Annotated in this window: 57 protein-coding genes and 1 tRNA gene (2 of these 58 only partly in view); 30 read left to right on the top strand and 28 right to left on the bottom strand. The window is 63.9% G+C overall.

Annotated features, from left to right (window positions below):
• Window positions 1-504: the 3' portion of an EamA family transporter gene (locus BAUR9175_RS03475; protein WP_096168192.1), read on the top strand. Its footprint begins 447 nt before the window's first position; 504 of the gene's 951 nt are visible here — the last part of the coding sequence; its start codon lies off the left edge, out of view; the stop codon is at window positions 502-504.
• 70 nt (window positions 505-574) lie between these two features.
• On the opposite strand, the gene phoU is transcribed toward BAUR9175_RS03475, so the two are convergent.
• Window positions 575-1237: a phosphate signaling complex protein PhoU gene (gene phoU, locus BAUR9175_RS03470; RefSeq protein ID WP_009883643.1), complete on the bottom strand. Its 663-nt coding sequence runs from the start codon at window positions 1235-1237 to the stop codon at window positions 575-577.
• 216 nt (window positions 1238-1453) lie between these two features.
• Between phoU and BAUR9175_RS03465 the strand changes: the two genes are divergently transcribed.
• Complete coding sequence (locus tag BAUR9175_RS03465; RefSeq protein ID WP_236850509.1) at window positions 1454-2836, top strand: sensor histidine kinase; 1383 nt, start codon at window positions 1454-1456, stop codon at window positions 2834-2836.
• Entirely contained in the window at window positions 2833-3516 is a 684-nt protein-coding gene (locus BAUR9175_RS03460; protein WP_009883641.1) for a response regulator, read from the top strand. Before BAUR9175_RS03465 ends, BAUR9175_RS03460 begins: the two co-directional genes overlap by 4 nt.
• An 88-nt stretch (window positions 3517-3604) precedes the next feature.
• Here BAUR9175_RS03460 and BAUR9175_RS03455 read toward each other — a convergent pair whose 3' ends face one another.
• Entirely contained in the window at window positions 3605-4189 is a 585-nt protein-coding gene (locus tag BAUR9175_RS03455) for a hypothetical protein (protein WP_069600878.1), read from the bottom strand.
• A 329-nt stretch (window positions 4190-4518) separates the two neighbouring features.
• On the opposite strand from BAUR9175_RS03455, the gene BAUR9175_RS03450 reads away from it, so the two are divergent.
• From BAUR9175_RS03450 to BAUR9175_RS03435, 4 genes are read left to right on the top strand one after another with little or no spacing between them, the layout of a single operon-like run.
• Window positions 4519-5001, top strand: coding sequence for a CarD family transcriptional regulator (locus BAUR9175_RS03450; RefSeq protein WP_009883639.1), 483 nt, complete (start codon window positions 4519-4521; stop codon window positions 4999-5001).
• Complete coding sequence (locus BAUR9175_RS03445) at window positions 4938-5975, top strand: IspD/TarI family cytidylyltransferase (RefSeq protein WP_307722854.1); 1038 nt, start codon at window positions 4938-4940, stop codon at window positions 5973-5975. Before BAUR9175_RS03450 ends, BAUR9175_RS03445 begins: the two co-directional genes overlap by 64 nt.
• The gene (gene ispF, locus BAUR9175_RS03440; RefSeq protein WP_069600877.1) at window positions 5972-6526 is read left to right on the top strand and encodes a 2-C-methyl-D-erythritol 2,4-cyclodiphosphate synthase; all 555 of its coding nucleotides are present in this window, start codon (window positions 5972-5974) and stop codon (window positions 6524-6526) included. The genes BAUR9175_RS03445 and ispF overlap by 4 nt, the downstream gene beginning before the upstream one ends.
• A gap of 7 nt (window positions 6527-6533) precedes the next feature.
• Window positions 6534-7559: a hypothetical protein gene (locus BAUR9175_RS03435; protein WP_101582980.1), complete on the top strand. Its 1026-nt coding sequence runs from the start codon at window positions 6534-6536 to the stop codon at window positions 7557-7559.
• On the opposite strand, the gene BAUR9175_RS03430 is transcribed toward BAUR9175_RS03435, so the two are convergent.
• The 5 genes from BAUR9175_RS03430 to BAUR9175_RS03410 form a co-directional block, all read right to left on the bottom strand.
• Window positions 7529-8839 (bottom strand): amino acid permease, encoded by a 1311-nt coding sequence (locus tag BAUR9175_RS03430; RefSeq protein ID WP_101582978.1) that lies wholly within the window; start codon window positions 8837-8839, stop codon window positions 7529-7531. The two genes, BAUR9175_RS03435 and BAUR9175_RS03430, sit on opposite strands and share 31 nt — an antisense overlap.
• A 237-nt stretch (window positions 8840-9076) precedes the next feature.
• The gene (locus BAUR9175_RS03425; protein WP_069600874.1) at window positions 9077-9748 is read right to left on the bottom strand and encodes an MBL fold metallo-hydrolase; all 672 of its coding nucleotides are present in this window, start codon (window positions 9746-9748) and stop codon (window positions 9077-9079) included.
• Window positions 9748-10839 (bottom strand): S-(hydroxymethyl)mycothiol dehydrogenase, encoded by a 1092-nt coding sequence (locus BAUR9175_RS03420; protein WP_069600873.1) that lies wholly within the window; start codon window positions 10837-10839, stop codon window positions 9748-9750. Before BAUR9175_RS03420 ends, BAUR9175_RS03425 begins: the two co-directional genes overlap by 1 nt.
• A 245-nt stretch (window positions 10840-11084) precedes the next feature.
• Entirely contained in the window at window positions 11085-11189 is a 105-nt protein-coding gene (locus BAUR9175_RS03415) for a methionine/alanine import family NSS transporter small subunit (RefSeq protein WP_083248838.1), read from the bottom strand.
• Complete coding sequence (locus BAUR9175_RS03410; RefSeq protein ID WP_069600872.1) at window positions 11189-12757, bottom strand: sodium-dependent transporter; 1569 nt, start codon at window positions 12755-12757, stop codon at window positions 11189-11191. The genes BAUR9175_RS03415 and BAUR9175_RS03410 overlap by 1 nt, the downstream gene beginning before the upstream one ends.
• A 295-nt stretch (window positions 12758-13052) precedes the next feature.
• On the opposite strand from BAUR9175_RS03410, the gene cysS reads away from it, so the two are divergent.
• Complete coding sequence (gene cysS, locus BAUR9175_RS03405) at window positions 13053-14504, top strand: cysteine--tRNA ligase (RefSeq protein ID WP_101582977.1); 1452 nt, start codon at window positions 13053-13055, stop codon at window positions 14502-14504.
• Window positions 14505-14582: 78 nt separating this feature from the next.
• Window positions 14583-15518 carry a 23S rRNA (guanosine(2251)-2'-O)-methyltransferase RlmB gene (gene rlmB / locus BAUR9175_RS03400; RefSeq protein WP_009884462.1) on the top strand — a complete coding sequence of 312 codons (936 nt, stop codon included), beginning with the start codon at window positions 14583-14585 and terminating at the stop codon, window positions 15516-15518.
• 99 nt (window positions 15519-15617) lie between these two features.
• Here the strand turns inward: rlmB and BAUR9175_RS03395 are convergent, their stop codons facing one another.
• The 4 genes from BAUR9175_RS03395 to BAUR9175_RS03380 form a co-directional block, all read right to left on the bottom strand.
• On the bottom strand, window positions 15618-17111 hold the full coding sequence (locus tag BAUR9175_RS03395) for an amino acid permease (RefSeq protein ID WP_009884463.1): 1494 nt from the start codon (window positions 17109-17111) through the stop codon (window positions 15618-15620).
• A 78-nt stretch (window positions 17112-17189) separates the two neighbouring features.
• The gene (locus BAUR9175_RS03390) at window positions 17190-18083 is read right to left on the bottom strand and encodes an SDR family NAD(P)-dependent oxidoreductase (RefSeq protein WP_226825620.1); all 894 of its coding nucleotides are present in this window, start codon (window positions 18081-18083) and stop codon (window positions 17190-17192) included.
• A 171-nt stretch (window positions 18084-18254) separates the two neighbouring features.
• Window positions 18255-19523, bottom strand: coding sequence for a DUF4032 domain-containing protein (locus tag BAUR9175_RS03385; protein WP_009884465.1), 1269 nt, complete (start codon window positions 19521-19523; stop codon window positions 18255-18257).
• Between the two features lie 3 nt (window positions 19524-19526).
• Window positions 19527-20297 carry an ABC transporter ATP-binding protein gene (locus tag BAUR9175_RS03380; RefSeq protein WP_009884466.1) on the bottom strand — a complete coding sequence of 257 codons (771 nt, stop codon included), beginning with the start codon at window positions 20295-20297 and terminating at the stop codon, window positions 19527-19529.
• 209 nt (window positions 20298-20506) lie between these two features.
• Between BAUR9175_RS03380 and BAUR9175_RS03375 the strand changes: the two genes are divergently transcribed.
• Window positions 20507-21580: a LacI family DNA-binding transcriptional regulator gene (locus BAUR9175_RS03375; RefSeq protein WP_009884467.1), complete on the top strand. Its 1074-nt coding sequence runs from the start codon at window positions 20507-20509 to the stop codon at window positions 21578-21580.
• Window positions 21577-22644, top strand: coding sequence for a LacI family DNA-binding transcriptional regulator (locus BAUR9175_RS03370; protein WP_101582975.1), 1068 nt, complete (start codon window positions 21577-21579; stop codon window positions 22642-22644). The genes BAUR9175_RS03375 and BAUR9175_RS03370 overlap by 4 nt, the downstream gene beginning before the upstream one ends.
• Before the next feature lie 45 nt (window positions 22645-22689).
• Here BAUR9175_RS03370 and BAUR9175_RS03365 read toward each other — a convergent pair whose 3' ends face one another.
• Complete coding sequence (locus BAUR9175_RS03365) at window positions 22690-23610, bottom strand: trehalose-phosphatase (protein ID WP_009884469.1); 921 nt, start codon at window positions 23608-23610, stop codon at window positions 22690-22692.
• Complete coding sequence (locus BAUR9175_RS03360; protein ID WP_083248837.1) at window positions 23607-25166, bottom strand: alpha,alpha-trehalose-phosphate synthase (UDP-forming); 1560 nt, start codon at window positions 25164-25166, stop codon at window positions 23607-23609. Before BAUR9175_RS03360 ends, BAUR9175_RS03365 begins: the two co-directional genes overlap by 4 nt.
• A 65-nt stretch (window positions 25167-25231) precedes the next feature.
• Between BAUR9175_RS03360 and BAUR9175_RS03355 the strand changes: the two genes are divergently transcribed.
• From BAUR9175_RS03355 to BAUR9175_RS03340, 4 genes are all read left to right on the top strand, one after another.
• Window positions 25232-27310 (top strand): serine/threonine-protein kinase, encoded by a 2079-nt coding sequence (locus BAUR9175_RS03355; RefSeq protein WP_101582974.1) that lies wholly within the window; start codon window positions 25232-25234, stop codon window positions 27308-27310.
• Between the two features lie 134 nt (window positions 27311-27444).
• Window positions 27445-28305 carry a DsbA family protein gene (locus BAUR9175_RS03350; protein ID WP_096146334.1) on the top strand — a complete coding sequence of 287 codons (861 nt, stop codon included), beginning with the start codon at window positions 27445-27447 and terminating at the stop codon, window positions 28303-28305.
• A 159-nt stretch (window positions 28306-28464) separates the two neighbouring features.
• Window positions 28465-28540, top strand: a tRNA-Thr gene (locus tag BAUR9175_RS03345).
• Window positions 28541-28775: 235 nt separating this feature from the next.
• On the top strand, window positions 28776-29489 hold the full coding sequence (locus BAUR9175_RS03340) for a hypothetical protein (protein WP_226825621.1): 714 nt from the start codon (window positions 28776-28778) through the stop codon (window positions 29487-29489).
• A 104-nt stretch (window positions 29490-29593) separates the two neighbouring features.
• On the opposite strand, the gene BAUR9175_RS03335 is transcribed toward BAUR9175_RS03340, so the two are convergent.
• The 8 genes from BAUR9175_RS03335 to BAUR9175_RS03300 all read right to left on the bottom strand — a co-directional run bounded on the left by BAUR9175_RS03335 (window position 29594) and on the right by BAUR9175_RS03300 (window position 36839).
• Entirely contained in the window at window positions 29594-30187 is a 594-nt protein-coding gene (locus BAUR9175_RS03335; protein ID WP_009881854.1) for a hypothetical protein, read from the bottom strand.
• Window positions 30188-30340: 153 nt separating this feature from the next.
• On the bottom strand, window positions 30341-31807 hold the full coding sequence (locus BAUR9175_RS03330) for an ABC1 kinase family protein (RefSeq protein ID WP_096161784.1): 1467 nt from the start codon (window positions 31805-31807) through the stop codon (window positions 30341-30343).
• Window positions 31808-31876: 69 nt separating this feature from the next.
• Entirely contained in the window at window positions 31877-32356 is a 480-nt protein-coding gene (locus BAUR9175_RS03325) for a hypothetical protein (protein ID WP_096159723.1), read from the bottom strand.
• 109 nt (window positions 32357-32465) lie between these two features.
• A complete protein-coding gene (locus tag BAUR9175_RS03320; RefSeq protein WP_257944251.1) occupies window positions 32466-33743 on the bottom strand; it encodes an MFS transporter in 1278 nt (425 codons plus the stop codon).
• 62 nt (window positions 33744-33805) lie between these two features.
• On the bottom strand, window positions 33806-34993 hold the full coding sequence (locus tag BAUR9175_RS03315; protein ID WP_101582972.1) for a sensor histidine kinase: 1188 nt from the start codon (window positions 34991-34993) through the stop codon (window positions 33806-33808).
• The gene (locus BAUR9175_RS03310; protein ID WP_101583006.1) at window positions 34990-35712 is read right to left on the bottom strand and encodes a response regulator transcription factor; all 723 of its coding nucleotides are present in this window, start codon (window positions 35710-35712) and stop codon (window positions 34990-34992) included. Before BAUR9175_RS03310 ends, BAUR9175_RS03315 begins: the two co-directional genes overlap by 4 nt.
• Window positions 35713-35862: 150 nt before the next feature.
• A complete protein-coding gene (locus BAUR9175_RS03305) occupies window positions 35863-36231 on the bottom strand; it encodes a hypothetical protein (protein ID WP_009881860.1) in 369 nt (122 codons plus the stop codon).
• Complete coding sequence (locus BAUR9175_RS03300) at window positions 36228-36839, bottom strand: ArsR/SmtB family transcription factor (protein WP_009881861.1); 612 nt, start codon at window positions 36837-36839, stop codon at window positions 36228-36230. The genes BAUR9175_RS03305 and BAUR9175_RS03300 overlap by 4 nt, the downstream gene beginning before the upstream one ends.
• A 94-nt stretch (window positions 36840-36933) precedes the next feature.
• Between BAUR9175_RS03300 and BAUR9175_RS03295 the strand changes: the two genes are divergently transcribed.
• From BAUR9175_RS03295 to BAUR9175_RS03280, 4 genes are read left to right on the top strand one after another with little or no spacing between them, the layout of a single operon-like run.
• Window positions 36934-38058 (top strand): M4 family metallopeptidase, encoded by a 1125-nt coding sequence (locus BAUR9175_RS03295; protein WP_096157545.1) that lies wholly within the window; start codon window positions 36934-36936, stop codon window positions 38056-38058.
• The gene (locus tag BAUR9175_RS03290) at window positions 38055-38447 is read left to right on the top strand and encodes a hypothetical protein (protein WP_096146339.1); all 393 of its coding nucleotides are present in this window, start codon (window positions 38055-38057) and stop codon (window positions 38445-38447) included. The genes BAUR9175_RS03295 and BAUR9175_RS03290 overlap by 4 nt, the downstream gene beginning before the upstream one ends.
• 49 nt (window positions 38448-38496) lie before the next feature.
• Window positions 38497-39453: a tryptophan 2,3-dioxygenase gene (locus BAUR9175_RS03285; protein ID WP_009881863.1), complete on the top strand. Its 957-nt coding sequence runs from the start codon at window positions 38497-38499 to the stop codon at window positions 39451-39453.
• A 44-nt stretch (window positions 39454-39497) separates the two neighbouring features.
• Window positions 39498-40325 (top strand): PaaX family transcriptional regulator, encoded by an 828-nt coding sequence (locus BAUR9175_RS03280; RefSeq protein ID WP_009881864.1) that lies wholly within the window; start codon window positions 39498-39500, stop codon window positions 40323-40325.
• A 2-nt stretch (window positions 40326-40327) separates the two neighbouring features.
• Here BAUR9175_RS03280 and BAUR9175_RS03275 read toward each other — a convergent pair whose 3' ends face one another.
• Window positions 40328-41098: an alpha/beta hydrolase gene (locus tag BAUR9175_RS03275; protein WP_101582970.1), complete on the bottom strand. Its 771-nt coding sequence runs from the start codon at window positions 41096-41098 to the stop codon at window positions 40328-40330.
• A complete protein-coding gene (locus BAUR9175_RS03270; protein WP_009881866.1) occupies window positions 41095-41889 on the bottom strand; it encodes an SGNH/GDSL hydrolase family protein in 795 nt (264 codons plus the stop codon). Before BAUR9175_RS03270 ends, BAUR9175_RS03275 begins: the two co-directional genes overlap by 4 nt.
• Window positions 41890-42065: 176 nt before the next feature.
• Between BAUR9175_RS03270 and BAUR9175_RS03265 the strand changes: the two genes are divergently transcribed.
• Window positions 42066-43346 (top strand): amidohydrolase, encoded by a 1281-nt coding sequence (locus BAUR9175_RS03265; protein WP_205677679.1) that lies wholly within the window; start codon window positions 42066-42068, stop codon window positions 43344-43346.
• Window positions 43343-45085 (top strand): threonine/serine exporter family protein, encoded by a 1743-nt coding sequence (locus BAUR9175_RS03260; RefSeq protein WP_069600859.1) that lies wholly within the window; start codon window positions 43343-43345, stop codon window positions 45083-45085. Before BAUR9175_RS03265 ends, BAUR9175_RS03260 begins: the two co-directional genes overlap by 4 nt.
• A gap of 66 nt (window positions 45086-45151) precedes the next feature.
• Here BAUR9175_RS03260 and BAUR9175_RS03255 read toward each other — a convergent pair whose 3' ends face one another.
• Window positions 45152-45853 (bottom strand): uracil-DNA glycosylase, encoded by a 702-nt coding sequence (locus tag BAUR9175_RS03255; RefSeq protein ID WP_029416622.1) that lies wholly within the window; start codon window positions 45851-45853, stop codon window positions 45152-45154.
• 163 nt (window positions 45854-46016) lie between these two features.
• On the opposite strand from BAUR9175_RS03255, the gene BAUR9175_RS03250 reads away from it, so the two are divergent.
• From BAUR9175_RS03250 to BAUR9175_RS03225, 6 genes are all read left to right on the top strand, one after another.
• Entirely contained in the window at window positions 46017-47483 is a 1467-nt protein-coding gene (locus tag BAUR9175_RS03250; protein WP_009881870.1) for an aldehyde dehydrogenase family protein, read from the top strand.
• A 304-nt stretch (window positions 47484-47787) separates the two neighbouring features.
• Window positions 47788-48054 carry a DUF3263 domain-containing protein gene (locus BAUR9175_RS03245; protein ID WP_009881872.1) on the top strand — a complete coding sequence of 89 codons (267 nt, stop codon included), beginning with the start codon at window positions 47788-47790 and terminating at the stop codon, window positions 48052-48054.
• Window positions 48055-48056: 2 nt separating this feature from the next.
• Window positions 48057-48680, top strand: coding sequence for a LytR C-terminal domain-containing protein (locus BAUR9175_RS03240; protein ID WP_009881873.1), 624 nt, complete (start codon window positions 48057-48059; stop codon window positions 48678-48680).
• Between the two features lie 357 nt (window positions 48681-49037).
• Window positions 49038-49241, top strand: coding sequence for a cold-shock protein (locus BAUR9175_RS03235; RefSeq protein WP_009881874.1), 204 nt, complete (start codon window positions 49038-49040; stop codon window positions 49239-49241).
• 405 nt (window positions 49242-49646) lie between these two features.
• Complete coding sequence (gene groL / locus BAUR9175_RS03230; RefSeq protein ID WP_101582968.1) at window positions 49647-51284, top strand: chaperonin GroEL; 1638 nt, start codon at window positions 49647-49649, stop codon at window positions 51282-51284.
• A 93-nt stretch (window positions 51285-51377) separates the two neighbouring features.
• On the top strand, window positions 51378-51761 hold the full coding sequence (locus BAUR9175_RS03225; protein WP_069600858.1) for a hypothetical protein: 384 nt from the start codon (window positions 51378-51380) through the stop codon (window positions 51759-51761).
• Between the two features lie 55 nt (window positions 51762-51816).
• Here the strand turns inward: BAUR9175_RS03225 and BAUR9175_RS03220 are convergent, their stop codons facing one another.
• A complete protein-coding gene (locus BAUR9175_RS03220) occupies window positions 51817-52593 on the bottom strand; it encodes a DUF1707 SHOCT-like domain-containing protein (RefSeq protein ID WP_009881877.1) in 777 nt (258 codons plus the stop codon).
• Window positions 52594-52645: 52 nt separating this feature from the next.
• On the opposite strand from BAUR9175_RS03220, the gene BAUR9175_RS03215 reads away from it, so the two are divergent.
• From BAUR9175_RS03215 to BAUR9175_RS03205, 3 genes are all read left to right on the top strand, one after another.
• Window positions 52646-53395, top strand: coding sequence for a TSUP family transporter (locus BAUR9175_RS03215; protein WP_009881878.1), 750 nt, complete (start codon window positions 52646-52648; stop codon window positions 53393-53395).
• Window positions 53396-53569: 174 nt separating this feature from the next.
• Window positions 53570-54373, top strand: coding sequence for a hypothetical protein (locus tag BAUR9175_RS03210; RefSeq protein WP_240516205.1), 804 nt, complete (start codon window positions 53570-53572; stop codon window positions 54371-54373).
• Window positions 54373-54603, top strand: a complete 231-nt coding sequence (locus BAUR9175_RS03205) for an RNA-binding S4 domain-containing protein (RefSeq protein WP_009881881.1) — start codon at window positions 54373-54375, stop codon at window positions 54601-54603. The genes BAUR9175_RS03210 and BAUR9175_RS03205 overlap by 1 nt, the downstream gene beginning before the upstream one ends.
• 125 nt (window positions 54604-54728) lie before the next feature.
• Here BAUR9175_RS03205 and pspAB read toward each other — a convergent pair whose 3' ends face one another.
• From pspAB to pspAA, 3 genes are all read right to left on the bottom strand, one after another.
• Window positions 54729-55328 carry a PspA-associated protein PspAB gene (gene pspAB, locus BAUR9175_RS03200; protein WP_009881882.1) on the bottom strand — a complete coding sequence of 200 codons (600 nt, stop codon included), beginning with the start codon at window positions 55326-55328 and terminating at the stop codon, window positions 54729-54731.
• 51 nt (window positions 55329-55379) lie between these two features.
• Window positions 55380-56291: a zinc metalloprotease HtpX gene (htpX, locus tag BAUR9175_RS03195; protein WP_009881883.1), complete on the bottom strand. Its 912-nt coding sequence runs from the start codon at window positions 56289-56291 to the stop codon at window positions 55380-55382.
• Between the two features lie 101 nt (window positions 56292-56392).
• Window positions 56393-56609: the 3' portion of a PspA-associated protein PspAA gene (gene pspAA / locus BAUR9175_RS03190; RefSeq protein ID WP_009881884.1), read on the bottom strand. Its footprint extends 68 nt past the window's final position; 217 of the gene's 285 nt are visible here — the last part of the coding sequence; its start codon lies off the right edge, out of view; the stop codon is at window positions 56393-56395.

The following is a 56609-nucleotide window of genomic DNA, read 5'->3' as shown; positions in this document are numbered from 1 at the left end:
TCCCTGTCGTGGGCGATCGGCAATGTCATCGCCCGCGGTGTGAAGGAAGGGACCAACGGCGTGCAGATGACCGTGTGGTCGGCACTTGTCGTGCCGGTTCCGCTGTTCGTGCTCTCGCTTCTCGTCGATGGCCCCGCCGAGGTGGCCCATGCCCTGGCGCACCCGACCTGGGGTGTCGTGGCCTCGATCGTCTACACCGCCGGGTGCGCATCTCTCATCGGCTATGTCATCTGGAACTCGCTGCTCGCCCGCTTCCCGGCATCGCAGGTCGCACCGTTCTCGCTGCTCGTCCCGCTGGTCGGTGTGCTCTCTGCCTGGCTCGTCCTCGGCGACCGTCCCACAGTGCCCGAGCTCATCGGGGGTGTGCTCCTGCTCCTCGGCGTCGCGGTCACGACCGGAGTGCTCAAGACCATTGCGCGCAGCATCACGGGATCGAAGCAGCGATCACGGAAGGTCATCGCCAGCGAAAAGCCCGAGGCCGAACATTCGTCGGCCTCGGGCTGATTCGAGGTCTCACACCTGATGCAGAGTCTCACATCAGGTTCAGATGTCTCACACCTGTTTCAGGCGTATGTCACTTCTTCGACAGGTACGGTTCCCAGTTGCCGGTGAGCAGGTATTCGACCTTCTGGGACACGGACACCGCGTGGTCACCGAAGCGCTCGTAGTAGCGCGAGAGCAGGGTCACGTCGGCGATGTGACGAGGCGCCAGCGAACCGGCAGGTGCCTCGGCGAGCTTGGCGAAGATGCTCAGGTGCAGTTCGTCGAGCTCTTCGTCGATCGCGTTGATCGTGGGCACGGCTGTCAGGCCGGGGTTCGACAGCAGGTTCTCGGTCGCCTCGGCGATCTTCTCTCCTGATTCGCCCATCCGGGTGAACGTGTCGGAGAAGTGATCGGGGATCGCGGACTCGGGGTAGCGGATGCGCACCTGCTGGGCGATGTGGCGAGCCAGGTCGCCCATGCGCTCGAGGGAGGCGGACATCCGCAGGGAGCCGATGACCGCGCGCAGGTCAGCGGCGACGGGTGCCTGCAGGGCCAGCATCTCAGCGGCCTGCTGGTCGAGGGCGTACTGCATGTGGTCGATGACGGCGTCGGCTTCGATGACCTTTTCGGCCAGCTCCAGGTCGTTGCTGCGCAGGGCCTGGTTCGCCAGGCGCATCGCCTCGTGTACCTTGATGGACATGTCGACCAGCTGCGTGGCCAGGTCGTCCAGCTCATTTCTGAAGACTTCGCGCATTGACAACGGTTCCTTAATCTCGTGGATCTCTGGTGAGGCTGACGTGCCTCATGGTGTCCCGGGGCGGACAGCTGTCCGGTCAGGACAGGCACACTGTGCCAGCTTGACACGATTGGGTGAACGTTGTCTGGCGTGTAGGTGAATTCCACGGCAAAAGCGGCGCTCTGGGGCCGATTCGGTGCACCCGTGAAGCAGACTGCGCATAAGCTTGATGACGTGGACCTCTTGATCGTAGCGGTCCTGACCGGCATCGTCGGTCTGGGACTTGGCATAGCGGGAATTCTGGCGTTTCGTTTCAGCGAACGCTCCCGTGATGCTGCCGATCTGCATTCAGAGGATGACCTGCCGGAGGGCATCGCCGAGGTTCTGGCCGTGCTTCCCTCGGCCGCGATCGTCCTCGACGCCGGAGACGACGTCGTCAAAGCCTCCCCGGCCGCCTATACTTTCGGTCTGGTCAGAGGGCATTCCCTCGCCTCCCCTGAGATGCTGCGGATGGTTGAACGTGTGCGCTCCCGTGGCCTCATCGAAGAGATCGAACTCGAACAGAAACGTGAGCAGACGGACTCGGTCCTGCGCTTCCTCCACGCTCGAGTGGCCCCCTTGGGCACGAACTTCGTACTCGTCCTCTGCGACGACCAGACCGAGTCCAAGCGCGTCGATGCCGTTCGCCGTGACTTCGTCGCCAACGTCTCCCACGAGCTCAAGACCCCCATCGGTGCTATGGCGCTCCTGGCCGAGGCGGTCACCGACTTCTCCGATGACCCGCAGGCTGTCGAACGCTTCGGCGGACGCATGCAGCGCGAGTCGAAGCGCCTGACCCAGCTGGTGCAGGAGATCATCGACCTCTCCCGGGTGCAGGACCACACGGCCCCGTCTGCGACGGAGAAGATCTCCGCCGCCGAGGTGGTCGATGATGCCGCTGACCGTGCCCGCACGCGCGCCGAAGGCAAGAACATCCACATCGAGGTCTCGCCTCCTGGCCGGATGCTCATCGAAGGCAACTACGAACTTCTCGTCAATGCGGTGCGCAACCTCATCGACAATGCCATCAACTACTCACCCGACGGGACCCGCATCGGAGTCGGGGTCGAACTCGTCGACGAACGCGTTGAGATCTCCGTGACCGACCAGGGCATCGGGCTCTCCACCCAGGACACGGAGCGAGTCTTCGAACGGTTCTACCGCGTCGATCCGGCACGTTCGCGCATCACCGGCGGCACCGGTTTGGGGCTGAGCATCGTCAAGCACATCATCGCCACTCACGGCGGCGAGGTGAAGGTCTGGAGCCGACTCGGCAAGGGCTCGACGTTTACGATCGTGCTGCCGCTGGCAGGGACGGTCACCGACGACGAAGCATCCTCCTCGGCGCCGGATGGGGTCCTCCTCGAACACTCGGCACAGGCGGAAGCCGGAGCTGGCAGCGCTGCTGGAGCCGATGACGTCACCGAACACGACGCTCACGGCAACAGAGACGTTGACGAAGACGCTGAAAAAGACGGTGACAATGACGTTGACGGTGACAAGGGTGTCAGCACAGTGGAGAATGAGACAACCCAGGTTCTGAAAACCGGAAGCGAACAAAGGAAGCTCAAGACGTGACTCGAATTCTGCTTGTCGAGGACGAAGATTCGTTCTCGGACCCACTCTCGTACCTGCTCGGTAAAGAAGGTTATGAGGTGACTGTTGCCGATGACGGTTTGAAGGCTCTTGCAGAGTTCGACCGCAACGGTGCCGACCTCGTCCTGCTCGACCTCATGCTGCCGGGAGTCTCCGGCACCGAGGTGTGCCGAGAACTGCGCGTGAAGTCCAGTGTGCCGATCATCATGCTCACCGCCAAAGACTCGGAGATCGACAAGGTGGTGGGACTCGAGCTCGGCGCCGACGACTACGTGACCAAGCCGTACTCCTCACGTGAACTGCTGGCCAGGGTCCGTGCGGTGCTGCGACGCAATGTCGAGTCGGAGGGCTTCGACGACGAGTCGGTGCTCGAGGCCGGGGGAGTCCGCATCGACGTCGAACGCCACGTCGTGAGCGTTCGCGGCGAAGAGCTCTCGATGCCGCTCAAGGAGTTCGAACTCCTCGAGATCCTCATCCGCAACTCGGGTCGAGTGATGACGCGTGGTCAGCTCATCGATCGGATCTGGGGAGAGGACTACGTGGGGGACACGAAGACCCTCGATGTTCACGTCAAGCGCCTGCGCGCCAAGGTCGAGCAGAACCCTTCGGAACCGCGCCTGCTCACCACGGTGCGTGGGCTCGGCTACAAGTTCGAAGCCTGATCACCCGCAGACTCCACCCGACAGACAAGAAAGGAGCCGCCCACATGGGCGGCTCCTTTTCTTGTACTCAGCTCTCGTGCGGCTGTGCTCAGCCGTTGACTCCAACTGCAGACTCGCCCTGTTCACCGGACTGAGATGCATCGCCACTGGGCTGGGACGCATCCTCGCTGGGTGATTCCGAGGGCTTTTCGCTGGGAACGTACTCTTCGTACTGCGGCAAGGAGTTCGACAGGACCTGGGTCCGGATCGTCTTCTCATCGTCGCCGACCTTGACGGTGACATCGGCCAGATCGCCGGGCTTGGCCTTGAGGCCGTCCACAATGACCGGCTTCGTTGACGTCGCCGCCGAGCTCTCTGGGTCCTGAACGTAGGTCTCGCCGGCCTTGACCGACTCCTTCTGCGTCTTCTCGCCGACTTCCAGGGACACCGAAGCAGTCGAATCGCCCTTGTTGATGAGCGTGTAGAACAGCTGGGCCGGGCCCTCGCCGGACTCGTCCATGATGAGCATCATTCCGCGCACCTCGACGTCTCCGACCGAACCCCACGCACCGTCACCGGCGTTGTAGTGATACTCGGCAGTCTGGTGAGGTGACAGCATGCTTGCACATCCGCTGACGGGAATGATGAGAGCGAGTGCGGCAACTGCGAGTGCCGCGCGGTTGTGCCGTTTCATTTTGCTCCTTGAAGTGGCAATACAAGATCAATCTGTATACTACCCGGTTTTTGACCGGCCGTAGAACCCGGAATGCCTCCGAGCGAGATCGAGCGGGAGACAACGGAGATCGAGCGGGTGAGATCGAGTGGGGGAGTGCGGACCTGGAGGATGACAGTGCCCAGCCCAGGTGAAATAGTTTCAGCCCTGAGTTCTCAGCATTGCCCGTGATGGGGTGCTGGACGTGACGACGCGCAGCGGAGCCTAGCATGAAGATTCCCTACCCTGAACGATTTCTGTGGCGCGCCTCATGGTAAACTGGAGGTCCGCGAAAGGGGTTTGAAGAGAATATGAGTTTCGAGGTCGGCGACACAGTTGTCTATCCACATCACGGTGCAGCGACAATCCAAGATATCAAAAAACGAACCATCAAAGGTGAGGAGAAACTGTACCTCAAGCTCCAGGTCGCCCATGGTGATCTAGTCATCGAGGTTCCCGCGGAAAACTGCGATCTCGTCGGCGTGCGAGATGTCGTCGGTGAAGAAGGTGTCGAGAAGGTCTTCAACGTCCTCCGCGCCGAATTCGTTGAGGAGCCCACCAACTGGTCTCGTCGCTACAAGGCGAATCTTGAGAAGCTGCAGTCCGGTGACGTGATCAAGGTTGCCGAAGTCGTTCGTGACCTGTGGCGTCGCGAGCAGGACCGCGGCCTGTCGACTGGTGAGAAGCGCATGTTGTCCAAGGCTCGGCAGATCCTCGTTTCCGAACTCGCATTGGCCGAGAAGAAAGAGGAATCCGAGGCCGAGGCCATTCTGGACGAAGTGCTCGCGTCCTGAGTACCTGCGTCATCGTTCCGGCCGCAGGGTCGGGATCGCGCTTGGGCAGTGCAGACCCGAAGGCCCTCGTTCGGCTGAACGGGAAGAGCCTTCTGGCTCGCAGTCTTGAGACGATCATCTCCTCGGGAGTTGCTTCCGCAATTGTGGTCGCTGCTCCCGAGGAGTTTTTAATGCGTGCTCGCAGTGAAATCGATTCAATTGCAGAATCGACGCTGACGGATTCCGGAACTGATCATTCCGACATTTCAATCACAGTTGTAGCAGGTGGAAATGATCGAATCGAATCTGTGCAATTAGCCTTGAAATCCGCTGGTGCCGCAGACGTCGTTCTCGTCCACGATGCAGCCCGCGCGTTGACCCCGCCTGAGGTCTTCCGACGCGTGGTCGCAGCAGTCCGTGCCGGCGCCGAGGCGGTCGTCCCGGTCCTGCCGATGACCGACACCGTTCGCCGCGCCGAGACTCGACCCGCGGTGAAGTCGGATCGCGGTACCGCCGTGAACGACGGACCCTCGGCGCCTGAACCGCGGCCAGAGGCAAACGGTCGGCAACTTGTGGTCGAATCCAGTGCCGAGAGCGACCAGGAGTTACCGACTGTTGAGGTCCTCCACGGCGATCTTGATCGTTCGCGCTTGCGCCGGGTCCAAACGCCGCAGGGTTTCACTGCAAGCACCCTGCGCCGTGCACATGACAAATACGAAGAGGATCTCGCCTCCTCGGGGCCCGGGGCTGTCGCCGCGACCGATGACGCGGGACTCGTCGAGCGCCTCGGCGTCGATGTCGTTGCTGTTGACGGAGACGAAGAGGCCTTGAAGATCACATATCCGCTCGATCTTGTACTTGGTGAGCACATCGCGACGATGCGAGACGCTGAGGAAACCAAGCGGAGTGCCGAGGTGGCAGGTCGAGACGACACGATGAGCGCGGCGAGCGAGGCATCGGACAAGGCAGAGAGCGAACAAGGAGAGCGACGATGACAGTGGTGATTCCGCGTACCGGTATCGGTGTGGACGTGCACGCCTACTCCGAGGATCCCGCGCGTGAACTCTGGGTCGCGGGGCTGCATTGGCCCGGAGAACGCGGGCTCGAGGGGCACTCCGATTCCGATGTCGCCGCTCATGCGTGCTGTGATGCTCTGTTCTCCGCTGCGGGGATCGGTGATCTGGGACTGCATTTCGGTGTCGATCGACCCGAATTCGCCGGCGCTTCCGGGGCCACCCTCCTCGCCGAGGCTGCACGCCAGGTCCGCGCGGCGGGCTTCGAGATCGGCAATATCTCAGTCCAAGTCATCGGCAACCGCCCGAAGATCGGCACCAGGCGCGACGACGCTCAACGAGCACTATCTGCGGCAGCCGGCGCCGAGGTGTCAGTGTCAGGAACAACGACCGATGCGCTCGGACTGACCGGCAGGGGCGAAGGAGTCGCGGCGATCGCGAACGCTCTCGTCTACCCAGCTGCAAGCGGCGAGGCTGCGGCATCCGAGCCGGCACCGGCCGCGGAACCAGCATCGGCACCGACTCAGCGGTGAGCACGGCATGAAGGTCGTGTTCCAGGGTGCCGGGGCGATCGGCGCCGCAGCCGCAGCACTGTTCGGCAGACGCCACGAGACGGTTGTGGTCTCACGTTCGGCGAACCCGGGTTCTGAGGCTCTGAACTCGCCAGACACTGTGCGCCTGCAAGACACTGTGCGCCCGCAAAGTTCAGCACCAACGCGAGACACCGCGCGCCCGCGCGACGCGGCATACCCACGACGAGTGGGCTCGACTGGGCGAGAGACTGTGCGACGGGTGCCCGTTGTCGATTGGGCCACCGTGAGTTCAAGCTCGTGGGATCTTGTCGTGCTGACCACACGGCCAGGGGACCTCGACGAGCCGGTTGCAGCCTCTATCTCCGGGGCTCGTCCGAGCATCATTGCGATCACCAGCCAGGTCGACGGGGACCGAGATATCGCAGTATCGATGTTCCCGGAGTCCGAGATCCTCGTCTTCTCGCCAGCACTCCTGTCGGAGAGGACAACTGGCCGCAACGTCCGCTACTGGCAGCCGCCCGCGATGCCCGTGTTCATGGCCAGCGGCTGTCGGGACGCCGTGCGGCGCCTACGGCGTGAACTCGGTGGAGGCCTCATCGTGGCTGTTCCGGCCGCTCTGCTCTCCGCTCCACCGGCAGTATTCATTCCCTACGTCGCGGAACTGAGTGTGCGCGAGGGCAGTTGGACCGCGCTGAGAACGCACCTGCGGAGGCCCACTCAGGCATCCGCCGAGGCCGTACATGCCGTCACCGGTGTGCGGATACCGATGTCGGCACGAGGAGCCGGGCTCGTCCTCGACGCACTGGAGCTGTTCGTACCCATCGACGTCGGCGAGTATGCGGGCCGACATTTCGCCCGCCATGAGGGGCAGACCCTCGACATGCTCAACGGGTGGGCCGGACAGATGGCTCGACGTGCGGCACGACGGGACTCGCAGCGAAACCCCAAGCGAAACGCAGCTCCCGCTCTGGCTGAACTGGCTCCCGCTCTGGGCGAACTGGCTCAGGCTCTGCGCTTGCGCGTGACCAGGTAGCCGATGCCGTAGAGCGCTGCGGTGAAGACCAGGGTGCCGATGATCTGGATGCGCACGGACTCCACGGTCAGACCGAGGATGATGATCATGGCGATGCCCGCCAGCGTCGCATAGGACAGCCAGGGGAAGAGCCACATCTTCAGCGGCAGTTCTTCGCCGGCGGCCTCGGTACGGCGGCGGATGATGATCTGGGAGATCAGTGTCACGACCCAGGTGACGATGAGCGTGGACCCGACGATGTTGAGCAGCACACCGAGCACTTTGGCGGCCCAGAAGTAGTTCAGGGCCACTGCCACGAATCCGAACGCCGAGGTGGCCAGCACCGCGATCATCGGGACGCCGCGTCTGGTCGTGCGGCTCAGTCCTGGCGGAAGCATCTTCCGCTCGGACATGGAGAACGCCATTCGGGAAGCACCATAGATGTTCGCGTTCATCGATGACAGCAGTGCGATGACGATGACCGCGGCCAGGAGAGAGGCGATGACGGGGAGACCAGCGGTGTCGAGGACCGCGACGAAGGGTGACTCGGCCAGCCGTTCGTCCTTCCAGTCGAGCACGAGCACGATGATCGCCACGGAGCCGATGTAGAGGAACAGGATTCGCCACACAATGGTCTTGATCGCCTGTGTCACGCTGCGACTCGGGTTCGCGGTCTCGGCGGCGGCGACCGCCACGATCTCGATCCCGCCGAAAGCGAACGCGACGACGAGGAGACCGGCCGCAACACCGGGGAGACCTGTGGGCATGAATCCATCGGCGAAGATGGTCTCGGGCGGTTTTGCCGGGGTCCAGCCGAACAGGAATGCGGCGCCGAGGACGAGGAACAGGGTCACGAAGGCGACCTTGATGAGGGAGAACCAGAACTCGAACTCACCGAAGCTGCCCGAGGTGGTGAGGTTGATCGCGGTGAAGATGACCATGATGGCCAGAGCGATGACCCATTGTGGGACCGACGGCACGTAGCTGGCCGCGATCTGTGCAGCGGCAGTGGCCTCGGCGGCGACGACGAGGCAGAGCTGGACCCACCACAGGGCGCCGACGGCGAATGCGGCGGCAGGACCCATCGCTCGGCCGGCGTAGTGGGAGAAGGCGCCGGGATTCGGGTCGGCAGCCACGAGCTCCCCGAGTGCTCGCATGACGAAGACGACGATGAGCCCGGCAACCACATAGGAGATGAGAACGGCGGGTCCTGCGGCCTGGACGCCGGCACCGGAGCCGACGAAGAGGCCAGCTCCGATCGCTGATCCGAGGCTCATCATGACAAGGTGGCGCGGCTTCATTCCGACTTTGAGGCCGGCTCCGCCTCCCGCAACATCAGGCGTCGGTGCAGCTGATGATGCGTCTGCGGGTTCGGGCGGCAGCGGTGATTGAGATTCAGGCACCAGATGATTCTAACCTCCGACCCCAAACGAAGAGATGCCGTGGTCGCAGATCTGCGACCACGGCATCTTCAACCGGGAAACTCAGGCGCCACCTCGGCGAGTCAGAGGTTTCCGACTCTCACTGGTGTGCGGCTCTCACTCTCCGCGTTTGATCCAATCGTCCAACGACGGCGCTTCGGCGCCGATCGAGGTCGGCTCACCATGTCCGGTGAGGACGATGGTGGCGTCGGGGAGCTTGAACAGGACGTCCCTGATCGAGGCGATGATCGTGTCGAAGCTCGAATGGGAACGTCCGGTGGCTCCCGGACCGCCGTTGAACAGTGTGTCCCCGGAGAAGAGGACAGGCCCGACGGCACTGCCGGCACCGGCCGAGGCTGGGATCGGCAGTCCTGTTTCGATGAAGAAGCAGGTCGAACCGGGGGAGTGGCCCGGCGTGTGCAGTGCCTTGATCCTGACCCCGGCGACGTGCCAGGTGTCGCCGTCGGAGATCTCCGCATCGGGCCGGTAGCCCTCGTAGGTCATGTCCCAGAGGATATGGTCCTCGGGATTGAGGTGGACGGGCGGGTTGCCCACGCGATGTGCGAAGTCGCGCACGACTCCCACATGGTCGTCGTGACCGTGGGTCAGCAGGATCGCTTTGACCTCACGCGCCCCGACCTTCTCCGCGATGGCATTGACGTCATGCGCGGGGTCGATGACGATGACTTCGGAGTCGTCGCCGATGATCCAGACGTTGTTGTCGACATCCCAGGTTCCGCCGTCGAGCGAGAACGTTCCAGACGTGACCAGATGTTCGATTGCCGTCATCAGAGCTCCACCACCGATCGCAGTACCTTGCCTTGACTCATCTTCTCGAATGCCTCCTCGACGTCGCCGAGCCCGATGCGCTCAGACACGAACTTCTCCAAAGGCACGCGTCCCTGCTGATACAGGTCGACGAGCATTGGGAAGTCCCGTTCGGGCAGGCAATCACCGTACCAGGAGGACTTGAGGCGACCGCCGCGGCCGAAGACGTCGAGCAGCGGAACACTCAGCTCCATCTCCGGGGTCGGCACGCCCACGAGCACCACGGTGCCCGCGAGGTCACGGCCGTAGAAGGCCTGTCGCCAGGTTTCAGGTCGGCCGACCGCGTCGATGACGACGTCGGCGCCGAAGCCTCCGGTGAGTTCCTGGATGGCCTCGACGACTTCGTCCTCGCTCTTGCCGCGGGTATTGACCGTGTGGGTGGCTCCGAGATCCTTCGCCCAGTCGAGCTTCTTGTCATCGAGATCGAGGGCGATGATCGTGCCGGCACCGGCCAGCGCAGAACCGGCGATAGCCGAGCAGCCGACGCCGCCGCAGCCGATGACGGCCACGGTCTTGCCGCGGGTGACCTCGCCGGTGTTGATGGCGGCACCGATTCCGGCCATGACACCGCAGCCCAGCAGACCCACGACAGCGGGATCAGCCTCGGGGACCTTGGTGCACTGTCCGGCCGCGACCAGGGTCTTCTCTGCGAAGGACCCGATGCCCAGTGCGGCTTCGAGCTCGGTGCCGTCGGGCAGGGTCATCTTCTGCGAAGCGTTATGGGTGTCGAAGCAGTACCAGGGTTCGCCGCGCTTGCAGGCCCGGCACTCACCGCAGATGGCGCGCCAGTTGAGGATGACGAAGTCGCCCACCTCGACGTCGGTGACGCCTTCGCCGATCTCTGAGACCGTGCCGGCCGATTCGTGGCCGAGCAGGAACGGATAGTCGTCGCTGATTCCGCCCTCGCGGTAGTGGAAGTCCGTGTGGCAGACGCCGCACGACTTCACGTCGACGACGACCTCGCCGGGTCCCGGGTCGGGGATGACGATGTCTGTGAGTTCGACCGGCGCCCCTTTGCTGCGGGAGATGACACCTTTGACAGTCTGTGGCATTGCGTCTCCTAGTGCTCTGGGCGGTGTGCTCAATGCGTTGTCAACGGCTGAGTTCGCCCGACGATGAGTTCGTACAGCCCCCACCCTAACCAGGCATGGCGCTCACGACCAGTGTGCTCACCGAATGAGAATTCAGGTCAGCAGGCAGGCAGAGCAAAGGAGGCGGCTCGACTCCTTTCACCAGGTGTCGAACCGCCTCCGAGCTATCGGATCGTCAGTGTGAGATCACTGCCTTTCGGCGGTGATCACTCCTGGTCCGGGTGCTTACGCAGGTGCATGATTGCGGCGATGAGGCCGCCCCAGACGGTGACCATGGCGATGACCATCATGACGATTGCTGAGGTACCCATCAGTGTGCTCCTCCGTGAGTGGTGTTTGTGCGATTCTTTTCGGCCACAGAATCGGCGACGGCCGCTTCGGCCGCGTCGAGTGTCTTCTGGGGCCATTTGATCAGGGTCAGGACGATCGAGGCGATGATGAGCAGTCCGATCATGCCCCAGCCGAAGGTGCCCGTGAGGACGGCTGGATACTCTTCGTAGCCTTCGGTCGAGTAGGTCATGATCTGGGTGATGAGCATGTAGATGAGCACGATGGTCGTGAGACCGCCGAGGATGATCATCCAGAGCCAGCCCACCTTGAAGCTCGAGATCGCGTTGAGGTGATCACGCAGGACAGGAAGTCTGCGGGCGATCCAGCCGATGGTGATGAGCGCGACGACGGCACCGCCGACGATGCCGATGTTGTTGGCCCAGGCATCGATCGTGTCGAGGACGTAGAGGCCGGTGACGGTGGGCATGAGCAGGATCGAGATGACCGCCATGATTCCGCCGACGAGCAAGGTCGACGCCCTGTCGCCGAGGCCGAACTTCTCACGCACGGCCTGGATCGGGACTTGCACGATCGAGATGATCGACGTCAGCCCGGCGAACACGAGGCAGGCGAAGAAGGCGAAGCCGAACAGCGCGCCTCCCGGCATCTCCGAAATCAGTGTCGGGAACGCCATGAACGCGAGTCCGATGCCGCTCTCGGCAACCTCGGAGACCTGCGTGCCCTGCGCCGCAGCCATGAAGCCGAGAGCTGCGAAGACGCCGATTCCGGCGAGGATCTCGAACGCGGAGTTCGAGAAGCCGACGACGAGTCCGGCACCGGTCAGGTTCGTCTTCCGCTTCAGGTAGGAGGCGTAGGTGATCATGATGCCGAAGGCGATCGACAGTGAGAAGAAGATCTGCCCATAGGCCGCGATCCATACTGCCGGATCTGCCAGCGCAGCGAAGTCTGGGGTGAACAGTGCGTTGATGCCGTCGAAGGCGCCCGGCAGGAACAGGGCCCGGACAACGAGCGCGAGGAACAGGACGACCAGCAGCGGGATGAAGATCTTCGAGAATCGCGCGATGCCGTTCTGCACACCGGCCAGGAGGATTCCCAGCGTGGCGATCCACACGAGGATGATCGGAATCAGGATGCCGGGGACGAACTCGAACGAGATGCCCGGGTCGCTGGCGTGGAGGAACGTCTCGGTGAAGAACCCGGTCGCGTCATCGCCCCATGCCTGGTTGAGGGAGAAGAACATGTAGCACCCGGCCCAGCCGATGATGGCTGCGTAGTAGATGCCGATGAAGAAGGCCACACCGGTCTGGAACCAGCCGATGGGCTCGGCGACCTTCGATGCCATCCGGAACGCCAGCGGCGCTGAGCCGCGGGACCGGTGGCCCATTGCGTAGTCGAAGAACAGCAGCGGAATGCCAGCTGTCAGAAGAGCGACGAGATAGGGGATGATGAAGGCGCCGCCGCCGTTGTCGTACGTGATGTACGGGAAGCGCCAGATATTGCCGAGGCCGACTGCCGACCCGATGGCTGCGAAGATGAACGCGCCGCGGGTGGCGAAGACCTCCCTCTGGGGTGCTTTGGTGGAAGACACGGTGTTCCTTTCTGTCCAACCACATTGTTGTGAGGCTGATGCCGGTATGACGGTCTGCTGTGACGAAATCGCCGGCAAGCGAGCGTACCGCCTACGAGGATAGCCTCGTGATGAAGCGGGCGCGGTCGCGTTGACTTGCTCCCCAGCATACTGGGAGGTCACTATGAAACGTGCCCCAAGTCACGTGAGCTGTGTAACACTCTCGTATCAAATGTCGGACACCTCATAGTCGTCCCCGAGTCATGATGCCCGCGCAGACAGCAACACAGCGCTTGTCCCCGGTAGACTTGTGTGCGTGACTATCGCTCTGTACAACACCGCCAGCCGCACCACCGACGAACTGCGCCCCGTCAATGCCGGGCACGTGGGCATCTACGTCTGTGGTGCCACGGTGCAGGGCGAGCCACATATCGGCCACCTGCGCTCGGCCTCGGTCTTCGACCAGCTTCGTCGTTGGCTGATGTACCGCGGCTACAGCGTCACCTTGGTCCGCAACGTCACGGACATCGACGACAAGATCCTGTCGAAATCCGCCGAGGAGGGGCGACCCTGGTTCGCCCACGCCTTCAAATACGAGCGGGCCTTCACCCAGGCCTATGCCGCCCTCGACGTGCTGCCACCCAGCTACGAACCCCGCGCCACCGGGCACATCACCGAGATGATCGAACTCATCGATCGACTCATCGACGCGGGGTATGCCTACCCGGCACTCGATGACAGCGGCGATGTCTACTTCGCGGCCACCTCGTGGGCGGACTATGGGGAACTGACCAACCAGCGCCTCGAGGACATGGAACCCGCGAACGATGCGGACATGCGGGGCAAGAAGGATGCCCGGGACTTCGCGCTGTGGAAGGCGCACAAGCCCGGCGAGCCCGGCACCGCCTCGTGGCCGGCTCCCTGGGGTCGGGGCCGACCGGGCTGGCACATCGAGTGCTCGGCCATGTCGACGAAGTACCTCGGCGAGAATTTCGACATCCACGGGGGCGGGCTTGACCTGCGCTTCCCTCATCATGAGAACGAGCTGGCCCAGTCACGCGCGGCCGGTGACCGGTTCGCCAATATCTGGATGCATTCGGGCCTGCTCAATGTGGGCGGGGACAAGATGTCGAAGTCGCTCGGCAACTCGGTCTTCGCCTCCGAACTCTTCCACCGCTACAGCCCGCTGGCCGTGCGCTTCTTCCTCACCGGTGCCAGCTACCGGTCGATCCTCGAGTTCTCACCCGAGGCCATGGACCGGCAGACGGCCTCGCTGGACCGCCTGGCGAACTTCCTGCAGCGTGCCCGGCAGACTCTCGGCGAGGATGCTCCCGCACTTCCCGAAGTCAGCGACGGCTACAGCACTCGCGGCGTCGACGTGCCCGCGGAGTTCGCAGCGGCGCTCGACGACGACCTCGGCGTGCCCCGTGCGCTGTCCGTGGTCTTCGCGACGGTCACCGAGGGTGCGAAGCTCCTCGACTCCGGTCAGGATCGGAGCCAGCTCACGCAGATCGTCGCCGAGGTGGAGCTCATGCTCGATATCCTGGGAGTCAATCCCAGCGCCGAGGCATGGGCTCAGTCAGGAACGAATGCGACGGTGGAAACGGCGCTGGATTCCCTCGTCGATGCGCTCGCCTCACAGAGGGCTGCGGCGAAGGCGGAGAAGGACTTCGCCACCGCCGATGCGATCCGGGACAGTCTGGCATCTGCCGGAATCGTCATCGAGGACACGGCCGACGGCTACCGCTACCACGTCAAAGACAGCTGACCCACCGCACTTCGCTCAGAAAATCTCTCCCGGTGACGGACTCCGGTTCGCCACCACCTACGACTCTTAAGGAATCACATGGCTTCCAACCCACGCTCCGGCGGCTCGAAGAAGGGCCCGACCAAGGGCTCCGGCGGCAAGAACAAGCGCAGCCTGCAGGGCCGCGGGCCCACGCCCAAGGCCGAGGACCGCGTCTATCACAAGGCGCACAAGACGGCAGCGGCCAAGAAGGCCTCCAGCGCCAACCAGGCCAGGCGCCGCAAGAAGGAGAACGGTCCGAACATGGTCGCCGGGCGCAACTCGGTGCTCGAGGCTCTGCGCGAGGACGTTCCGGCAACCGCGATGTACGTCGCCGGTCGCATCGACTCCGATGACCGTGTCCGTGAGGCCATCACCCTGGCCACCAAGCGCGGCATCTCGATGCTCGAGGCGAGCAAGCCCGACCTCGACCGGCTCACCGATGACGCGATCCACCAGGGCATCGCCCTACAGATCCCGCCGTATGACTACGCCGAGCCCCGTGACCTGCTCGAGGTCGCAGCCGACCGGGCCGAGGCTCCGCTGCTCGTTGCCCTCGACGGCATCACGGACCCGAGGAACCTCGGCGCCATCGTGCGCTCGGCGGCTGCCTTCGGCGGGCACGGGGTCATCATCCCCGAACGTCGTGCCGCTTCGATGACCGCCGCCGCGTGGAAGACCTCCGCCGGTGCCGCCGCCCGCATCAAGGTCGCCCAGGTCGTCAACCTGGCGCGCGCCATCGACGAGCTCAAGAAACAGAACGTCTTCGTCGTCGGACTCGACATGGACGGTGAGGTCGAGCTGCCGGAGCTGACCTTCAGCCGCGACCCGCTGTGCATCGTCGTCGGCTCCGAGGGCAAGGGCATTTCGCGTCTCATCGCCGACAAGTGCGACCAGATCGTCTCGATCCCGATCGCTGCGACCACGGAGTCCCTCAACGCGGGAATCGCTGCGGCCGTCTCCCTCTACGAAGTCGCCCGCACCCGCCGCGGCTGACAGCGACCAGCCCGAACTGAACCTCCCCGACGTCACTAAAAGTGCCCGGCGCCGGGGAGGTTTTGTGACATCGGGAGGTTGAGCGAACCGTATCGCGGCTCAGGCGTCCATGCTCGCGCGGTAGTCGCTGTCGCTGAGGGCGCCGACGCGGGAGTGGCGGCGGCTGTAGGTGAGGTAGACGACGAACCCGACGACCATCCACAGGCCGAAGACGATCCAGGTGGTTCCGCCGAGGTTGACCATGAGGAACGCACACGCCAGCGAGCCGAGGATCGGAATGACCGGGCCGAAGGGCACCTTGAATGAGCGCGGCAGGTCCGGACGCTTCACACGCAGGTAGATGACGGCGATGTTGACGAGGCAGAAGGCGAAGAGCGTGCCGATGCTCGTGGCATTCGCCAGCTCGCCAAGCGGAATCAGCGCCGCAGTGATCGCCACCAGGACACCGGTGACGAGCGTGCCCACCAGGGGAGTGCCGGTCCGCGGGGAGACGATGCCGAAGACACGCGGGACCATACCGTCGCGGGACATGGTGAGCAGGATCCGTGACTGTCCGTAGAGGACGGTGATGACGACCGAGAGGATCGCGAGGACTGCGGAGGCCGCGAAGATGAAGACCGCAAGGTTGGACTGCGTGAGCTCGTGGACGATCTGGACCAGGGGAGCCTTCGCGGTCTCGAACCACTGCCACTGCCGTGCACCGATCGCAGCCACGGCGACGAGCACGTACATGGTGGTGACGATGACCATCGAGAGGATGATCGCCCGCGGCAGGTCCCGTTTCGGGTTCTTCGCCTCTTCACCGGCGGTCGAGGCCGCGTCGAAGCCGATGTAGGAGAAGAACACACTCGATGCCGCGGCGGTGACACCGGCAGCACCCATGGGCAGCAGCGGTTCGAAGTTGCCGGCCTTGAACGCGGTGAAGGCGACGATGGCGAAGAACACGAGGATGCCGAGCTTGACGAACACGATGATCGTGTTGACGATGCCGGACTCCTTGGCCCCGCGCATGAGCAGGACCGTGGCGAGGAGGACGACGATGAGGGCCGAGAGGTTGATGACTCCGCCGGGGCTCTCGGCGATGCCGGGGCCGGCCGACAATGACGCGGGCAGCTCCAGGCCGAAGATCCGCAGCGTCTCATTGACGTAGTCGGCGGCACCGACGGCCACGGCGGCGACGGAGACCGCATATTCGAGGACCAGGCACCACCCGCAGACCCAGGCCACACCCTCGCCGAGGGTCGCATAGGAATACGAATAGCTCGACCCTGACACCGGAACCATACCCGCCATCTCCGCATAGCTGACAGCGGAGAGCAGGGCCGTGATTCCGGCCAGGATGAAGGCCAACCAGACGGCGGGACCGGCGATCGGAACAGCCTCACCGAGGATGACGAGGATGCCCGTGCCCAAGGTGGCGCCGACGCTGATCATCGTCAGCTGGAAGACGCCGAAGGTTCTGCGCAGACCGCCGGTGGACGCGTCCTGGGTGTCCTCGATCATGCTGGTGATCGACTTGCGACGCACCAGCTGAGTGCTCAGCCGAGTTCGTTCGGTCGCTGCAGGGGAGGGCACGTTGTCTCGAGCGGTCATGCGAATATTCTTGCACGAGCAGTCACGACCGTCGCACGCGACCGCGTACGACCGCCGCGACTGCGTACGACCGGAGACTTACAGCCGCGGGGAGAAGCGACCGTCCTGTGCCATCCAGCCGCCGTCGACGAGCTGCGAGTGTCCCGTGACGTAGGTCGATGCGTCGGAGGCGAGGAAGAGCACCGGCCCGGCGATCTCGTGCAACTGGCCCCAACGGCCCAGAGCGGTCTTCTCCGCGTAGGCGTTCCACCATTCCTCATCGGCCTTGATCTGCTGAGTCAGAGGAGTGTCGAAGGGCCCTGGCAGGATCGCGTTGACGCGCACGCCCTGCGGACCCAGCTCGCTGGCCAACGTCTTCGTCAGCTGCACGACCCCGGCCTTGGCTGCGGCGTAGAGGCCCTGGCCCGGTTCGATCGCCAGCGCTCGGAATGAGGAGTAGGTGACGATGGAGCCGCGTCCGCGCTCGGCCATCTCGGCACCGAACCCGCGCATGAGACGGTAGGTGCCCTTGAGGTTGATGTCGATGACCCGGTCGAACTCCTCATCGGTCGTCGACAGCAGTCGTTTGCGCACGTTCGCGCCCGGGGTGATGACGAGGACCTGCGCTTCCGGGTGAGCTGCGACGAGGGCGTTGACCGACTCGGAGTCGGTGATGTCCACGCGTGCGGCTTCGGCGCCCGGCGAGGCGGTGGCGCTGTGCCCGCCCTTGCCTGTGCTTCCCGCATCTCCCTGGCGTTGGCTGATGATGCGCACCGTCTCCTCGGCGCCGTCGACGTTGAGGTCGGCGACGACGACATGAGCACCGGCATCGGCGAGTCCGATCGCACTCGCCTGACCCAGTCCGGATCCGGCACCGACGACGACGGCGGTGCGGCCGCTGAGGTCGAAGAGCGCGGGAATCGAGGGGTTGTTCTCATTGTTCGGCATGGAGTTCTGCTTCGCCGGTGCTGAATCTTGTGGGACTTGCGACATCGGAGGTCCTTCCGGGGTTCTGATCGAGTGGACGGCCATGATGGTGGTCATCGTGGACGGCGATCCTGGTGATCTCAAAGATATGCCCGCCGAGGCGGCTGTCGGGTCCACGTTCCACGTAATGGAATCCCGACCACGGCCTACCTTGCCCGAATCTGTGCAGCCGGAGGCTCAGAACTTCTGGCTGTCGACGTAGAGCGCTTCGTCGGGGAGGTTGGAGAGGTAGTCGACGATGAAGTAGGCGATCGCCTCCATCGTCGGGATGTCGCGCTGCCTGGCCCGGGACATCACGCGCCGGTGTTCGATGAATTCGTAGAAGATCTGACCGGGTTCCAGCTTGTGCGTGAGGTTCTCCGGGATGGCGGCGATGAGGGGTTTGTAGACCTCATTGAGCCAATGCCGGGCGGCCTCCTCCTCGCCGAGTTCGACGGGCAGTTCTCCCGAACCGTGGGCTCCGCCGGTGAAGCCGGGGGCGCTGCGGTGGGAGTCTAAGTCGTTGAGCATGGTCCGCGCCTGGTTCTCGTTGGCGCCGATGCCGGTCAGGCGCAGGAGCCTGCGCGAATGGTGGTTGGGCTCGACGACCTTCGGTTCGACCAGCAGGCTGACGCCGTCGAGGTCGGTGGTCACGGTGAGTTCACCCAGGTCGAAGCCCAGGTCGTTGAGGCGGCGGATGCGTTCGTCGATGCGCCAGCGTTCGTTGACGGAGAACTCCTCGACCCGGGTCAGCTCGGCCCACAGCCCGTTGTAGGCCTCGAGCAGGCGCTCCCCGGCGGCCAGGGGGTCGACCTCGGGATCGATGAGGCCCGCGGCCTGCAGGTCGAGGAAGTCACCGGCGATGTTCGTCTTTGCGATCCGCAGATCCATCTGCCGCTGACCGTCGGAGAGCTGATCGTGGAGCTCACCGGTCTCCGCATCGACGACGTAGGCGGCATAGGCGTCGGCGTCGCGCCGGAACAGGGTGTTCGACAGCGACACATCGCCCCAGTAGAAGCCCACGAGGTGGAGCCGGGCGAGGAGGACGGCCAGGGCGTCGACGAGGCGCCCGGTCGTGTCCTCGGCCAGGGACCGCGAGAACAGGGCGCGGTAGGGCAGTGAGAAGTCCAGATAGGCCGTCAGCAGCGCTCCGGGCAGCTCCTTCGCCGAGGTGGTGCTGCGGTTGGTCACATAGGCGCGCGGTTCGACCGTGGGCACGGCCAGATTCCCGAGCACGCCGAGGATGTCGAATTCGCGCAGCGCCCGACGGTCGTCGGTCTCCTTGATCGCGAGGACCTCCTCGCCGATTTCGACGAAGCGCACGACGTGGCGGGAGATTCCACGGGGCAGCCCGCCGAGGAAGTCATGGGGCCAGTCACCGAGCGGAAGATGCCAGGGCAGCTGTGCTATCGCATCATGATCGGCACTGTGGACCGCATGGATCTGCGGTGCTGTGGTCTCGGGCACCGATCAGGAGTCCACGTCCGAGATCGAGGCGACGAGCGCCTCGGCGACTTCAGGTTTCTCCACCCCGATCAGACGCCCGTGGTCGAGGAAGGCGATGCGGTCGCCGAGGACCTTTGCGTCCTCGAGATTCGCTGTGGCATAGAGGGTGGTCAGCCCGAACTCCTGCTGCAGGTCCTTGACCAGGCGCAGGGTGTCGGCCTGGTGCTCGGGGACGAGGTTGACGACCGGTTCGTCCATGATGAGGACCTTGGGCTGACGGACCACGGCCCGGGCCAGGGCGATCGTCTGGCGCTGCAGGGCGGAGAGGTCGCCGGGCACATCGTCGAGGATGTCACGCAGCCCGATCTTCGAGGTCACGGACTCCACACGGTCGCGGATCTCCTCGGCGGGGAGACCATCGACGCGGAGGGCGAATCCGAGGTTGTCGCGCACGCTCATGTGCGGGTAGAGGGCGTAGCTCTCAAGGGCGAGGGTGACATCGCGATCGTTGACCGCGGCATGGGTGACATCGTTTCCGTCGATGAGGATCGTGCCGGTCTTGGGGGCCTCGAGGCCGTGGAGCATGCGCAGGATGGTTGACTTGCCGGACCCGGACGGGCCGTAGAGGACGAGGAACTCTCCGTCGTCGATGAAGAGGTTGAAGGGGTGAACCGAAGGGGACACCGTGTTCTCGTAGGCGTGACTGAGGCCATTCAACGACACTGTTGACATGTTTCCTCCTAAAAGATTCGTGAGCAGCTGGTCGTCGGTGACCTGGCGGGGATGCTCAGTCATCCTCATCCTAAGCCGTCGACTGCGCCCGGTGACAGTCAATTCGACAATGCGTAGAGTGATTCTCAGCACTGTGCCAGCGCGCGGGCGCACAACTGGGCGAAAGCTGGGTGAGAAACCGCGGATCTCACGATTGCTCAACACATCCTGACAGCCCGACGGGCAGGCCCTCAGAGTGACAAGATAGTTTGTGAGAACGGCGTGTCGCATGGGTGGGAGACGCGAATTCTGAACCGGCGGAGCTCGATGCGGCCCAGATCGCCGAGGTGGTCGCCGGGCAGGCTGACCCCGATAGACTTCCCGGTATGAAGGTCAAGCTTGACGACGTCGCCGCCCGGGCAGGCGTGTCCTTGGCGACCGTCTCCCGTGTCCTCGGCAAGCGCGGTGCCGTCGCCGAGGAGACCCGAGCCAGAGTGCTTGAGGCCATGGATGCGCTGGGATACTCCCGCTCCACCCTCCTGCACGAGGCGCCGAGGCGCTTGGTCGCCGTCAGCGCACCCGGGAACCCCGAATACTGGCAGGTTCAGGTCTGCACCCGCGTGGCCACAGCACTGCAGGAACACGGCCTGCTCATCACCCGACCTCCCGTCGAAACCGAGACGACCCCGCTTGAGGTCGCCGTCGATGCCGGTGCCGTTGCTCTCGTGACGCCGACCCTGACGAGCCTGCACACCGATATCCCCTGCATCCGCGTCGACGAACAGTCGGCGGTGGACTCCGATGATGTCAGCGGCGACATCATCGCCGCCCGCCTCGACCTCGGCGGGGGAATGACGACGGCCTTCGAACATCTCCAAGCCATCGGTCACCGCCGCATCGGTCTCATCTGCAACGACAGCGGTGAACTGGCGGTCCAGCTGATCAGACGCTTCCGGGCCGAACATCCCGCACGCAATTTCGGGGTCAGGCTCGATGACTGGATCGCACAGGTTCCGAAGTCCTTCTCCGGTGGTTCGCGTGCCGTCCTCGATCTCAAGGATGCGACCTGCACCGCCGTGATCGTGCAGTCGGCACTGCAGCTGCACGGGGCTCTGCATGGTCTGCGCAACCGGCACCTGCAGGTCCCACGCGACATGTCGATCGTGGGCTTCGGTGACTCGCCGACGATGAAGTTCACCGGTCCGCCGGCCACAGTCCTGGGCATCGACGTCGAGGGACTCTCGCAGGCACTCGTCACCGCGACACTGTCGACGCTGAAGATCTCCGGCGATGACCTCCAATCGGTCCCACCGGTGTTCCGGCCCCGGCTCTTGGCCCGAGCCTCAACGACGGCGGCGCGACAGTGAACTCGGCAGCCAACCCACCGTCCAGCACTCCCGAGACTGGTGAACACAAGCATGTAGGTCTCGATGCCATCGCCGAGGCGGCAGGAGTGTCGAAGGCGACGGCCTCGCGAGCACTGCGCAACCCCGACTCGGTCTCCGCCGGTTCCCTGGCCAAGGTCAGGCGGGCCTTGGCCATCCTCGGCGTGGATTCGGGCACCCGGGAGACACCGCCCAGGCAGATGATCGCCCTGGTCAGACCCACCGTGGCGCCCGGGAACGTTGACCCCTACGCACGCCTCTTCGAGCTTCTGACCAGCAAAGTCTTCGCACAAGGAATCGCGGCCGTACACGTGGAGGCTGCCGTTGAACGCGCCGATGCCCTGGCCGAATCGCTGCTGGGCCCGCACGGGAGCAAGCCGCATGTGCAGGGTGCGATCGTCCTCGGCGGGGGAGCGGCCGGTGAGCTGGCGGCGAAACTGGCCGAGCGTGACCTGCCGCAGATCAGAGTCTCCAACGCCCGACACTCGGACGGCATCTCCCGCATCGTCCTCGACGCCACGGACGGAATCGCGACCGCCGTGCAGCACCTCGTCCACCTGGGCCACCGTCGGATCGGGCTCGTCGTGCTGCGTGACTCCGCCGCAGCCGTGCGCATCGCCGGGTTCCGCAAGTCCATCGCCCAGGTCCTCCACATTCCCGCCACCCGTGATCAGGCCCCCGTCGTCGAAGCTGCCGGCGGCACCATGGCCGGCGTCGCCGCAGCCGAGGAGCTGCTGGGCCAGCAGTGTTCGGCCGTCATCGCCTGTGCACCCTCGCTGTCCTTCGGCATTCTCGAGGCTGCCGGCCGCGCTCGCCTCGACGTCCCCCGCGATCTGTCCCTGCTCACGGTCGGGGACATGCCCGATGCCGATGTCATCGCCCCGCCGCTGTCGCAGGTCAGCTACGACTGGGAGGCGATCGCGGTGTCCGCGCTCAACGAGGTCAGAGCGATGATGGCCGATCCCGGCGCCGAGGTGGCCATCGACTATTCGGTGACCCCGGACCTTGTCCTGCGCGCCAGTGCAGTGCCCCCGCAACGACGCTGACAGCGTGTGCTTCGCCGATGAGATGGAGCCTGAGCCGAGGCTTCGTCAGGCCCGTGGCAGGTGTGCCACCTGCGCGCGGCGCTCGTTCGCCAGACGGGTGAGAAGCTCGGCGACCGCGTCGGGGTCCGTGATTCGCCAGGGTGCGCGAGTCGGGGCGGGTCCGACCTTGATGCTCAGGCTCGTGGTCAGGTTCTCGAGCTCGGCGAAGGCATCCTCGTCGGTCACATCATCGCCGAGGTAGAGGACCGCCGAGGGTGACCCGGCGGCGATGAGGGATCGCAGTCCATCACCCTTCGTCGCAGTCTTCACCGCAAGCTCGGTGATGTCGTGACCCTCGATAACGCGGATCCCAGGATATTCGGCCTGCACGGCGATGACATGGGCGTGCAGTGCGGAGGCGAATTCCTCGTCGAGGCCGCGCGTGTGCACCGTGCGTGAGAACGGCTTCCGCTCCACCCTCACCTCGGTGTCTGAACCTGTCCGCATGTCCGACCCAGTCTGTATGTCCGAGCCCGACCGTACCTCCGAGCCTGACCCCGCGGACAGGTCGAGTTCGAAGGACTCGATGTGGGCGTCGATGGCGGTGAGCATCTGCTGTTCCTCGGTGCTGACCTCAGGTGACGTCATCGACACCTCGGGGACAGACGAGGAGCCCAGCTCCACCTCGGCGCCGTGCGAACCCACCAGCCACACGCCCACAGGCGGGTCGGCAAGCCGACGCAGGGTGGTGACGTCGCGTCCAGAGACCAGAGCCACCCGGGTCGCGGGCAGGATGCTGAGGCCAGCGATCGCCTGCGCCGACTCCGGGAGCATCCGGGACAGCTCGGGATTGTCCTGCAGCGGGGCGAGGACACCGTCGAAGTCGAGAGCGATGAGAGCCGAATCGGCGCCGGTGAGCTGCCCAAGGTCGAGGGCGTCCGAGGGAGTGTATTCGGGAGTCGACTGTGGTGACGAATCCGCTGTCACTGACGATCCTCACCAGGTGCATGTGTAACGGTGGAGGTGACGCGATCCGAGGCCGTCGTCGACCGCTCGGGCAGGGCGGCGGGACGGTCGGGGATGATCGCCTCCGGGTTCGTGTGAATGGCCTCGAGTTCGGCGAGGAACTTCTTCGACCAGATGCTCACGGTGTCCGTAGCGATCTTCTTGCGCATCTGCCTCATCCGCCGTGAACGCGTCTTCTCATGCATCTGCACGGCGTCGAGGATGCCGGCCTTGAGGTCGCCGATGTCGTGCGGGTTGACCATCACAGCACTCTTGAGCTGGTCGGCGGCACCGGTGAACTCGGAGAGCACGAGAGCCCCGTCGTCACGTCTGCGGCAGGCCACATACTCTTTGGCCACGAGGTTCATCCCGTCGCGCAGGGCGGTCACGAGCATGACGTCGGCGGCGAGGAAGAACGCCGTCATCTCATCGCGCGGATAGGAATGGTGGAGGTAGTGGACGGCGATGGACCCGACTTCGGCCTGCTCGCCGTTGATCCGCCCGACCGCCAGCTCCACGTCGTGACGGATGATCTTGTACTGTTCGAGCCGCTCCCGCGACGGGGTCGCGATCTGGATCAGGACGACATCCTCGACGTCGAGCTTGCCCTCGGCCAGCAGCTCCCCGAACGCCTTGAGACGGTGCCGGATGCCCTTCGTATAGTCCATCCGATCGACTCCGAGCATGATGACCTTCGGATTGCCGACCTCTTCGCGGATCTGCCGGGCCCTCTCGATGATCTTCGGATCACGCGCCAGCTCCTCGAGGTACGGGGTGTCGATGGAGATGGGGAAGGCCTCGGCGCGCACGATGTGCTCCGGCAGGAAATCACCTGCCGGGACGTTGACGGTTGAGCCCTTCGTCGTGAAGTTGAGACGCCCACGCACAGCACGTCGGAAGTTCGCGGCATCGGCCGGACGCTGGAATCCGACGAGGTCCGCGCCGAGGAGGCCGCGCAGGATCTCGTCGCGCCAGGGCAGCTGGGCGAAGAGCTCGAACGGCGGGAAGGGAATGTGGTTGAAGAACCCGATCGCCAGGTCCGGTCGCATCCGTCGCACCAGCTGCGGAACCAGCTGGAGCTGATAGTCATGGACCCAGACGGTTGCACCCTCAGCAGCCACCTCGGCGACCTTGGCCGCGAAGCGCTCATTGACTCGCACATACGAGTCCCACCAGGTGCGGTGGAACTCGGGAGGAACGATCACATCGTGATAGAGAGGCCAGAGAGTTGCATTGGAGAATCCTTCATAATATTTGAGGACATCCTCACTCGTGAGGGTGACGGGAACCAGATGCATGCCGTCGATGGTGAACGGGTCGAAATCAACATCGGGCACCCCGGTCCAGCCGATCCACGCACCCTCCTGAGACTTCATCACCGGAGCCACGGCAGTGACCAAACCCCCAGGTGAGGTACGCCATCCTTGGCTTGTCTCGGCTGGGTCCCGGTCCACGGGCAGTCGGTTTGCGACAACAACGAAATCGCTGTCGCCATACGGAGATGCGGTAGTGGTTTCGGCAGAGTTGACGGTGTTCATCTGCGCCTCCTCCTGTGTCGGTCCTTGGAACGAACTGTACTCGCTCGACTACGCTTGGGAGGGTGATGGATCAGGATCTGGGAGGCTACCGCCTCATCGAGGAGCTCGGCTCGGGCGGCATGGGTGTCGTCTACCTCGGTGTCGACGGCGGAAACAACCCTGTCGCCGTCAAGGTTCTCCACCCTCACATCGCCAATGATGAGACCGCTCGCAAACGCCTCGGACGCGAGGTCAGGACGCTGCGCAGGATCAAACATCCCCGAATCGCCGAGGTGCTCGACGCGGAGCTCGAATCCTCTCAGCCCTTCATCATCACCGAGTTCGTCGACGGGCAGACGCTGTCCGACGATGTCAGGGACCACGGTCCCTTCGCCGAGGATGAGCTCGTCCATTTCGGCCACGCCCTCCTCGATGCCCTCAACGCCGTGCACGAATCCGGTGTCATCCACCGCGACCTCAAACCAGCGAACGTCATGATCATGGACGGCGAACCGATGGTCATCGACTTCGGCATCGCCCAGGTCGCCGACGAAGTGCGAGTGACCGCGACCGGCCTCGTGATGGGAACACCCGGCTACCTGTCACCGGAGATCGCCGATGGCAAGACCTCAAGTGAGAAGACCGACTGGTGGGGGTGGGCCGCGACCATGGCCTACGCCGCCACCGGCCGCAATCCCTACGGTTCGGGGCCTCTCGAGGCGGTGCTGGGGCGAGTGGCCATGGGCAAATTCGACCTCGACAATGCGCCCCGCAACTTCGTTCCCCTCATCGCGGCCTGCCTCGACCCGAAGCCCGAACGCAGGCCGAGCGGCCAGATGATCCTCGATGCCCTCGTCGACATCGAATCCGGACGCGAACCGCAGCTGGGATCCGGACCCGCAGCCGGGGCCTCGAACCAGGCATCCCCGACGGGCACGGCGCGGATGCCTGCAGTCGACGGCGGTGGAGGCAATGGGTCAGGCTATGGCGGAGCTGCCGCTTTTGGTGCTGCAGGTGCTGCCGCCGGTGGTGCCGCAGCGGGCGCAGCCGCGGGCTACGGTGCTGCCGGATTTGACGGTTCAGGCTATGGTGCAACCGGCCATGGCTCACCCCGTGGCGGCTACCCGGGGGGGACGAACCCGCAGGGATACCCACAGCCGGGTTACTCCCCACACGGCCAGCCAGGGCAAGGCCAGCGTCCGCAGGCCCAACCGTTGCAGGGCCAGCCAGTGCAGGGCCAGCCAGTGCAGGGCCAACCGGTGCAAGGTCAGCAGCCGCAGGCCCGCTCCGGGATGATGCCCGGTGGGCAGGGGAGTCCGCCCACAATGGCCCCAGGCCCGATGAACCGGGGCACCGCACCTCCCGTGCGCAACCCCAACGGCGGCATCCAGGCCGCTCCCGGTTCAGCGATGGCCGGGACCAACCTCGGCGGGGCAGGGTATGGACTCGCCGGACCACCGGCTGGTCAGGGGACTGCCCGGCCCGATTCCAACGGCACAGGAGTCCAAGGCGGACAGCAGAGTCGACCCGGTCAGCCAGGTCAGCCCGGCTACGGCTGGGCGCCGATGACCTATCGGACGGTCCGGACCGGCGGGTGGGTGGTCTTCGGCCTCATCCTGCTGGCCATCGCGATCATGCCGCTGGGCCCGCTGCTCGTGACACTCCTCGTGTTCCTGTGGTCGATCATCGCCCGCACCGGCACACGATTGGACCGCAAGGCCCAGAAGCACCGGTTCGAACGCGGAACCGACGGCGGAGGAGTTCTGCGCTCACTCGCCTCGGCGCCGGCCGCGATCCTCGCTTCGGTGCTGACCTCGATCGCGACTCTCATCCTGCCGGCGATCGCGGGTATCGCGATGCTCGTGCTGACCCGACTCGACATCGCGGGAATCGTGCCCAGCGGATACTCGGAGCAGTGGTCGGTGTGGGCCGCCGGTGCCGCGGGTGCCCTCGTGCTGTGGCTGGGTCCGGGCGCGGGCAGCCTGCGCTACGGATCACGGCTCATGGTCTCCGGGGTGACACGCAACCACCTGGGCAGGCTCATCGCACTGTCGGCGATCGCGCTTCTCATCATCATCGGCATCATGGCTGTTCAGTCCGGATCCGGGATGTCCTGGTGGCCGCTGACGTCGAACCCTTTCACCTATCTTCCGGACCCGGTGTAGTTGATTCTTGAATTTCACTGGGAGTCGGGCCACCACCTGTTTGGGTAAGGTGGGACGGTCGGGACTCGTATATCGACCCGATTCCCCACGGTCCGAGGCCGGGCCGACGTCAGACGATCGCAACGTGAGGAACAATGGCGAAGAACAATTCCGGTGACAATCGGCGGAACCAAGCACGTGAGAACGCGCGTCAGATCGCAGCGGCTCAGGCCAAGAAGGAGAAGACCGCCAAGACCATCCTCTACGTGGGGATCGGCGTCGTCGTGGTCGTTGTGGCCGCGGTCGTCGGTGTTCTCATCTTCCAGCAGAGCAAACCGGGCATCACCCCGGCCAACTACGTCGCCAACGGTGTCAGCATGGCCAAGGACGGCGAAGTGGTGCAGCCGAAGCAGCTGCCCGACGGTGAAGAGTCAGATCTGCCGACCCCTGCCGAAGCCGGTGCCAAGAAAAACGCCGCGACCGTGACCGTCTACCTCGACTTCCAGTGCCCAGGCTGCAAGACGTTCGAAGAAGCCAACACTCCGACTCTGGAGAAGCTGGCCGACGAAGGTTCGATCGTGCTTGAGTACAAGCCGGTGTCGATCCTCGACCGGATGTCCAGCGGCAATGAGTATTCGACCCGTGCCGCCAACCTCGCGGCCTGCGTCGTCGACTCCCAGCCTGAAACCGTCAGGGACTTCTTCCCCGCGATGTATGCTCAGCAGCCCGAAGAGCAGGGCAATGGCCGCACCGATGAGGAACTGCTCAAGGTCGCCGAAGAAGCCGGTGTCGACACCTCGAAGAAGCTCACCTCCGACCCTGAGCAGACCGTCGAGAGCTGCGTCACGGACCAGTCGTTCAAGGACTTCGTTGAGAAGTCGTCGAAGGAGGCCCTCGACAGCGGAGTGGAAGCCACTCCGTGGGTGCTCATCAACGGCAAGCAGACCGACAAGACCAGCGACCCGCAGGCGCTGACCTTGGAGATCCTCAAGGCCACCGGCGAGTTCAAGGGCTGACTTCGTCCATCAGCATCGGTCGACCGCCGCCGAGGTGGCAGTCGGCCGATGCCCGGACGTGAAGTCCGTACGGTGAAGTTACCCTCGCGTCCGTTTTGTCGCCGCGAAGGTGAATGGACTACTATCGTGTAGGCGCAGACGGCATCGTTTCGCCGCCACGCCTCCCTAGCTCAGTTGGTAGAGCACCGCTCTTGTAAAGCGAAGGTCATCGGTTCGAGTCCGATGGGGGGCTCCACGTAACCGGGCCAGACAGTTCACTGTCTGGCCCGGTTCTTTTCTGCCCCGGTGAGGGTGCGTCACGCATGCGCCTCCGCCCGTCACAGGTGCGCCACGGATGTGCCGGGCCAGTTGTGCCAGATCTGCCACGCAGTGTGCTGTGATCATCACCTGCTCCCCAGGCCGTGTGCCATAGAGTCTCTTCTTGTCAGGGCCAATGAGTCATCAATCACGCAGCTCATGCAGCGCCCATCATGTCGAAAGGGAAACCGATGAACCGCACCGGACGCCACTCAGCCCGAATCCTCACCCAGACCTCCGCCTTGGCCTTTGCCGCCGTATTGGCACTGTCAGCCTGCGGCAGCAATGACACAGCGGCGGATGAAGCCCCCGAAGACGCAGCACCCAGCCAATCGCAGGGCGAAGCCCTCGAAGCCGAAGAGCCCGCAGAGGAGACCACGGACGAGACAGCGGCTGAGACCACAGAGACGGACGAGGCCGAAGGCATGAGCGACAAGGCCGAGGGCACCGAGGTGGAGATCGGCACAGAGTTCACCGATGAGGAGACCGGGGACGTCATCACCATCGTGTCCGCAGTCCGCAACAACCCCACGGAGTACTACGAAGCCGCCGACAACCCAGATGGGGAGATGGTCTACATCGAGGTGAAGGTGGAACCGGGCGACAGCTACGGCGGCACCATCAGCGCATCGGACTTCTACCTCGACAGCGCCGGCGAAGAGGCCAACTACGCATCGAGTGCCAAAGACGAACTCAAGGATGCCGGTTTTGAGTATTTCGACCTCGCGCCGCGCCGCGATGGAGAGCACACGGGCTACGTTCCGATCTACGTGAGTGAAACAGCCGACGTGCTCAAAGGGACCTACCTTCGTCCCGAGGCGAAGGTGCTCGGCGAGGACAAGAAGGTCCCCGAATTCAGCTCTGAGTTCGAGGTCCCCGCCACCTGACCAGAAAGCAGCAGGGCGCTCATTGAGAAGACCCCGCGTTCTCCACAGCAGTGCAGAACGCGGGGTCTTCTCATGTGCTCTGACTATCGTCAAGGCAGCCGTGCTCAGACCAGGCCCGACGTCTCCTCTTCGAGTTCGCGGGTGTGTGAGACTGTGAGCCCGAGGAGCGTGAGCACGGCACTTGCGAGGACGGTGATGAAGAGCGTCGACTGCTCGTTGAGTGCATATCCGTAATACGTCAGACCCTGACCGGAGGCGATATAGCTCTGCATCCAGCCGGTCAGCCAGCCGCCTCCGAGCCCGCCGACGAGAGAGACCAATCCTGAGATCAGGATCGTCAACGGCCAGCGGTTCGAGGCGACTGCGTCTGCGCCGGATGAGGCGATGAACGCGGCGTATCCGATGATGAGGGCGATGAAGCCGATGATCGTCAATGCGACCGCAATTCCATAGGTGATGATGGGCCAGGTCGAGACCGCTGATGCGTCGATGAGGACGGTCAGGTTGGTGTCGGCGACATGCACCGACTCCGATATCGGCTCATGAGCCTCGCTGTCCTGCAGACGCATGGTGATCTGCTTGTCCTTGAGGAGGGTGAACAGCGGTCGGAAGATGTCGACTCCGGCGACAGCGACACCTGCGGCGAAAATCCCTCCAGTGAATGTGCTGATCTGCTTCTTCCGGTGCTGTGTGAGCATTGCGCTCCTTCTCAGCTCGGTGCCGTCAATCAATGGCTTCATATCGTTAATCGATGTATCGAAAAACGATAACATACCGTCTGTGTCCAGCGAGAATACAGAACCAGGTGCCCTGGAGAGGGTGTGAGTCGACGAGGTTGGCCGCGTGCGGCCCTAACCGTCGACGCCGCGTTTGAACACGAGCATGAGGGAGCGCATGCTCAGCACGAAGCCGCCGAAGAGCAGGACGAATCCGAAGAATGCGTACAGGTGGATGCCTTCGGTCAGCAGTGGTCCCTCCTCGCTGGTGATGAGCATGATCGAACCCAGGACGGCGGCGCCGGCGAGGACGGCGACGATGAGCTGCTGGAACAGGCTCGTGAGGAACCGTCGATCCGAAGGGTTCTCCAACACGCGCATGTTCATCGAGAAACGGCCCTGCTCGAGGTCCTCGGTGATCTTGTTGATCCGCCGAGGCATGCGGTCGATCATCGGCAGGATCTGCATCGCACGACGCTGGAGCTCATCGGTGATCTTCGTCGACTTCAGCTTGCTGCGCATGAGGCGGTTGCCTTCGTTGCGGGCAACGGCGACCACGTCAAAGGTGGGATCGATGACCAGCAGTGCTCCCTCGACCGAGGCCAGTGCCCGGAAAGCAGCGCTGATCGGGGCCGGGACCGAGAAGCGATGGGCCAGAACCAGGTTGAACAGGTCGTCGAAGAGCTTCTGCCCGTCATAGGACTGGCTTCCGCCGCCGTAGCGGGTGAGCAGTTCGCCGACGGCACGTTCCACGGCCCGATCGTCGAGATTCTCCGGGCGGCCGAGGAGTTCGATGATGGAGTCCGTGGCACCGGCGCTGTCGTTCTGGTCGATCGAGTAGAGCATGAGGCCCAGGGCCGTCTGCGTTCCCGGGTCGAGCCTGCCGACGGCCCCGAAGTCCAGGAGCCCCAACCCGCCGTCGGGCATGATGAAGATGTTGCCCGAATGCAGGTCCGCGTGGAAGACGCCGTCGGTGATGATCTGCTCGAGTGTGGCTCCCAGCAAAGTGGTGGCCAGCCCTTTTCGCTCCTTATCGGAGAGTTCAGCCAGGATCTTCCCCGCCGAGGACACCGGTCGCCCGGGCAGCTTGTCCATGATGAGGAGCCTCTCGCTCGAGAACTCCGGGTAGCTGTGGGGCACGGTCACGGAGAACTTGCCCGATCGCCGGAGGCTGTCCTCGATGGCACGCATATTGCCGAGCTCGATCCGATAGTCCAGCTCCTCCTCGAGGGAATTGGCGAACCCTTTCGCCAGCTTCTCGATCCCCAGATCCTGACCCCATACGGTGGTCTTGTTCAGCCAGCTGGCCAGACGCAGGATGATGTCGAGATCCTGATTGACCTGGTTGAGGGCCTTGGGCCGTTGGACCTTGACGATGACATCCGTGCCGTCGAGCAGTGTGGCGTCATGGACCTGCGCCACCGAGGCTGCGGCCAGGGGTGTGGCATCGATGCGGGAGAACACGTCGCTCAAGGGCCTGCCCATGCGCTCGATGATCGCCGGTTCGATGACCGACCAGGGTTCGGGGGAGACCTGCGTCTGCAGCAACTCCAGTTCGTGGACGTAGGCGGGAGGCAGCACATCACGACGGGTGGAGAGCATCTGTCCGAGCTTGACGAAGGTGACTCCGGCCTCCGAGAGCGAGTTCTTCAGTGCCCGGGCCGTCTTGGCCTAACGGTCACGGGAAGCACCCCGGCCGAAGCCGCGGATCTGTGAGCCCAGGCCGTGGCGCACCGCGATCGAGATGACCTCGGCGTAGCGTCGACCGCGCCGCCTGCGTGCCTTCCAGCCGAAGAACAGAGACTGTGGGCCGGGCACCGAGCCTGTCGGGAAGGCTGCCTCGATCACGACGAGTGCGCCGACACCCAGAGCGAAGATCCACCCTGTCGCCAGCAGCAGGAGCAGGAGTGCGACACCGGGTGCCACCTCGAGGCCGCCGGCGTTCTGTCCCGTCCCGGCACGGTAGAGATACTGCACGGTCAGCGCCATAACAGCGCTCATCACCAGGCCCACCCCGATGGTCCGCGGCCAACCTGTCGGGATGCCGACGACGCGGCGGACAACGGTCGCGGCGAGCCATGACTGCAGGAGGAGGAACAGGACGGCGGCGATGCCCAGCAGAACATAGGCTCCGAAGTCGAGGGCGGCCATGAACAACTCTCCTTAGGCAGCGGTGTTCCCCAACGTTGTGTCCGTCAGGGACCGGTCGTCACCAGCCTAATCGGTGTTCGCCGATTCTCAGGGTGGATCGGGACTCGGCTTATCCTCGGCGCATTCGACCGGGCAGGCCGATCTGCTTGGCCCAGATGAGCACCCACACCGCGCCGAGGATGGCGAAGAGTCCGGGGAACAGGATTCCGAAGCGCAGTGAGGCGAGGGTGATGACCAGTGAGATGAGGGCCGGACCGCCCAGCTTGCCGCCGTTGGAGAAGATCGCCCAGATGCCGAGGAACCGGGCCCGCCCGATCGCCGGTGACAGGTCGGCTCCGATCGTCATGTTCACCCCGGCACCGAGGCCGTTGCCCACGGCCATGATGGCCACGGCGATGACCATGCCACTCAGGCTGGGCACAAGCACCATGACGACGAATCCGGATCCGAAGATCGTCAGGCAGGCCACCAGGGTCGCCACCCGCCCGAGGTGGTCCTTGATGTATGCGCCGAGGAACATGAAGACGAGTTCGAGGCCCGCGCCGAAGGCGATGAGCAGGGAGATCGATGATTCTCGGAGGCCGATGTCGATGCCCCAGAGCTGGATCACCACAGGTTGAGCCGATCGGGCCACGGTCAGGGCGATGATCGAGATCCCGACGAGGACCACGGCCTTCCACCTCACCTCCAGGCGCGGCCGAGGTGGCTTGTGCGGATGGCCGGCCACCTCCTCGGCGAGGGTGGGGTCCTTCGAAATATCGGCACCGTCACCCGCATGGGCGCTCGCCTCGGTGCCAGCCGATCCGCGGTCGGGGTAGCCGGGGATGCGGGCGATCGGCAGGGCCATGATGATGATCGCGGCGACGGCGGCGAGGGCTGAGAGCACGAAGACCGACCAGAGCGGGAAGATGAGCATGAGCCCGGCACCGACGATCGGGCCCACGAGGTTGCCCACCCGCTGAGTCCCGCCCAGCGCGGTCATCGCCTTCGCCAGATCCTGCGGAGGCATCACCTCGGCCACAACGGCCTGACGGGCCAGGTTCCACACATCGGAGACGGGAGCGAAGAGCATGAGCCCCACCGTGTAGAGGATCAGCGCGGCGGGGGAGTCCCAGATGAAGGCGGCGACGATCCCGCCGAGGACCACAACCGCGGTGGCCGTGGCCACGAGCATCGCCCGGAAATCGCCGAGGCGGTCGATGAGCATCCCGGCCGGCACCGTCGCTGCCAGGGAGACCGCACCCATGATGCCGACGATGGCGGCCGCGAAGGAAGCGCTCGAGCCGAGCTGAAGCGCACCCAGGACCATGACCGGAAGTATCGCTCCTATGCCGACGGCGAAGAGAAGCGACGGCGCGAGGACCGGCCACAGAATGGGTTTGAGCACCAGGCCAGTCTAGTCCGGCGCTGTGTCCGTCTTCCTCGACCGCACCGGCGGAGAACCGTCGCTCAGACGGCAGGGGCGATTGCGGGCAGACACACCTCGAACCGGGCACCTGATTCGGTGTTGGAGACCCCGACGGTGCCAGAATGCGCCTCGACGATGCCGCGGACGATGGCCAGACCCAGCCCGGCATTGCTGGTGAGGACCCCACCGCCATTGACTGTCGGGTCCCGGGTGATCAAATCGTCGTCGGGAGTGCGCGCCGGAGAGCCTCGCCACCCGGTGGTGAAGACCTCGGTGAGAGCCTCGGCCGGGACCCCACCGCCGGTGTCGCTGACGGTGAGCACAGCTTGTCCCTCACCATTTCGGCTCGTCTCGAGCACGACCTCGGTGCCCTGGGACGAATGCTGCAGGGCATTCATGAGCAGATTCTCGACCACCCGAGTCAGCTCACGGGGGTCACCGGCCACGATGACGTCGGTGAGTCCGCGCTCATGGACCGCGATGCCCTTGGCCGCGGCGACCGGTCGCAGATCGGACACCGCATCCGAGACGAGGTCGTAGAGGCTGACGTCGATGGTTTCCAGCTCGAGGGCACCCGACTGGATCCGTGACAGGGCGAAGAGGTCATCGACCATGCGTGAGAGTCGATCGATCTGGATTCGGATCTTGGCATAGTAGCGCTGCCGATCCTCGATCATCCCGTCCTCGAGAGCCTCGGCCATGGCCTTGAGCCCGGCCATCGGAGTTCGCAGATCATGGGCGATCCAGGCGATGAGCTCGCGTCGTGAGCGATCGAGCGCGGCCACCTCATCGCGGGAGTCCGCGAGCTTGCGGCTGGTGGCGACGAGCTCGGCGCGCAGCAGCGCCGTCTCCGAGACATCCTTCGGGTCACTGAGATCACCGAGGCGATGGCCCTCACCCATTTCGGCGGTGAGACTCCGCAGGTCCTCGTACTCGCGGGCGATGAGCCGACCGAGGAACCAGGTCACGACCATGGTCGAGAGCAGGGAGGCGAGGGCCACGGTGAGGAACACATAGAGGTCGTGCTCGGACAGGTACATCGCCGCGGAGATTGCGACCATCCCGGTGAGGACTGAGACCAGGGTCGTGGCGACGATGATGGACAGGCGCGCTCTCAGCGATCGGCGGCGGCTGAGCCACAGCGCACCGACGCCGATGATCCCGATCCCGGCGGAACAGACAATCGCGACGAGGAAGATGGCGGCCATCTCCGGCAGCGGAAGCATCATCGTAGCTCCTCCTCGACATCGAATCGGTAGCCGGCGCCCCAGACCGTGGACAGAAACTGTGCATGGGAGGGATCGTCCTCGATCTTCTCCCGCAGCCTGCGCACGGTCACGGTGATCGTCGACGGGTCGCCGATCTCCCACCCCCAGACGGAGCGCAGCAGGGTCTCCCGGTCGAAGACCTGGTGAGGGTGTTTGAGGAAGAATGCGAGCAGGTCGAATTCGCGAGCAGAGACCTCGAGTGGGATCTCGTTCCGGCTGACCCGGCGTCCGGATACGTCGAGGTGGAAGGGGCCCAAGCGAAACGGTGCTTCCGGTGTCGACTCGTCCACGGTGCGCTTGAGGATCGACTGGACTCGCAGGACGAGTTCCCGAGGAGAGAACGGTTTCGTGAGATAGTCGTCGGCGCCGGACTCGAGACCATCGATGCGGTCCTCCGTCGCGGACAGCGCCGTGAGCATGAGCACCGGGACCGCAGTGAACGAGCGCAGACGGCGACACACTTCGGTGCCGTCGATGCCCGGCAGCTTCCGATCGAGAATGACGAGGTCGGGGACCAGCTCGGCGACGGATTCGAGCGCCTGGAAGCCGTCGGCGACCTCATCGACGAGGAAGCCCGCTTTGCGCAGATAATTGCGCGCAACCTCGGCGACAGTCGGATCGTCCTCGACGAGGAGGAGCCTGCGGTCTCTGAGGTCGGGGTCTCCTGGCGCATCAGTCATGATCTCAGTGTAGAAACCTCTGTTCCCCGGGCCAAGGTGCATGACACGGTCACTGCGGGCCATCTGGGCGAACTCGAATGGGATCGAATCGTCCATCGGCGCCGAGGTGGAAGCGTGAGTCACGTATGAGGGCTCGACTTGAGGACGGGGTCAGTTCGGGAGGCCGATGAAGTGCCTCATATCGTGGGCCTTCGCGGCATCGACCCGGCGTGCGATCTCGTCCGCGCGGGCTGCTGGGCCAACTGCCGGGCGAAGCGCGTGCCTGCGGCCTGCTTCGATCAGCCACACGCCGAGGCGGACCATGGCCCGATTGAGCCCGTGAAGTCGCATATCCGATGAGGTAGTCAGCAGCTCGGCTGCCGTCTCGGAGCTGTGCGGGGAGGCTGAACCAGCACGGGACTTCGTAGCTGGCAGGTCGTCGAGGAAGATCTCGCGAGTGGTGGTGGTCGTGCGCTCGACGATCCTGCCGGGACCTCGTGGGAAGGTCGGTGGTCTGATCGGGCTGATGAGGGTGCTCATGATGGTGTTTCCTCTCCATCGGTCAAGGGGAAGGCATTGAACTGGATCTGCACGGGACGGGAGCCGGGGTCGTTGCGGCCCCGGAACTCCGTGACGATTGCGTCGATCGTGTTGTGAACCCGATCGTTGATCTCCCGCAGTTGGGCAGGCGTCACGTGCACGTTGCTCGTGTCGACCGCCGCGGCATCGGCCCACACATCGGGCAGCAGATCATCCGAGTTGAGGACATCGACGAAGTCCTCAAGCGCCCGGGTGCCGTTTCTGGTCCATTCGCGCAGAATGAAGCCGGCCGAGGCACCAGCGGAGGGATCCTCCTTGGCGGTGTGCCGACTGACATCGATGGCCCCCGGGGAGCGATCCCACCACTTCGCTCGTCCTCCGGAAGGGCCATCGACCTGGTGGATGAAGTTGTGGCGGGCGAGCTGACGCAGGTGGTAGCTCGTTGATCCGGTCGATTCGCCGAGCCGGCTGGCCAGGCTGGTCGCCGTCTGCGGTCCGAACTTGGACAGCGCGTCGTAGATCTCGACGCGCAGCGGATGGGCGAGCCCCTTGAGTGCTTCGGGGCCAAGGGTTCGGATCGGTGTCGGGGAATCTGGTGTGTCAGCCATAATGCAAAGATACGCTTGCAAAGAAGTCTTTGCAAGGAAAAGTTTGCACGAATTTTCCTATTCGATGCATGGGCAGAGGTGGCACCCTGGACATATGAGTCTTCGACACGTCATTCCGCCGTACCTGCTCGATGCGATCGCCGAACGCGGAGGCGAGAAGTTCCCCCGAGCCGCCCGCGCCGCGCGCAGCTGTCAGGTCTCCGATGAGTCCTGTCGCAACCTGCGGGCCGAGGGGCTGCGCTATACGCCGGTGGCCACGTCCGCTGGGGGAGCGCAGGACTCCGAGGCCGCGATGCACTCGCAGGTCACCGGCGCCAGCGCCGGGGTGAACCGCCTCATCCACGACGCGCAGGGCACCGAAACCCTGCCGGGATCCCTCGTGCGCAGCGAAGGCGAGGACGCAGTGTCCGACGAGGCGGTCAACGAGGCCTACGACGGGCTCGGTGCCTCCTATTCGCTCTTCGCCGAGGCCTTCGAGCGCAATTCGCTTGACGGCAAAGGGATGCCGCTCATCGCCAGCGTCCACTACGGCCAGGACTACGACAACGCCTTCTTCGACGGACGGCTCATGGTCTTCGGCGACGGTGACGACGAGGTCTTCACCGGCTTCACCGGGTCGCTGTCGATCATCGGCCACGAACTCAGCCACGGCGTCATCAGCCACACCGCCGACCTCGAGTACCTCGGGCAGCCCGGTGCCCTCAACGAGCACTGCGCCGACGTCTTCGGTGCCCTGACTGAACAGCATGACTCCGGTCAGGAAGCCGGGGACGCCACCTGGCTCATCGGAGCCGGCATCTTCACGCCCGAGGTCACAGGCCAGGCCCTGCGCTCCATGCTTGCGCCGGGCACCGCCTACGACGACGATGTCCTCGGCAAGGATCCCCAGCCTGATCATATGGACCGCTACGTCACCACGGATTCGGACAACGGCGGGGTCCACCTCAACTCCGGAATCCCCAACCGCGCGTTTGCGCTCGCTGCCACCCGCCTCGGCGGCCAGGCCTGGGAGACCGTGGGGCAGGTCTGGTACTCCGTGCTGACCGGTGACGACATCACCACTCGCACCGATTTCGCGGGCTTCGCAGCCCTGACCATCGCCGAGGCGGTCGCCCAGTTCGGTGAGGGATCCGACGTCCACGATGCGCTCGTCCAGAGCTGGGATGCCGTGGGCGTGACTCGCGGTGCAGGGCGGGGAAATGTCGGGAGCAGCTGGTGAGTGAGGAAGGTTCGTCTCCTGCGTCCGGCGAATTCGGCCATCTCATAGTCGAGCGCAGCGGTGGAATCGCCGGGCTTCTGCTGGTCTGGGACCTCGACATCGATTCGAGCGAGCACCGGGCGAGCATCGGACCGAAGGTGGCAGAGCTCCCATGGCCGAATGACTCGGCAGGGCACGTCGATGGCGGTGCCGGGGTGAAGGCCAATGGTGGGGCGGCGGGCATTGGTGCTGGACCTGGTGCTGGTGCTGACCGTTACGTCTATGCGATCGAGAGTCGCTTCGGTCTGGTGCGTTTCGGTGAGACCGAGATGCCGGGGGAGTGGAAGAGCCTCGTCGAGCAGGTCCGGGAGATTGCAGCCCCTGAACGGCGCAGGCCGGGAACGGAATGATGTTGCGTATCTGATCCTCTCGGTCGATAACTGCAATACACTGGCTGTCATGACTCATGACGACTCCACGGCGGAGAACAACGAGCGGGATCTTGAAGACGGAATCCACACGGATCTGAGGTCGACGATGACCTACGGTTCCTATCTTCACCTCGACCGACTGCTCGACGCCCAACATCCTGTCAGCGACCCGGTTCATCACGACGAGCTGCTGTTCATCATCCAGCACCAGACCACGGAGCTGTGGTTCAAGCTGGTCATCCATGAGCTCGTCGATGCCCGACGTCTCATCGCCGATGACCAGCTCCCGCTGGCACTCAAGCGCATTGCCCGCGTCAAGCACATTCAGAAGACCCTGACCGAGCAGTGGTCGGTCCTCGCAACCCTGACGCCGAGCGAATACGTCGGGTTCCGCGACGAACTCGGCAAGTCTTCGGGATTCCAGTCCTGGCAGTACCGGGCCGTGGAGTTCCTGCTCGGGAACAAGAACGCCGGCATGCTGCAGGTCTTCGACGGTGAACCCGAGGCCCGCGCACAGCTCGAGAAGTACCTCAACGAGCCCAGCGTCTACGACGAATTCCTCCGTGCCCTTGCCCGCCGCGGACTCCCGGTGCCGCAACGACTGCTGGACAGAGACGTGTCCGTGGCGCACACCTTCGATGAGGAACTTCTCGACACTTTCCGGATCATCTACGAGAACCCCGAAAAGTACTGGCAGGAGTACGAAAGCTGCGAGGAGCTCGTCGACCTCGAGGAGAACTTCCAGTTCTGGCGCTACCGCCACATGCGCACGGTGCTGCGCATCATCGGCATGAAGCGAGGAACAGGCGGTTCGAGCGGTGTTGGCTTCCTGCAGAAGGCACTCGATCTCACCTTCTTCCCGGAGCTCTTCGACATCCGCACCGGCATCGATAACGGACCCGGCACAGCGACGGGTCCGGGCACGGCGCGCGCGAAGAACTCTACGGGCGGTCATGGTTCCGCTTCAGGCTGTCCGGGGCTCTGAGACCGATCGTCGATCTCGATCACACCTCCGGCAGCCCCACCTCTTTGCTGCGGACCTTCGTCGGTCTTCACCTGCGTGACCTGGGCGGTTGGATCCGAGTCGCTGCCCTGCTCGATCTTCTCGCCACCGCCGGGGTCTCGAACTCCTCAACTCGCAGCGCCGTGTCGAGACTCAAGGGCAAGGGACTGCTCATTCCGGACAAGCGGGAGGCAGTAGCCGGATATCGTTTGGACTCGGCGGCCGTGTCCGGACTTGAACGCGGGGATCGGAGGATCTTTACCTACCGTGGTCAGAGAGATGACGAGCCCTGGTGCCTGGTGTCCTACTCCCTGCCCGAGGTGGACCGGTCGAAGCGGGTGCAGCTGCGTCGAACACTGATGGGGTTGGGATTCGGAGCGGTCACCGACGGGCTGTGGATTGCGCCCGGGCATCTGCGCGCCGAAGTCGAGGACGCCCTGGTCGGCCTTGACGTGCGAGACCGGGCGACGATCTTCATCACGCAGACACCCCTGACCGCTGAACCCTTCGCTCAAGCGGCGGCGAAATGGTGGCAGCTGGACACCCTGGCTGCCAGGCACACCGAATTCCTTCGCCGGTACGAACACGCTGCGCCACTGTCGGAGAACTCAGCCCCACTGCCAGAGAACTCAGCGCCGAAGTCGTCTCTCGAACCGCGTGAGGCGTTCGTTCTGTGGCTGCACTGCGTCGACGAGTGGAAGGCGATCCCCTACGTCGATCCGGGCCTTCCACCCAGCGCCCTGCCCTCGGACTGGCCCGGGATGAGAAGCGTGGAACTCTTCGCACAGCTGCGCCGCACCCAGGCGGAGCCTGCCCGTGCCCACGTCCGGGAGATCAGCTCAGCAGAGTCGTGAGATCAGTTCAGCAGGGTCTTGAGCACAAGCGGGAAATAGGGCGAATCGGGGTCGACGAGATCGGCGTGATCGGCGCCCTCGGCGACGGACAGCCGTGCCGGGAACGTCCAAGAGAATGCGACGTCGACCGTCTCATCACGGTCCCCGTGGACGATGAGCAGATCCGCCCGCGCGGGAATGAGTACCGCCCTCGAGCGCGGATCCTCCCGCAGGTACGGTGCCAGATCCTGCTCCGGTCTCGCGCCCATGTAGTCGAGCACAGCCCCCTCACCCAAACCGTCCTCGACCTCCCGGAACAGGTCCGTGACCGGGGCCAAGGGCCGCAGTCGGAACTCGGGCCCGTCCGTACGGAGGTGGCTCGCCCACGCCAGCACCAGGCACCCTCCGGCCGAATGACCGGTCACAGTGAGACTGCGCCGTGCCCGATCATTGACGCCCCAGTCCGACAACGAGTCGTATGCAAAGGTGAGGGCGGCGGTGACGTCGGCGGAGCAGTTGGGCTGCCCGCCTACGCGCCGGTATTCGATGAGTACGCACAGCACCCCCGCCTCGGCGAGGGCCGCGGCCATGGGCCTGGCATGGGCGAGGTCCGTGCGCTCACGGAAGTAGCCGCCGTGGACGAAGAACACCGTCGCCGAGGCGGTGCTCGGGTCGCCGTGGACCTCGAGGAACTGATCGGCCTCAGGCCCGTAATCACATCGGAAGAAGTCCCGCTGCGAGTCCAGCGCCGAACCGGCGGCACCTAGTGCCGCGAAACGATCGCTCTGGCTCATTCTGGTTTGCGCACTCGGGTGAGTTCAGGAATCTTCGCATCCAGCTTGTCGCCGGAGGACTGCCCGCGCAGGCGTCGGCCGACCCAGGGGCCGAGGTATTCGCGTGCCCACTTGGACTCTTCGCTCATGGCCGCCCGAATCGGACGCGTCGGTCGAGCCGGCATAGCGAAGCCGGTCACCGGCAGGGAATGCCCGCTTTCCAGCGTGGCCAGGGCCTGACTGGCCACGAGCTCATGGCCCTTGGGTGAGAGGTGAATTCTGTCATCGGCCCACATGTCGCCAGCGTAGAGCTGCCGCAGCCCCCAGACGTCAGTCATATGGCAGCCATGTCGCTGCGCAATCGACCACAGGTGCGCGTTGTAGATGCCCACGCGCGGGCGCACGGCGCGGATCAGGGGTGAGGCGATCTCGGTGTCGAAGCCGTTGCACATGAGCACCTCGATGCCGGCCTCGCGAAAGGCGATGACGGCACGTTCGAACTGGTCGGCCAGGTCATCGATATCGGCTTTCGGGCGCAGACAGTCGTTGCCCCCGGCGCAGAAACTGACCAGGTCGGGTTTGAGGTCAAGTGCCTTGGGCACCTGCTCTTCTATGATCCGGTCAATGAGACGCCCACGGATGGCGAGGTTGGCGTAGGTGAGTTCGGGGCTGCCTGCGGGGGAGTCGACGAGCTTGTCAGCAAGGCGGTCGGCCCACCCCAGGTAGCGATCGTCTGCGCTCGGATTGTGGTCCATGAGCCCTTCACTGAACGAATCGCCGATGGCGACATACGAGGTGATGGTCTGGAGCATTGGGGTCCTTCTCTCATTGATTCTCTGACTCCGAACTATACTGAATCGGCCTTGTCGGAATCAGCCGGGACTGCGACAGATTCTGGTGGCCCCGCGTCATGACCTGTGCTGATCGCCTGGCGTAGACTCGATTCGAGACGGATCTCATCGTTGACGGCAACTGCAAGAGGAGCACAATGTATCGTTCGATTCCGGTTCCCGAGATCACTGATTTCGCCATCACGAATGCTCGGATTCTGCCCATCGCAGATGCCAAGGGGCAACGTGTCGAACCAATCGAATCCGGCACGATCCGGGTCTCCAACGGCACGATCACCTCAGTGGAATCCGGCACCGTCACCGCTGCGGATCTGCCGGCCGACACTGAGCTCATCGATGCCGGGCAACGCTGGGTGCTGCCGGGATTCATCGAAGCCCACGGCCACCTCGGCGTCCATGAGGATGGTGAAGGCTGGTCCGGTGACGATACGAACGAGATGACTGACCCCAACGGTGCCGGCGTGCGTGCCCTCGACGGCATCGACCCGTCCGAGATCGGATTCAAGGACGCCCTGCGAGGAGGCGTCACCTCGGCGCTGATCAAGCCCGGATCCGGCAATCCGATCGGCGGGCGCACCGCCTTCGTGAAGACTTGGGGACGGATCGTCGACGAGATGCTCGTGACCCAGGACCTGTCCGTGAAGTCGGCCCTGGGAGAGAACCCGAAGCGCGTCTACGGCGAGAAGAACGTCACCCCATCGACCCGCATGGGAACCGCGAAGATCCTCCGAGATGCCTTCGTCGATGCCCAGAACTACCTGGCCAAGCGCGCCCACGCCGAGTCGGAGGGCACTCCCTTCGAACGTGATCTCGTCAAGGAGACCTTGGCGGATGTCCTCGAGGGCAAGCTCGCCTTCGACCAGCACTGCCACCGCGCCGATGACATCGCCACGGCCATCCGCCTGTCGGAGGAGTTCGGCTACCGTCTCGTCATCAACCACGGCACCGAGGGCCACAAGATCGCTGACTACATCGCCGACAAGGGCATCGACGTCATCCTCGGACCGCTGATGACCAGCCGGTCGAAGGTCGAGCTGCGCGACAGGTCCCTGGCAACCGCGGGCGCACTGGCCAAGGCCGGGGTGCGCATCGCACTGACCACCGACCATCCGGTCATCCCGATCAACTTCCTCATCCACGAAGCCTCCCTGGCAGTCAAGGAAGGCCTCGATCCCGTCGTCGCGCTCGAAGCGCTGACCATCAACCCCGCCGCGATCTTCGGCCTCGAGGATCGTCTGGGTTCGCTGGCTCCCGGCCGCGACGCCGACCTCGTCATCTGGTCCGGTGACCCGCTGGACCTGAACTCCCGCGCCGATCAGGTGTTCGTGACCGGCCGCAAGGTCTACGAATTCGACGCCGCCGCAGGCACCGCCGATGTTGCGGACCCATTCGGCCCGACTCTCATCAGTGAGCCGTGACGAACGACAACACTGAAGAAGCACCCACCGCCGAGGTACCGGTCGACGCACAGTCGTCGTCCGGACCTGAACACGGGACGAATAAGGCCGAAGCCGGATCCTCGGCACTGCAGGAACTGCTCGAACTCTCCCGTCAGCAGCGGCTCCAGGAGCTGCGCGAGGCACCGACCGGTCAACTGAAGTCCGATGAGGACAGCCCCGCGGGTGCGAGTTCACCGAAGACGACGACGGCCAAATCCAAACCCAAGGCCGAACACAAGGGCGCCTCCCAGCGGATTGCTCAGCGCGTGGCCAGGCGCACCGTGGGCAGGCTCGTGTCCGGCACCTCGGTCAACACCCAACCGGTGCCCATCGTCACCGCCCTCAAAGGCAGTCCGTACAAGGCTCCGGTGCAGGCCAGCGAGCCCAACGAGGACGAGGCCAGAATGGTCCTCGACCTCGCCGCCGACATTGCGGCGATCATGATGCGCGCCGGGGCCGGAACCTCCGACATCGAGGTCTCCGTCATCGCGGCCTGCGCCGCCTTCGGACTCACGACTGCCCAAGTGGATCTGACTTCGAACACCCTCACCGTGCACTATTCGACGTCCGACGGTCGTCTCATGACCGTCATGCGCGTCAACCGGGGCGAATCCATCCACTTCGCGAAGCTCGGCTCCGTGCATAAGCTCGTCACCGATCTGGTCGCGGGCAATCTGGGATTCAACGATGCCCGGAGTCGCCTCGACGCCATCCGGTACCAGCGCCGTCCCTATCAGGAATGGTTCGTCACCGGTGCCTGGGGAATGATGGTCGGCAGCCTGGTCGTGCTGTTGGGCGGCGGAGCGATTGCTGCCGGTCTCGGCATCGTCATGTCGATCATGATCAGTCAGGTCGGCAGGATGATCGGCCGCACCGCCCTGCCGAGCTTCTTCATCACCGCACTGCAGGCGGCGATCGCGACCCTGGTGGCGATGGTGGCCGGCAACTTCGGCATCATCGAATCGCCGCAATACCTGGTAGCCGCCGGCATCGTCCTGCTGCTGCCCACACAATCACTGTATTCCTCGGTCCAAGATGCCCTGACGAACTTTCCGCTGACCGCCGCCGGGCGCATGGTGGGGGTGGTCCTGACCCTGGCTGGCATCGTCTCGGGCATTGCCCTGGGGGTCGTGACGGGCGAAGCGATCGGACTCGATGCGATCGAAGTCTTAGTCCCGAAGACCAGTGTCCACGTCATCTCAGCAATCGTGTCGATGGTGGCCGCGGCTGTCGTGGCCATGGCCGGCGTCATCGGCATGCAGTCCACGAGGCGGTTCATCCTGCCCGCCGCGTTCGTCGGCCTCGCCTCCTACATCACGATGACGGCGCTGACGATACTGGCCATCGACAATGTCCTGGCCAGTCTGTTGGCGGCGACCGTGACAGGATTCCTGGCGCGACCGCTGTCCCTGCGTCTGGGCGCACCCGCCATCGTGCTGATGATTCCCGCGATCTACACACTGCTGCAGGGCCTGTCGATCTTCACCGCCGTCTATCAGATCGTTGCCGAATCGGAGACGACGTCCTTCGCGGTGGGACTGTCCTCGCTGTTCACCGCGATCCTGGCCAATGCGGCACTGGCTGTCGGCGCCGTGCTCGGCAGCTACCTGGCCAGGCCGCTGAAGAACCTCAAGGCCGATGCCGTGGAGAAGACCGCCGAATCCGCGCGATCGAACGAATCGACGATCACCCTGGACACGGTCGAGCCCCGAGACTGAGGACGCAAACCTGGGGCTGCGGAATCAGTTCTGGGGCGGGAGGAGTCAGTTCTGGGCCGGGAGGAGTCAATTCTGGGCCGGGAGGCCCCAGTCGATGGGCGCGAGGCCCTTCTGCTCGAGCAGCTCATTCGTACGGGAGAACGGCTGGGAACCGAAGAAGCCCCTGCTGGCAGACAATGGTGAGGGGTGCGCGGATTCGATGATGGCGACCTCGGAGCGACCCGATTGCAGCATGGGGGCGAGGTTCCTCGCATCCCGGCCCCACAGTATTGCCACAAGCGGCTGATCTCGGTCGACGAGTGTCGCGATCGCGGCTTCGGTGATGGCCTCCCAGCCGCGTCTGCGGTGGGATGCAGGTTCGCCCGTGGACACCGTGAGCACCCTGTTGAGCAGCATTACCCCCTGCCGCGACCAGGCCTGCAGATCACCATGGGCGGCTGGTTCGATGCCCAGGTCCGCCTCGATCTCCTTGTAGATGTTCTTCAGTGACCGGGGGAGTGGGCGCACATCGGGATCGACGGCGAAGGACAGACCGATCGCATGTCCGGGCGTCGGATAGGGATCCTGTCCGACGATGAGCACCTTCACCTCGGCGAGGGGATCGGCAAAGGCACGGAACACCTTGTCACCGCTGGGCAGGTAGCTGCGCCCGGCGGCGATCTCCTCACGCAGGAAATCGCCCATGGCGTGGATGCGTTCGGCCTGGTCGGACAGTGCGGCGGCCCAGTCGGGGGACATGATGTTCGTGAGCTCAGCGGTGGACGTCATGGCCGCGATTCTACCGATGGTGCGAAGGTGGGTGCCGATGTGCACGCAACGCAGACGAGGTGTGCATCATCGCCTACTGCTCCGCCATTCTTTTCGGATGGGGGCAGGCGATATGCTCGTCGGAGAGAGTTCAGCGGAGAGCTATGTAGGTGAAAGGATCACAATGTCGCAATTTCCCGAGGCCACGAACTGGAAGATGTTCATCGGCGGAGAATGGGTCGAAGCTGCCGACGGTGACAGGAAAGACGTCATCACCCCCATCGATCGCAACGTCGTGATCGCCACTGTGGCCAATGGCAAGGAAGAAGACGCCGACCGCGCCGTCAAGGCCGCCCGGAAGGCCTTCCCCGAATGGGCCGCGCTGCCGTTCAAGGAACGCCAGAAGATGCTCATCCGCTGCGCGGACGCACTCGAAGCCGGCTCCGAGGAGCTGGCCCAGCTGACAGCGATAGACACCGGCAATGCCATCCGCACCCAGGCACGCCCGGAGACGATCATCCTGGCCGACCTGTTCCGCTACATGGGCGGTGTCGCAGGTGAGGTCAAGGGCAACACCCTGCCTGCTGGTGACGGACAGCTGCAGTACACGAAGCGCGTGCCGCTGGGTGTCGTCGCCGGAATCCTGCCCTGGAACTCGCCGCTGATGATCGCGGCCTTCAAGACACCGGCCGCACTGGCCGCAGGCAACACGATCGTCCTCAAGTGCGCCGAGGATGCGCCGCTGACGATTCTGAAGATGGCTGAGCTGCTGGCCGACATTCTGCCGGCAGGCGTCCTCAACGTCGTCACCGGCAAGGGTTCGGTCATCGGCGAGGCGCTCAACGTCCACCCCGACGTCGACAAGGTCTCGTTCACCGGTTCGACGAACGTCGGCCGTCACGTCGCCGAGCTGGCAGGCGGACGCCTCGCCCACTCCTCGATGGAACTCGGCGGCAAGAGCCCCAACATCGTCTTCCCCGACTCCAACGATGACGACACCCTCCAGCAGGTGCTGCTCTCGACCCGCTTCGCACGTCAGGGCCAGTCCTGCACGATGGGTTCACGCCTGTTCCTGCACGAGGACATCTACGACGACTTCCTGGGCAAGCTCGTCGACGCTGTGTCGAAGATGAAGGTCGGTGACCCTCGCAACGAGGATTCAGACATCGGCTGCATCATCAACGAGAAGCAGTACAACCAGGTCTCGGACTACATCGAGATGGGCAAGTCGATGGACGGCGTCGAGATCGCCTACGACGGTTCGGACTCACTCGAGGTCGGCGAACCCGGTTTCTACCACGCACCGGTCATCTTCTCCAAGGCCAAGAACGAATGGCAGACCAGCCAGGAGGAGATCTTCGGGCCCGTCCTCTCGGTCATTCCCTGGAAGGACGTCGACGAGGTCATCGACATGGCCAATGACAGTGAGTTCGGTCTCGCTGCCTTCGTCTTCACAAGGAACGTCGATGCCGCACTGACCATGGCCAACCGGATCGAGTCCGGCTGGGTCCAGGTCAACCAGGGCGGCGGACAGCTCGCCGGACAGTCCTACGGCGGCATGAAGACCTCAGGCTTCGGCCGCGAGGCCTCGCTCGAGGGCATGCTCGAAGGCTTCACCCAGATCAAGCAGGTCAACATCCGCATCCGCTGACCAGCACATATCTGTGCAGCCCGAATCTGACCGGCGATCCGCCAAGGACCGTCGCAGCAGCACTGTCGACCCATTCGGCTGCGGCCGGTTCACCCACTGTGGTGAGCCGCCTGCAGCAGGGTGGGTCGGCTGCTTCCCACGGGGTAACCAGGAGATCCCCCGGAGGTGGAAGGTGCCGGAAGAAGGCGCCGAGAGACGCATGAATCCGCGCCCGCAGGGCAGCGACGGCGCGCCGGGAATTTCAGTCCTGTCCTCCGGGCGATAATATAGAAGCAACGATTCTTCTCGAAGGAGCACAACCTCTATGCCGCAGAACCAAGGCGCCCCCGAACTGAGTGAGCTCGAGGTGTCCGTTTTGGAGTTCGAGCGGCGGTGGTGGAAGTACGGTGGAGCCAAGGATCACGCGATCCGTGAGAGGTTCGACATGTCTGCCACCAGCTACTTCCAGATCCTCAATTCCCTGCTCGACAACCCTGCCGCACTTGCCAGTGACCCTATGCTGGTCAAACGCCTGCGTCGCATCCGCACTACGCGGCAGAGCGAACGTGCACAAGCCCGCGTCTCGAGGTAGACATGACTGACGAATTCGACGAGATCGAACCCGGACGACGCAGTGGAGCCCATCGACAGGACTCCTCGGCGCAATCGAACGTCGGTGCCATCGCGCTGGTCATCATCCTCGCACTCGTTGCCGTTCTGCTCGTCGTCGCGGCCATCAACATCATCACGTCTTCGATGAAGGACCCCGAGGACAACGTTGCCGACTCCGGATCCGATAAGACCGCCTCGGCGAGCCCATCGCCGAGTGAAAGCGAAGTCAGCGTCGCCGATTCGGACCTCAAAGTTGACGTACTCAATGGTTCGGGAGTCTCCGGAGTTGCGAAGAAGTTCTCCGAAGCAGTGGAGGAGAAGGGCTGGGGCATCGGCCAGGTCGGCAACTATTCGACCGGGCTGAGCGTCTCCACGGTCTACTACTCGGACGAGTCGAATAAATCTCAGGCGAAGATGGTCGCCGACGCACTCGGAATCGAGGCCACGGAAGCCTCGACGGACTTCGACGCCGACATCACCGTCGTCATCTGCTCCGACATCGCCGAGCGCGGACCCGAGCCCAGCGAAGGCGGCTCCGGCGAGGGAGATTCGGCCGAAGGCGGCGCAGATTCCGGCTCGGCCGGGGCTACCGACAACAACGGCTGAGGCCCACGCGCCAGCTCGTTGTTGTTTCCAGCAGCGCATTTCTCATTCACGCCGGTGAAGTCGGTGATCGACGAAGGTTTCGTACCGGAAATGACGCCGTCGAAAACACCTTGATAACGAATTGGTAACAGTGTTGAGCGGCCGGAGGACCTGTGCGGCGCTGGGGTAGAGTTGCATCAGCTAGGCAAGCACTGCCCTTGTGTTCTATTCGTGCTTCACCGAGATCATTCTCTAGAGGTCAATGAGAGAAATCGCGGGGTCGGTTGAGTTTTACTAGCTTCCGTTGTCCGCGGCGCGGCCAGACCGGTCGCAATGGGGTGACGGAATGTCAATGACACTGCACTGTATGGAGAAGTAATGGCACAAGGTACCGTCAAATGGTTCAACGCCGAAAAGGGCTACGGATTCATCACCCTGGAAGGCAACAACCAGGACGTGTTCGTTCACTGGAGCGCAATCCAGATGGACGGCTACCGCGCTCTCGAAGAGGGCCAGCAGGTTGAGTTCGAAGTTGGAGAAGGACAAAAGGGTCCTCAGGCGGAATCCGTCACCCTCCTCTGAGACTCACGTACGTAAAGTCTTTTGATCCGCTGCGGCGGGAAGACGGTGAGAGCCCGAATCCCTCCGAGCGGGGAAAGCGCCAAGCAGGCAACTGCTTGGCGCTTTTCAGTTGTCTGGCGCACAGCGGTCCACGCAGTGGACGGCACTGAAGTTTCGCGCTGGGCCGAACCGCACAATCCCGCGGAATCCACCCGATTCGAAGGCCCCGGGAACGCGCAATATTTGCACTCGCATGGGGAGAGTGCTAAATCTAGTACTGGTGAAAACCACTGGGTTTCTCATCAGTTGTCTCGAGAGCGTGGTCCATATGTGGAATGGAACATGCGGACCCACTCTCTGCCGTCGCGGGCGTTGACGACTGCTCTGGAATCCCACTCCACTCCATCAGGGAGGATCTAAGCCACTATGGCAAAGATGATTGCATTCGACGAAGAAGCTCGTCGGGGACTCGAAGCAGGTCTCAACCAGCTTGCGGACGCGGTCAAGGTAACCCTTGGACCCCGTGGCCGCAATGTCGTGCTCGAAAAGCAGTGGGGCGCTCCCACCATCACCAACGATGGTGTCTCCATTGCCAAGGAGATCGAACTCGAGGATCCCTACGAGAAGATCGGCGCTGAGCTCGTCAAGGAAGTCGCCAAGAAGACTGACGACGTCGCAGGCGACGGCACCACCACAGCTACAGTTCTTGCTCAGGCTCTCGTCCGCGAAGGCCTGCGCAACGTGGCAGCCGGTGCTGACCCACTCAGCCTCAAGCGCGGCATCGAGAAGGCTGTTGAAGCCGTCACCGGTGTGCTGCTTGAGAACGCCATCGACATCGAGACCAAGGAACAGATCGCCGCTACCGCCGGTATCTCCGCTGGAGATCCTGCTATCGGTGAACTGATCGCCGAGGCCATCGACAAGGTCGGCAAGGAAGGCGTCGTCACCGTCGAAGAGTCCAACACATTCGGACTCGAGCTCGAACTGACCGAGGGTATGCGCTTCGACAAGGGCTACATCTCCGGTTACTTCGTGACCGACACAGATCGCCAGGAAGCTGTCCTCGAGGATCCCTACATCCTCATCGTCAACTCCAAGATCTCGAACGTGAAGGATCTGCTGCCCGTCCTTGAGAAGGTTCAGCAGTCCAACAAGCCGCTGTTCATCATCGCTGAAGACGTCGAGGGCGAAGCTCTTGCGGTTCTCGTGTTGAACAAGATCCGTGGCACCTTCAAGTCCGTGGCCGTCAAGGCTCCTGGCTTCGGAGACCGCCGCAAGGCTCAGTTGGCCGACATCGCCATCCTCACCGGTGGTCAGGTCGTGTCCGAGGAAGTCGGGCTCAAGCTCGACAACGTGACCACCGAACTGCTGGGCACCGCCCGCAAGGTTGTCATCACCAAGGACGAGACCACCATCGTCGAAGGTGCCGGAGACGCCGAGGAGATCGCAGGCCGGGTCGCACAGATCCGTGCCGAGATCGAGAACTCGGATTCGGACTACGACCGCGAGAAGCTGCAGGAACGTCTGGCCAAGCTGGCCGGCGGCGTTGCAGTCATCAAGGCCGGAGCCGCGACCGAGGTCGAGCTCAAGGAAACCAAGCACCGCATCGAAGATGCAGTGCGCAACGCCAAGGCTGCTGTGGAAGAGGGAATCGTCGCCGGTGGCGGCGTCTCGCTCATCCAGGCGGGCAAGACTGCCTTCGCCAACCTCGCACTCGAGGGTGACGAAGCAACCGGTGCCAACATCGTCAAGGTTGCCATCGAAGCTCCGCTGAAGCAGATCGCCACCAACGCCGGCCTCGAATCCGGTGTGGTTGCCGATAAGGTCGCCAACCTCGAGCCCGGATTCGGCCTCAACGCCGCAACCGGTGAGTACGAGGACCTGTTGGCCGCTGGCATCAACGACCCGGTCAAGGTGACCCGCTCTGCTCTGCAGAACGCCGCCTCGATCGCCGGTCTGTTCCTGACCACCGAGTCGGTTGTCGCCGACAAGCCTGAGAAGGCTGCACCAGGTGCTGACGCAGCTGCTGCCGGTATGGACGGAATGGGCGGCATGGGCTTCTGATCAGCCCTTCTCGCTCGAAGAGCCGTGCCGGTACCCGAAAGGGTGCCGGCACGGCTCTTTTCGGTTCGAGAGACGTGCCGTAGCCTGGCCGGTATGAACTTCACTGGCACAGAATCGTGTGGAAACAGTCCGAAGAACATGTTCGTGGCCCGGTTCGAGGAGAACCTGTTCAACGGTGACAGGGAAGCCCTCGCCGAGGTGGTCGATGAGGACTGCATCCTCCAGATCGTCGGCAACGGGGGAGTCGCGACCAGCACTGGTCGTGATGAGGTCCTCGCCGCTCTGCTGGGGCTGGCAGCCTCGAATCCCGTGGCCGGTCATCTCGAGGCCGCCATCACCCACGGCAAGGCCGCCGCGGCATGGGGGCAGTGGGAGAAATCGAGCGATGGTGAGGACATCTTGCACTTCTCACACACCTTCTGGTTCCGCACCAACAAGGCCGAGGAATTCGCTCAGATCCGGGTCTTCCAGCCCTGACGGGAGTGCTGTCCTGACGGGTGCGCTGCCCTGCCAGCGGACGTTTGTTTGTGCTTCAGTCCCAGGGGTTTCGGCGTCTGCGGCGACGCTCTTCGCGTCGTCGGCGCATCTCATCATGTGGTGAGTCTCGTCCCGGTGAGAAGGGCGGAGCCAGAGGGTGAGGTGGCTGCAGCCCGTGGCCGAACGTGTCCTCGGGGTCCTCGTCATCGTCACCGTCGTTCCTGCGCTCTTCGAGCTCGCGTTTGGCTTCAGCATCGCCGAGGTGCGCTCTGGCCCGCTTCGTCAGCTCGCGCTTCCGGTTGCGGATGAGGCTCTCCTTGTTGGAGATCTGTGAGATCGCGCCGAAGAGCATCGGCAGGATGATGAAGATCGGCCAGAAGAAGATGAGCCCGCCCGACGCAAATGAGGTGAAGGCCCAGATTGCGAGAGTGATGCCGGCAGGACCGGCGAACATGCCCAATAGTGCGTTCCGGACTCGGTCCCGGTAGTACTTCTGCGCGGCGGCATCGATCTGCTCAGGAGTGATCGGGACACGATCGCCATCCAACCGGGCCAGAGCCTGGGCGCGAGCGGAATCGTCGAGTTCTCCGGGTTCGACCTCGCCCGCCTCGGCGATGATGAGGTCCTGCACGAGCTCGGGCACCTCTCCCAAAGTCTTCAGACGGTTGGCTGCCTCACTGCGTTCATCGAATTCCTCCGCATCGATCTGACCCAGCGCATACGCCTCGGACAGCACATCGGTCACGACAGCGCGATCAGCGTCAGAAGCGCGCACCTGTCGGTAAGCGCGGGGATCAGCGCTGAATCGGGACCACAGGGGCGAGGCATTCATGACTCTTACTGTAACCCCGCCCAGATATGAGCCTTGAACTAGAATTGAGCAAATGGAACCCGTCATTGTGCTCATCCTGTTCGCGGTGTTCCTCGGGGCAGTATCTCAGCGGGTCACGGGTATGGGATTCGGCCTGGTCAGTGGGCCGTTCCTCGTGCTTCTGCTCGACCCGTTCTCCGGTGTCGTGCTCGTCAACATCTGCGGCATCGTCGCCAGCGGCACCGTCTTCGTTCGCACTTTCCGCGAGGTTGAGTGGGGCTCGTTCTGGAAGCTGTCGCTGGGTGCCGTGGTCGGCACGGTCCCGGGCGCTCTCCTGGCTGCGGCTCTTCCGGCCCCACCTCTGCAGATTCTCATCGGACTGCTCATCATCGTCTCCCTCATCAGCTCCATGATCATCGGCCGGATCGGTAAGACGATGCCGGCGAACTTCGGCACCAAATTCACTACCGGATTCCTCTCCGGAACGATGTCGGCCGCTGCCGGGGCAGGCGGGCCGGCCGTCAGTGCCTATGCTGTGCTGACGAGATGGGAACAGCGGAAGTTCGCCGCCACTCTGCAGCCGTTCCTCGTCGTGGGGACCACCTCGGCGGTCATCTTCAAGGCCGTGTTCGATCACGGCTCCTGGCCGCAGTTGGCGGCACCGACCTGGATCGGGATCGCAGCGGTGCTCGTCGCCGGGCTGGTCGGCGGTGACTGGCTGTCGAAGAAGATCGAATCCTCGACTGCGCGAATCGCTATGATCATCCTCGCCCTCGGCGGTGGAACTGCGACCCTCGTCAAAGGTCTCAGCCACCTGGCATGAGTGAGATGGACGCCGCGAGGGATGCCGGTCAAGGACCCAGGATTTGGGCCTGCCAACTGAGCGGATACAAGGTTTCGGCTCAGTCCCTTGTCAGACTCATCCGGCATACTGTGGAGTGACTCGTTTTGCTGGGAGGCATAGATCGTGGGAGCAGTATTCCTGATAATACTCGTGGTGCTCGGCACCATTTTCTTCGTGAGCTACCGCAAGGAAAAGCACCGAAAGAAGGAGCTCGCCGACGCTGAGCTCCGTCAGGTGACGAAGACCGCTGAAGAAGACGTCACGTCCTTCGGCGAGGAAGTCGCCGAACTCGATATCCTCACTGCCGGAGTCGAACTCGACACCGGCGGTTCGCAGGATTACAAACAGGCACTGGATTCCTACGATGTGGCGAAGGAGACGCTCGACAACGTCGACGAGCCCTCTGACATCCGCCATGTCACCGAGGCTCTCGAAGACGGTCGCTACGCCGCCAAGTGCTTGCGGGCCCGCGTTGACGGAAAGCCGCTTCCCGTACGCCGCCCACCATGCTTCTTCAACCCGCAGCACGGCCCCTCGGTCGAGGACATCGACTGGGCACCAGCCGGTGGACAGCTGCGACCAGTTCCCGTCTGTGCAGCCGACGCCGAGCGCGTGGCCGTGGGTGCCGAACCTGCGGTGCGCAAGGTCGTGACCGGTGACGGACACACTCGCCGTGCCTATTGGGAAGCAGGCCCGGCCTACGCCGAATACAACCGTGGATACTTCAACTCCTATGCAGGCTCCGGACTTCTGCCCGGTGTGCTCATGGGGTCGATGATGTTCGGTGGCATGGGCGGCGGTGGCTGGGACGGCAACGTCGGCGGTGACGCGACCGGTGGTGACGCCGGAGGCGGCGATGCTGGCGGAGACGGCGGCGGATTCTTCGGTGGAGGCGACGGCGGCGATGGCGGCGGTCTCTTCGGCGGCGACGGATTCGATCTGGGAGATATCTTCTGATGGAGACGATCGAGATTCGCGGCGATTCGATCAAACTCGGTCAGCTGCTCAAACTCCACGGTGTCGCCGAACACGGCGCGATGGCCAAAGACATGATCGCCGACGGTGAAGTTGTGGTCAACGGTGAGGTCGAAACTCGCCGAGGTGCCACGATCCGTCCCGGAGACACGGTCGAAGCCCTGGGCGAAGTCATCCAGGTCTCAACCGAAGAGGTCACTGCAACCGACTAGGACACAGGGACCAGCGTTTCAGCGGTCTCTGAACTGGTACTGACAAGGCAGAAGGGACGTCCCCGCGGGGACGTCCCTTCTGCCTTGTCTGATTCCTATTGGCTGATCTCGAGGGCGCTCGGGGCTCAGCGCTGTGCGTTCGACTCAGGTGAGTCGTTGAGGCCCGGTGCGTCCCACAGCGCCGACCACCGCGACGTGTCTTCTTCGAACGGGAGTTCGTTGGCCAGCACACCGCGGATCTGAATCTCCAGAGGGTTGTCGCGCTGCTTGGGGCCCGACTGCGCGAACGGATAGAACGTGCCGCGCTTGTACTGGTAGACAAGCGCCAGGCGGCGCCCATCCGGGTTGGCGAAGTAGACGGTTGAGCACAACAGCATCGTGTCGAAGCCCTGGCTGACCAGAGCCGAGTTCACGGCGTGCAGATTGGTCACGAGGTTGACCACCTCGGCGTCGGTGTCGGAGACGACCTGCCAGGTGTAGCCGAAACCGTCGTTGCGCTGTGACACGTTCGCGGCCGGGTCGGAGCTGATGAGGGCGATGCTCTCGGACTCAGCGGTCTGAAATGCCGCACCCTCGACCTGTCGGAACGCCACGGCCCCGACGCCGGTGGGTTTGAAGCCGGTCGCGGCTTCGAGCGTCAGAGCGGCGGGAGGAAGTGCGAAGAGGTCGTCGAGGTTGGCCCGCTTCGGTTTGGAACGGCCCAACAGCGCGTCGAAGAAACCCATGAAACTCCTAGTGGATGTCGGTCGGTGCGGTTGAGGTCAGCACAGTGATCGTCACTGCTGCTGTGAGAGCTGCCCGGAGATCTTTGCGAGCTGTTCCAGGCGCTTGTCGAGGGAAGGGTGAGTGGAGAAGAGCTGCGTGACGGCGGCCTTGCCGCTGGCAGCGGGAATGAGCGCCAAGTGATTGGCGGAAGAGGAAGCCCGCAGATCCTTCTCGGGGATCTTGCTCATATCTCCGCTGAGCTTGGTCAGTGCAGAGGCCAAGGTCGAGGGCGCACCGGTGAGGATCGCGGCTGCTCTGTCTGCGGCCAGTTCGCGGTAACGCGAGAGGCTGCGGATGAGGAGGAATGAGAGGCCGTAGACGACGGCTCCGACAAGGACGAACAGCAGCTGGACGGGAACGCCGCCGTTGTTGTTGTTCGAGCGACCGAAGCTCATGTAGTAGCCGGCGCGCATCATCAGCGCGGCCACGACACCGGTGACTCCCGCGACGGTCATGACGGTGACATCGCGGTGGGCGACGTGGGAGAGTTCGTGAGCGAGGACGACCTCGACCTCATCACGGTCGAGTTTTTCGAGCAGGCCGCGTGTCACACACACAACCGAGCGCTCCGGCGAACGGCCGGTGGCGAAAGCATTGGGAATGGCTGAGTTCGACACCGCGACGCGCGGTTTGGTCGAATCGGCGAGCTGACAGAGCCGGTCGACCATGGTGTGCAGCTCTGGGGCCTCCTCTGGGGAGACCTCCCGTGCACCCATCGCCTTCATCGCGATCTTGTCGGAGAAATACCACTGGAAGAAGAACGCGCCGGCGCTGATGAGGACCGCAATGATCACGCCACCGGTGCTGCCGCCGAGCATCCACCAGATGGCGAGGATGAGGATCACATAGATGAGTCCATTGAGGAATATCGTCCACCCCATGCGCATGGTGAGTCCGTTGTCCTTGACGAAGCGATTCTTCATCGTGGGTCCTCTCTGGGTAAGTCAGCTCCGGCCCACAACCTCGGGTGAAGGCAGCGGGCCGGAGTCAGCGATATCAAACTATGTGGATCGAGCAGTGCGGATCAGGTCGGATCCGGGATGAAGCCTTCACCGGTGAGGAGCTCCGTGATCTCCTGCAAGGTCGCATCAACGAACGGTACGACGGCCTCGCTCGAACCCAAATAGTCATCGGAGACGGGCTTGCCGTGACCGACGACGTAGTCGTGGAGGGACTGCAGAGCGTTCTTGGCGGCTTCTTCATTGCCGACGTTGACGGCGTCTTCGACCTGGTTGTCATAC

The organism is Brevibacterium aurantiacum (genome assembly GCF_900169065.1).
GTDB classification, from domain to species: Bacteria; Actinomycetota; Actinomycetes; order Actinomycetales; family Brevibacteriaceae; genus Brevibacterium; species Brevibacterium aurantiacum.
The sequence above is the reverse complement of the archived record's forward strand: the minus strand, read 5'-3'. Positions and strand labels throughout refer to the sequence as shown.

Coding starts and splice junctions, on each gene's coding strand:
- phoU (WP_009883643.1), bottom strand. CDS start 1,237: ATGCGCGAAGTCTTCAGAAATGAGCTGGACGACCTGGCCACGCAGCTG.
- BAUR9175_RS03455 (WP_069600878.1), bottom strand. CDS start 4,189: ATGAAACGGCACAACCGCGCGGCACTCGCAGTTGCCGCACTCGCTCTC.
- BAUR9175_RS03450 (WP_009883639.1), top strand. CDS start 4,519: ATGAGTTTCGAGGTCGGCGACACAGTTGTCTATCCACATCACGGTGCA.
- ispF (WP_069600877.1), top strand. CDS start 5,972: ATGACAGTGGTGATTCCGCGTACCGGTATCGGTGTGGACGTGCACGCC.
- BAUR9175_RS03435 (WP_101582980.1), top strand. CDS start 6,534: ATGAAGGTCGTGTTCCAGGGTGCCGGGGCGATCGGCGCCGCAGCCGCA.
- BAUR9175_RS03430 (WP_101582978.1), bottom strand. CDS start 8,839: ATGAAGCCGCGCCACCTTGTCATGATGAGCCTCGGATCAGCGATCGGA.
- BAUR9175_RS03425 (WP_069600874.1), bottom strand. CDS start 9,748: ATGACGGCAATCGAACATCTGGTCACGTCTGGAACGTTCTCGCTCGAC.
- BAUR9175_RS03420 (WP_069600873.1), bottom strand. CDS start 10,839: ATGCCACAGACTGTCAAAGGTGTCATCTCCCGCAGCAAAGGGGCGCCG.
- BAUR9175_RS03415 (WP_083248838.1), bottom strand. CDS start 11,189: ATGGGTACCTCAGCAATCGTCATGATGGTCATCGCCATGGTCACCGTC.
- rlmB (WP_009884462.1), top strand. CDS start 14,583: ATGGCTTCCAACCCACGCTCCGGCGGCTCGAAGAAGGGCCCGACCAAG.
- BAUR9175_RS03395 (WP_009884463.1), bottom strand. CDS start 17,111: ATGACCGCTCGAGACAACGTGCCCTCCCCTGCAGCGACCGAACGAACT.
- BAUR9175_RS03390 (WP_226825620.1), bottom strand. CDS start 18,083: ATGTCGCAAGTCCCACAAGATTCAGCACCGGCGAAGCAGAACTCCATG.
- BAUR9175_RS03380 (WP_009884466.1), bottom strand. CDS start 20,297: ATGACTGAGCATCCCCGCCAGGTCACCGACGACCAGCTGCTCACGAAT.
- BAUR9175_RS03360 (WP_083248837.1), bottom strand. CDS start 25,166: ATGAACACCGTCAACTCTGCCGAAACCACTACCGCATCTCCGTATGGC.
- BAUR9175_RS03355 (WP_101582974.1), top strand. CDS start 25,232: ATGGATCAGGATCTGGGAGGCTACCGCCTCATCGAGGAGCTCGGCTCG.
- BAUR9175_RS03350 (WP_096146334.1), top strand. CDS start 27,445: ATGGCGAAGAACAATTCCGGTGACAATCGGCGGAACCAAGCACGTGAG.
- BAUR9175_RS03340 (WP_226825621.1), top strand. CDS start 28,776: ATGTCGAAAGGGAAACCGATGAACCGCACCGGACGCCACTCAGCCCGA.
- BAUR9175_RS03335 (WP_009881854.1), bottom strand. CDS start 30,187: ATGCTCACACAGCACCGGAAGAAGCAGATCAGCACATTCACTGGAGGG.
- BAUR9175_RS03330 (WP_096161784.1), bottom strand. CDS start 31,807: ATGCTCTCCACCCGTCGTGATGTGCTGCCTCCCGCCTACGTCCACGAA.
- BAUR9175_RS03325 (WP_096159723.1), bottom strand. CDS start 32,356: ATGGCCGCCCTCGACTTCGGAGCCTATGTTCTGCTGGGCATCGCCGCC.
- BAUR9175_RS03315 (WP_101582972.1), bottom strand. CDS start 34,993: ATGATGCTTCCGCTGCCGGAGATGGCCGCCATCTTCCTCGTCGCGATT.
- BAUR9175_RS03310 (WP_101583006.1), bottom strand. CDS start 35,712: ATGACTGATGCGCCAGGAGACCCCGACCTCAGAGACCGCAGGCTCCTC.
- BAUR9175_RS03305 (WP_009881860.1), bottom strand. CDS start 36,231: ATGAGCACCCTCATCAGCCCGATCAGACCACCGACCTTCCCACGAGGT.
- BAUR9175_RS03300 (WP_009881861.1), bottom strand. CDS start 36,839: ATGGCTGACACACCAGATTCCCCGACACCGATCCGAACCCTTGGCCCC.
- BAUR9175_RS03295 (WP_096157545.1), top strand. CDS start 36,934: ATGAGTCTTCGACACGTCATTCCGCCGTACCTGCTCGATGCGATCGCC.
- BAUR9175_RS03285 (WP_009881863.1), top strand. CDS start 38,497: ATGACTCATGACGACTCCACGGCGGAGAACAACGAGCGGGATCTTGAA.
- BAUR9175_RS03275 (WP_101582970.1), bottom strand. CDS start 41,098: ATGAGCCAGAGCGATCGTTTCGCGGCACTAGGTGCCGCCGGTTCGGCG.
- BAUR9175_RS03270 (WP_009881866.1), bottom strand. CDS start 41,889: ATGCTCCAGACCATCACCTCGTATGTCGCCATCGGCGATTCGTTCAGT.
- BAUR9175_RS03265 (WP_205677679.1), top strand. CDS start 42,066: ATGTATCGTTCGATTCCGGTTCCCGAGATCACTGATTTCGCCATCACG.
- BAUR9175_RS03255 (WP_029416622.1), bottom strand. CDS start 45,853: ATGACGTCCACCGCTGAGCTCACGAACATCATGTCCCCCGACTGGGCC.
- BAUR9175_RS03250 (WP_009881870.1), top strand. CDS start 46,017: ATGTCGCAATTTCCCGAGGCCACGAACTGGAAGATGTTCATCGGCGGA.
- BAUR9175_RS03245 (WP_009881872.1), top strand. CDS start 47,788: ATGCCGCAGAACCAAGGCGCCCCCGAACTGAGTGAGCTCGAGGTGTCC.
- BAUR9175_RS03240 (WP_009881873.1), top strand. CDS start 48,057: ATGACTGACGAATTCGACGAGATCGAACCCGGACGACGCAGTGGAGCC.
- BAUR9175_RS03235 (WP_009881874.1), top strand. CDS start 49,038: ATGGCACAAGGTACCGTCAAATGGTTCAACGCCGAAAAGGGCTACGGA.
- groL (WP_101582968.1), top strand. CDS start 49,647: ATGGCAAAGATGATTGCATTCGACGAAGAAGCTCGTCGGGGACTCGAA.
- BAUR9175_RS03225 (WP_069600858.1), top strand. CDS start 51,378: ATGAACTTCACTGGCACAGAATCGTGTGGAAACAGTCCGAAGAACATG.
- BAUR9175_RS03220 (WP_009881877.1), bottom strand. CDS start 52,593: ATGAATGCCTCGCCCCTGTGGTCCCGATTCAGCGCTGATCCCCGCGCT.
- BAUR9175_RS03215 (WP_009881878.1), top strand. CDS start 52,646: ATGGAACCCGTCATTGTGCTCATCCTGTTCGCGGTGTTCCTCGGGGCA.
- BAUR9175_RS03205 (WP_009881881.1), top strand. CDS start 54,373: ATGGAGACGATCGAGATTCGCGGCGATTCGATCAAACTCGGTCAGCTG.
- pspAB (WP_009881882.1), bottom strand. CDS start 55,328: ATGGGTTTCTTCGACGCGCTGTTGGGCCGTTCCAAACCGAAGCGGGCC.
- htpX (WP_009881883.1), bottom strand. CDS start 56,291: ATGAAGAATCGCTTCGTCAAGGACAACGGACTCACCATGCGCATGGGG.